Source organism: Geodermatophilus marinus, from assembly GCF_003428645.1.
In the GTDB taxonomy this organism is placed as follows: Bacteria; Actinomycetota; Actinomycetes; order Mycobacteriales; family Geodermatophilaceae; genus Geodermatophilus.
In genome coordinates this window covers 113,003-167,883 of the sequence record NZ_QVQH01000004.1, presented here as the reverse complement: position 1 = coordinate 167,883, position 54,881 = coordinate 113,003, and the positions used below count along the sequence as shown (strand labels likewise).

The window sequence follows — 54,881 nt, the reverse complement described above, 5'->3', positions numbered from 1 at the left end:
GGACGGTCCTGCTGGCCGGCTTCCTCCAGTTCCTGACCGCGCCGCTGTCGGCGCACATGGTGAGCCGGATCGCCTACCGCCGCCGGCACCTGCGTCGCGACCTGCTGGTCGTGCACGAGGCGGAGCCGCCGCCGCCCCCGCCGGGGCAGCCCCGGGGGGACGAGCCCGCGGACGCCCCCGCGCCGTCGGCCGACCACGGGTCGCGGTGAGCGCCGGGCCGGTGCGCCCGGGAGCCGGTGCTGGGGCCGGTGGTCCCGGGAGCCGGTCCGAGCGGACCGGCCCCCGGGTGCGACCTCAGGCCTGGCGGTGCGCCCGGTTCACCGCCGACACCACGGCGCGCAGCGACGCGGTGAGGATGTTCGGGTCGATGCCCACGCCCCACAGGACGCGGTCGCCGACGGCGCACTCGACGTAGGCGGCGGCCCGGGCGTCGCCCCCGGCGGACATCGCGTGCTCGGCGTAGTCGAGCACGCGCAGGTCGACGTCCACCGACCGCAGCGCGTCGACGAAGGCGGCGATCGGTCCGTTGCCCCGGCCCTCCACGGTCACCGGCACGCCGGCGTCGACCAGCTCGACGACCATCTCGTCGAGCTGCTCCCCGTGCGCGGTGTGCCGGTGGCCGGCCAGGGCAAAACGGCCCCACGGGGCGTCGGGGTCGGGCAGGTACTCGCTGGTGAAGGCCGCCCACATCTGGCCGGCGGTCACCTCGCCGCCCTCGTCGTCGGTGTGCCGCTGGATGACCGCGCTGAACTCGATCTGCAGCCGCCGCGGCAGGTCCAGGTGGTTCTCGGTCTTCATGATGTAGGCGACGCCGCCCTTGCCGGACTGGCTGTTCACCCGGATGACGGCCTCGTAGCTGCGGCCGACGTCCTTGGGGTCGATCGGCAGGTACGGCACCGCCCAGGGCATGTCGGCCACCGGCGTGCCGGCGGCCTGCGCGTCGGCGGCCAGCGCCGTGAAGCCCTTGTTGATCGCGTCCTGGTGCGAGCCGGAGAACGCGGTGTAGACCAGGTCGCCGCCGTAGGGGTGCCGCTCGTGCACGCCGAGCTGGTTGCAGTACTCGACGGTGCGGCGGATCTCGTCGATGTCGGAGAAGTCGATCTCCGGGTCGACGCCCTGGCTGAACAGGTTCAGGCCGAGGGTCACCAGGTCGACGTTCCCGGTCCGCTCGCCGTTGCCGAACAGGCAGCCCTCGATGCGGTCCGCGCCGGCCCGGTAGCCCAGCTCGGCGGCCGCCACGGCGGTGCCCCGGTCGTTGTGCGGGTGCAGGCTGAGCACGACGGCGTCGCGGCGGCCCAGGTGGCGGTGCATCCACTCGATCTGGTCGGCGTACACGGTCGGCTCGGCCATCTCGACCGTGGCCGGCAGGTTGACGATCGTCGGCCGGTCGGGGGTGGGCTCCCACACGTCGGTGACCGCGTTGCACACCTCGACGGCGAAGTCGAGCTCGGTGCCGGTGAACGACTCGGGGGAGTACTCGTAGAAGACCTCGGTGCCGGTCATCTGCTCGGCCAGCTTGTGCACCAGCTGCGCGCCGTGGACGGCGATGTCGACGATCCCGGCGCGGTCGGACCCGAAGACGACCCGCCGCTGCAGCGTGGAGGTCGAGTTGTAGAGGTGGACGATCGCCTGCCGGGCGCCCTTGAGGGACTCGAAGGTGCGCTCGATCAGCTCGTCGCGGGCCTGGGTGAGGACCTGGATCGTGACGTCGTCCGGTACCAGGTCCTCCTCGACCAGCTGCCGGACGAAGTCGAAGTCGGTCTGGCTGGCCGCCGGGAAACCGACCTCGATCTCCTTGTAGCCCATCCGCACCAGCAGCTCGAACATGCGGCGCTTGCGGTCGGGGGTCATCGGGTCGATCAGCGCCTGATTGCCGTCGCGCAGGTCCACCGCGCACCAGCGGGGTGCGGTGGTGGTGACCTTCTCGGGCCAGGTGCGGTCGGGCAGCACGACCGGGGTGAAGGGGGCGTACCGGTGCACCGGCATGCCCGACGGGCGCTGCGGGTTGCGGACGTGCGGGTGGTTCTCGCTCAGGTTCCTGCTCACGGGGGGTCGCTCCTCTGGCGCGGGCTGGACTCAGCTCCGGTGGGGGCGGTCAGCGCGGGGCGCCGGGGACGCACTCGGTCGCGGCGAGATCTCCGCGGCGAGGGGGCCGACCTAGGAGAGGGCCTCGCCGCGGCGGGTAAGCAGGAGGCTGCCGCGCACGCTCCCACCGTAGCAGTCGGCTCAGCCCAGGTCGCAGCAGCACGCGCAGCCCGGGGCGTGCACCGGCGGCCCCGAGCCGTCGTCGAGCTCGTCGCAGGCCGCCGGGCAGGTGCAGCTCCACGCGTCCTCCCAGCCCGGGCCGGCCGCCTCCCGCGCCGCCTCCCGCGCGGTCCGCCGCCGCTCCTCGGCGGCGTCCCGTGCGGCGCGCCGCCGCCGGGCCCGCCGCTCGGCCGGGGAGTCGCCCGGCCGCGGCAGGTGGTGGTCCTCCGGCGTGCCGTTCCTCGCGCGCAGGCCGTCCCGGGCCCCGCGGTGCCGGTCGACCGTGAACCACGGCAGGGGGCGGTCGAAGCGGTGCTCGTACCGGCCGGGGCGCTCGTCGGAGTGGTGGGTGTCGAGGTGGGCCGGGAACCGCCGTCCGCCGAGGTCGCGGACCGCATCCGGCGCCATCCCCGCCACCTCCCGGCCGCTCCCGTCGAGCAGGGCGAGCCGGAGGCCGGCGAGCCCCGCGGCCCGCGCGAGGAGGGTAGCGCCGAGGTCCCGCCGGCCGGTCTCGGCCTGGGCGACGGCCGACTGGGGGACCCCGCAGGCCTCCGCGAGCTCGCGCTGGGAGAGGTCGGCCCGGCGACGGATCCGGCGCACGACCCCGGACAGGTCGAAGGTCTCCACGGCCCCACCCTCGGGCGACCGCGGGCGCCGGAGGGCCACCGCGCCCGCCCCGTGGACGGCCGCGCCGGCTGTGGACGGCACCCGCACCGCCGCGGACCTGCGCTGCTCCCACCGCCGGGACGGGGCCGGTGTGCGGGGTCCGGCTTCCTACGTCTGTGAGTGCCACGGCACTCACAGACGTAGGAAGCGGGAGGGGCAGGTGGCCGCCCGGCGGCGCCACGGCCGACGACCGGGACGCGGCCGCCGGGGCACGGAGCCGCCTCGGTAGCCTGTGGACCCGTGGCCCTCGTCGTCCAGAAGTACGGTGGCTCGTCCGTCGCGTCCGCCGAGCACATGAAGCGCGTCGCCGAGCGGGTCGTCGCGGCCAAGAAGGACGGCAACGACGTCGTCGTGGTCGTCTCGGCGATGGGCGACACCACCGACGAGCTGCTCGACCAGGCCCAGGCGATCACCGAGGCCCCGCCCGGCCGCGAGCTCGACATGCTGCTCACCGCCGGCGAGCGCATCTCGATGGCGCTGCTGGCCATCGCGATCTCCACGCACGGCTACGAGGCCCGCTCGTTCACCGGGTCCCAGGCGGGGGTCATCACCACCGGCAGCCACGGCAAGGCGCGGATCATCGACGTCACCCCCGGCCGGCTCCGGCAGGCGCTCGACGAGGGCTCGATCGTCATCGTGGCCGGCTTCCAGGGCGTCAGCCAGGACACCAAGGACATCACGACGCTGGGCCGCGGCGGCTCCGACACCACCGCCGTCGCCGTCGCCGCGGCCCTGCGCGCCGACGTCTGCGAGATCTACACCGACGTCGACGGCGTCTTCACCGCCGACCCGCGCATCGTCCCGAACGCCCGCCGCCTCGAGACCGTCACCTACGAGGAGATGCTCGAGCTGGCGGCGTCCGGCGCGAAGGTGCTCATGCTCCGCTGCGTCGAGTACGCCCGCCGCTACGGCATCCCGGTGCACGTCCGCAGCTCCTACTCCCAGCTCCCCGGCACGACCGTGACCGGCTCGATGGAGGACCTCCCGGTGGAACAGGCGATCATCTCCGGCGTCGCGCACGACCGGTCCGAGGGCAAGATCACCGTGTTCGGCGTGCCGGACCGGCCGGGCGAGGCCGCGCAGATCTTCCGCGTGCTCGCCGACGCCGAGATCAACATCGACATGATCGTGCAGAACGTGTCACCGGAGACCAGCAAGCTGGCCGACATCTCCTTCACCCTCCCCAAGAGCGACGGGCCGGCCGCGCTCGCCGCGCTGGAGAAGGTCCGGCACACCGTCGGCTACGCCGACGTGAGCTTCGACCAGCACATCGGCAAGGTGTCGCTGGTGGGCGCGGGGATGCGCTCGCACCCCGGCGTCTCGGCCCGCTTCTTCGGCGCGCTCGCCGACGCCGGTGTCAACCTCGAGCTGATCAGCACCTCCGAGATCCGCATCTCCGTGGTGTGCCGGGACGCCGACGTCGACGTGGCCGTCCGGGCGGTGCACGACGCGTTCGACCTGGGGACCGACGAGGGGCAGGCGGTCGTCTACGGGGGGACGGGACGATGAGCGCGTCCAGCAGCCACGGCCTGCGCGTCGGCGTGGTCGGCGCCACCGGCCAGGTCGGTGGCGTCATGCGGCAGATCCTGGCCGAGCGCCGGTTCCCGGTCGCCGAGCTCCGGTTCTTCGCCTCCGCGCGGTCCGCCGGCAGCACCCTGCCGTGGGGCGACGGCGCGATCACCGTCGAGGACGCCGCCACCGCCGACCCCCGCGGTCTGGACGTCGCGCTGTTCTCCGCCGGGGCCACCTCCTCCCGGGCCCTCGCCCCGGTGTTCGCCGAGGCCGGCGTGACGGTGATCGACAACAGCTCGGCGTGGCGGCGCGACCCCGACGTCCCGCTGGTCGTCGCCGAGGTCAACCCGCACGCCCTCGCCGGGATGCGCAAGGGCATCGTCGCCAACCCCAACTGCACGACGATGGCGGCGATGCCGGTGCTCAAGCCGCTGCACGACGAGGCGCGGCTCGTGCGCCTGGTGGCCAGCACCTACCAGGCGGTCTCCGGCAGCGGGCTGGCCGGCGTCGAGGAGCTCGACACCCAGGTCCGGGCGATCGCCGACAAGGCCGCGGAGCTCACCCACGACGGCTCGGCGGTGACCTTCCCCGAGCCGGTCACGTACGTGCGGCCGATCGCCTACAACGTGCTGCCCATGGCCGGCTCCGTGGTGGACGACGGGTCGCACGAGACCGACGAGGAGCAGAAGCTCCGCAACGAGAGCCGCAAGATCCTGGAGATCCCCGAGCTGCGGGTCTCGGGCACCTGCGTGCGGGTGCCGGTCTTCACCGGGCACTCGCTGTCGCTCAACGTGGAGTTCGCCCGGCCGCTGCCGGTCGAGCGCGCCGTCGAGCTGCTGCGGGACGCGCCGGGGGTGGAGCTCTCCGACGTCCCGAACCCGCAGCAGGCCGCCGGCCGGGACCCGAGCTACGTCGGCCGCATCCGGCAGGACCCCGGGGTGGACGACGCCCGCGGGCTGGCGTTGTTCGTCAGCAGCGACAACCTGCGCAAGGGCGCCGCGCTCAACACCGTCCAGATCGCCGAGCTCTTCCTCTCGTCACGCTCCGCGTGACACCGCGGCCAGGTGCCGTCCCCGGCGGGCGCTGAGCCCGACCGCCGCCTCGTCGCGGACCCCTCCGGGGCCCCCTCCTCGACGACACCGCGGCCAGGTGCCGTCCCCGGCGGGCGCTGAGCCGGAAGCCGTCCGACCTCGGGGGACCCTCCGGGCCCCCGACCGGACCCGGCTCACGCCGGTCCGTACCCGCGGGCGGTCAGTCAGGGCTTCACGTGCCGCAGCGCGAAGCCCAGGGCCGTCTCGACCTGGCGGATCGTCTCCTCGATGACCAGCGAGCCGTGCCCGGCGTCGAAGCGGTACACCTCGTGCCGCTTGCCCAGGCGGGCCAGCTCGCCGAGGTAGTTGTCGATCTGCCGGATCGGGCAGCGGGGGTCGTTGGCCCCCGCCACGACGAGCACCGGCGCGCGCACCGCCTCGACGTAGGTGATCGGCGAGGAGCGAACGTAGCGGTCCCGGACCTCCTCGGGCGAGCCGCCGAACAGGGCCCGGTCGTAGGCCCGCAGGCCCTCCATCTCGTCCTCGTAGGCCGCGAGGTAGTCGGCGACCGGCACCTCGGCGATCCCGGCCGCCCAGCGCTCCGGCTGCGTGCCCAGGCCCAGGAGGGTGAGGAACCCGCCCCAGGAGCCGCCGGACAGCACCGCGCGGTCCGGGTCGACGACCCCCTCGGCGACCAGCGCGTCGAGCACGGCGGCGACGTCCTCGAGCTCGGTCAGCCCCGGCCGGCCGGTGAGGGCGTCCCGCCAGGCGCTGCCGTACCCGGTGGACCCGCGGTAGTTGACGTGCACGACCGCGTAGCCGGCGTCGACGTAGGCGGCCCGCCGGGCCCGGTAGGAGTCGTCGTCGGCCGCCTCCGGACCGCCGTGCACCAGGAAGGCGGCCGCGTACGGGGCGGGCCCGGCGGGGCGGGCCAGCAGCGCGTGGATCCGCCCACCCGGGCCGTCCACCCAGCGGTCCTCGACCGGGTACCCGGCCGGCGGCTCCTCCCCGGGCGCGGCCAGCACCACCGGCCCGTCGGCGCGGCGGACCACCGGCGGCCGCTCGGAGGACGACCAGGCCAGCTCCACCGTGCCGTCGGGGCGGGCCGTCGCCCCCCGGACGACGCCGCGCGGGGTGTCCAGCCGCTCCAGGTGCCCGGAGGCCAGGTCGTAGCGGTAGAGCTCGCTGCGGCCGGCGGAGTCGTGGCCGACCAGCAGCGCCGACCCGTCGGCGTACCAGCCCGCGGTCACGTCGCCGGGCAGGTCCAGCGCCACCTCGGTCTCGGTGTCGGTGGCGACGTCCCAGACCAGCAGCTCCTCGCGGCCGCGGCGCTCGTGCCCGACCAGCAGCCGGCGGTCGCCCGGCAGGGGGCCGAACTCCAGCGCGTGCAGCCCGCGGCCCTCGCCGTCCCACTTCTCCGCGACGACGGCCGGCGCCTCGAGCGTGGTGTCCGCGGTGCGCAGCACGCGCAGCGCCGGGTACCGCGGGTCGCCGTGCTCGGAGTGCGAGATCACCAGCAGCTCGTCGTCCGTCGTCAGCGCGTCGACCGACGCCGGGTCGGGGTGCCGGTAGACGACCCGGGCCGCCCCGCCGGCCGGTGCCAGCCACAGCTCGGAGCCCTCGTCGGTGGACCGGCCGACCGCCACCCGGGAGCGGCCGATCTCCAGGCCGGCCGGGTAGGCGGGCCCGACCTCGGGCAGCGCGACCCGGTCCTCGCCACCGGCGAAGGGCTGCACCATCCAGACGCCGAACTCGTCGCCGTCGGTGTCGGCGAACCACCAGATGGTCTCGCCGTCGGGGGAGACGGTGGCGATCAGCGTGCCGTTGGGCCGGTCGGTGACCTGGCGGTGGGCGTCGGTGGTGCGGTCCCAGGCGTACTGCTCGACCACGCCGGTCGCGTCCGAGGAGTAGACGCTGCGGTGCGCGGCGTGCAGGGCCCAGTCCGGGAGGCTGACCCGCGGCGCCCGGAACCGGGCCTGCCAGCGGGCGACGACCTCCGGGGGCAGCGGCGCGGCGTAGGGGGTGGGCTCCCCGGGAAGGATGACGCCGGACGGTGCGGGGTTCGCGGGCTCGGCACTCACCGGGTCATCTTCCCCCGCCCCCGGTGCCCTGCCCGACGCCGGCCCCCGGCCGGCCGCCGGCACCCGGGTGCTCCACCGCGGCGTCGCGGACGTCACCGATCAGCCGCTCCAGCACGTCCTCGAGGAAGACCACCCCGGTGACGCGGCCGGCGACGGCGACCTGGCCGAGGTGCGCCCCCGCCGTCCGCATGGCCGAGAGCACCTCCGGCAGCGCGGTGCCCGGGGCGAGGTCGACCAGCGACGTGACGTGCTCGGGGCCGATCGGCCGGTCCCGGTCCCCGCCCGTCACGCCGAGGACGTCCTTGACGTGCACGAAGCCGCGCAGCCGCCCGTCCTCGTCGCGCAGCGGGTACCGGCTGAAGCCGTGCTCGGCGACGACGGCCTCCAGCTCGCGGGGTGTGGTCGAGGGCGGCAGCGGGACGACGTCCGCCAGCGGCACCAGCACCGTCGAGACGTCGTGCTGCTCGAAGGTCAGCGCGCCGGCCGCCAGGTCGCTCACCTCGCTGCCCAGGAGCCCCTCGCGCCTCGACCGGGTGATCATCGACCGGATCTCCGCCTCGTCGAAGCTCGCCGCGACCTCGTCGGTCGGCTGCAGCCCGAAGAGCCGCACGAAGCCGTTGGCGACCGCGTTGAAGCCCGTGATCACCGGCCGCAGCAGCCGCACGAACGTGGCCAGCGGGGGGCCGAGCACCAGCGCGGCGCGGTCGGGGCCGGCGAGGGTGATGTTCTTGGGCACCATCTCGCCGAGGACCATGTGCAGCACGGTCACCAGTGACAGCGCGACGACGAGGGCGATGGGGTGCAGCAGCGCCTCGGGCACCCCGGCGGCCCCGAGCGGGACCTCGAGCAGGTGCGCGACGGCCGGCTCACCCACGGCGCCGAGGCCCAGCGAGCACAGCGTGATGCCCAGCTGCGCGCCGGCCATCATCAACGACACCTCGCGCATCGCCTCCAGCGTCCGGCGGGCGCGCGGGGACCCGGCCTCGGCCCGCGGCTCCAGCTGGTCGACGCGGGCGGAGACCAGCGCGAACTCGGCGGCCACGAAGAAGGCGTTGCCCAGCAGCAGGGCCACCAGCAGGAGCAGGCTCAGCGCGTCGCTCACGCCACGACCGCCGCCGGCTCGGCGGGCCCGGGGGACGTCCCGGCCGGCGCGTCCACCACCTCGGCCCGCACCCGCGCCACCCGCCGCCCGTCCAGGCTCTCCACGGTCAGCCGCGCCCCTTCCAGGTCCACGGTGTCGCCCACCAGCGGCAGCCGCTGCAGCCGCTCGGCGAGGAACCCGGCGAGGGTCTCGTACCGGCCCTCGGGGACGGGCACGCCGGTGCGCTCGCGGACCTCGTCGGGGCGCAGCAGGCCCGACATCAGCCAGACGTCCTCGCCGGCGCGGCGCAGGGTGCGCAGCGGGCGGTCGGTCTCGTCGGAGATCTCGCCGACCAGCTCCTCCACGATGTCCTCCAGGGTCACCACGCCGTGGGTGGCGCCCCACTCGTCGACGACCAGGGCCATCTGCAGCCCCTGCTCGCGCAGCAGGTCCAGCATCCGCTCCAGCTGCAGCGACGAGGGGACGGCGAGCACCGGGCGGGCCAGCTCCCCGGCCGTGCGTGTGCCGCGCTCCTCCTCGGGGACGGCGACGGCGTCCTTCACGTGCACCACCCCCGTGACCTCGTCGAGGCCGGAGCCGTGGACGGGGAAGCGCGAGTGGCCCGACTCCACGGCCGCGGCGACGACGTCGGCGGCCGAGGCGCCCGACCGCAGGGTCCACAGCCGGGTCCGCGGCGTCATGACGTCGGTCGCGAGCTTGACCCGCAGCCCGAGGGTGCGCTGGAGCAGCCGGGCGGCGACGGGGGAGAGGTCGCCCTCCTCCGCGGAGCGGCGGGCCACCGCGGCCAGCTCCTCGGCGTCGCGGGCGGGGTCCAGCTCCTCGCGGGGCTCGATGCCCAGGCGCCGCACGATCGCGTTGGCCAGCCGCTGCAGGGTCGTCACCACCGGGCCGGCTGCCCGGGTGAACAGCCGCATCCCCGGGGCGACCAGGGACCCGACCCGCAGGGGGCTGGCGATGGCCAGGTTCTTCGGGCCCAGCTCGCCGAGCAGCATCTGCAGCACGGTGGCCAGCGCCAGGCCGAGCCCGTAGGAGAGGCCGGTGACCACCCCGCCGGGCAGGCCGGCCGCCTCGAGCGGGCCGCGCAGCAGTGCGCCCAGCGCCGGCTCGGCGAGGTAGCCGACGACCAGGGTCGTCACCGTGATGCCCAGCTGGGCCGCCGACAGTTGGGTGGACAGCCCGCGCAGCGCACGGACCAGCGCGCCGGCCGGCCGGTCCCCCCGCTGCGCCGCCTCCTCGGCCCGGCCGCGGTCGACGGTCGTGAAGGAGAACTCCGCGGCCACGAAGAAGCCGGTGAGGGCCGTGAGCAGCACGGCGGCGAGGAGGAGCAACCACTCGGTCATCGCGCTCCCCGGTGCCCCGGCGGAGCGGGCGCCAACCCCGGGAACGCCGCAGGGGCCGCCGTGCGGCGGCCCCTGCGGATGGTCGGGGTGACAGGATTTGAACCTGCGACCTCGTCGTCCCGAACGACGCGCGCTACCAAGCTGCGCCACACCCCGAGGTGCGCCGACAACTGTAGCCGACGCACCGGGTGGCCTCGCGGCCCCCTGCCGGGCATGCCGCAGCCCCCGCCCGGGGCCCGGCCCCCTGCAGGGCCCCGCCGCGAGCCTGCGAGTGGCGGGGGGCAGGGGGTCCTTGCTCAGCCCGGCCGGGCGGTGAGGGTGAGCAGCGTCGCCTCCGGGGGGCAGGCGAAGCGGACCGGCGCGTAGGGGCTGGTGCCCAGGCCCGCGGAGACGTGCAGCCAGGTGCCGCGCGGGTTGGCCGGGCTCGCCTCCGCCCAGCGGTGCAGCCAGCGCACCCGGTCCCGGTCGATCCCGCAGTTGGTGACCAGCGCGCCGTAGAACGGCACCCGGAGCTGCCCGCCGTGCGTGTGCCCGCAGAGCAGGAGGTCGTGCCCGTCGGCGGCGAACCGGTCGAGCACCCGGGGCTCGGGGGAGTGCGCCAGACCGACGCGCAGGTCCGCGGTGGGGTCGGCGGCGCCGGCGACCCGGTCGTAGCGGTCGAGCCGGAGGTGGGAGTCGTCCACGCCGGCGAAGACCACGCGCCGGCCGTCGACGGTGAGCTCGCCGGTGGCGTTGGTGAGGTCCAGCCAGCCGCGCCGGGTCAGCCCGTCGCGCAGGTCCCGCCAGGGCAGCTCGTCGCCGTGCACCCGCGTGTGCTCGCGGCGGAAGTACTTGAGCGGGTTCTTCGGGCGGGGGGCGTAGTAGTCGTTGCTGGCGGTCACGAAGACGCCGGGGAGGTCCAGCAGCGGGTCCAGCGCCCGCAGCGTGGCCGGGACGGCGTCCATCCCGGCCAGGTTGTCGCCGGTGTCGACCACCAGGTGCGGGCGCAGGTCGGCCAGCCCGGCCACCCACTCCTGCTTCGAGCGCTGCCCGGCGGTCATGTGCAGGTCGGAGAGGTGCAGCACCCGCAGCGGCGGCTCACCCGGGGCGAGCACGGGCACCTCGAACCGGCGCAGCGTCCAGCGGGTGCGCTCGTAGAGGGAGGCGTAGGCCAGGCCGGCGGTCGCCGACGCGACGGCGGCGACGGGCAGGGCGGTGATCGGGCGCACGGTGGTCCAGCCTACGAGGGCGCACGCCGCGGCGCGTCCGTGCGAGGCTGGGGCGGTGCCCGACCTGAAGGACCGCCTGCGCGCCGACCTGACCACCGCGATGAAGTCCCGCGACGAGCTGCGCACCGCCACGCTGCGCATGGTGCTGGCCGCGGTGAGCGCCGAGGAGGTGGCCGGCACGGAGGCCCGCGAGCTGTCGGACGACGAGGTTCAGGCGGTGCTCCGCCGGGAGGCGAAGAAGCGCCGGGAGGCGGCCGAGGCCTACGCCGGCGCCGGGCGCGGCGAGCAGGCGGAGCGGGAGCGCGCCGAGGGCGACGTGGTGGCCGCCTACCTGCCCGCCCAGCTGGACGACGCCGACCTCGCGGCCCTGGTCGCCGACGTCGTCACGCGCACCGGCGCCTCGGGCATGAAGGACATGGGCCGGGTCATGGGCGCCGTGCAGGCGGAGGTGGCCGGCCGGGCCGAGGGCGGCCGGGTGGCCGCGGAGGTCCGTCGCCAGCTGGGCTGAGCGGGCTCAGTCGTCCCCGCGTCCGCCGCGGCCGTTCCCGCCCGGCCGGTCCTCCGCGGCGCCGTCCTCCTGGTCGTCGCCCCGGCCCCCGGTGCCGGCGTCGGCCGGGGGAGCCTGCGGCGCCGGAGCGGCCGGGACGTAGGACGACCCGTTGCTCACCCGGATCGACACGGTCTGGTCGATGACGGCACGGGCGCCGGCGGCGGGATCGGTGCCCAGCAGGGTGCCGGCCGGCTGGTCGCTGTCGACGCGGTCGACCCGGGGTTCGAACCCGGCCCGGCGCAGCGCCTGCTGGCAGTCCTCCACCGAGCCGCAGGAGGGCACGACGCGGGTGTTGCCGTTCTGGACGGTGGGATCGGCCGGCGGGAAGGGCACCGCCTCCTGCGCGCCGAGGATCGGGGCCATCGCGTCGTGCCAGATGGTGGCGCCCTTGCCGCCGCCGAAGCCGCCGACGTTCTGGTTCTCCTTGGGGTTGAGCACCATGACGCTGGCGGCGTACTGGGGGGTGTAGCCGACGAAGGCGACCGAGAAGTTGCTCTGCGACGTCCCGGTCTTCCCGGCGATCTGGTGGCCGGGGACGTAGGCGCGGGCGCCGGTCTGGCCGGAGTGGCCCGGCTCGACGTCCTTGCGCAGCATCTGGTTCATCGTGCTGGCCACGCCGGCGGGGATGGCCTCCTCGGTGCAGGAGTCCCCGGTGACCACCGGCGCGCCGTCGCGCTGCAGCGGCTCACCGGCGCGGTCGAGGACCCCGGTGACCGGGGTGGGGTCGCACCGGGTGCCGTTCGCGGCCAGGGTCGAGTAGGCGCTGGCGAGGTCCAGCGGGCTGGTCGCCTCGGCGCCGAGGGTGAACGACCCGCGGTTCTCGGCGATGATCTGGTCGGCCGGGGTGGCGGTGAAGTTCATCCCCATGCGCTCGGCCATCCGCACCGGCGCCTCGACGCTGCCGAGGGCGTCCTCGAGGGCGAGGAAGTAGGTGTTGGAGGACATGTAGAGGGCCTTCTCCATGTCCAGGGTGGCGGGGTAGTTCCCCGCGTTGCCCACCGAGTAGGGCCGCCCGCCGTTGCGGTAGACGCGCGAGACGTAGGGGTCGCCGGTGGTGATCGTGTAGTACTGCGAGTACCCCTCCTCCAGCGCGGCGGCGGCGGTGAAGACCTTGTAGGTCGACCCGGAGCCCTGGCTGTAGGCGGTGTTGAGGACGACGGACTCGCACCCGGCGCCGTCGCAGCCGTAGCGGCGGTTGACGCTCATCGCCAGCACGTGCCCGGTGCCGGGCTCCACGGCGGTGTACATGCCGGCCAGGGGGTCGCCCATCGCCAGCGTGTTGAGCACGGCCTGGTCACCGGCCGCCTGCATGTCGGGGCGCAGCGTCGTCTGGATGGTCAGCCCGCCGTTGTCCAGCGTGGTCTGGTCGATGCCGAGGGTCTGCACCAGGTGCTGGTGGACGTAAGCACAGAAGAACCCGCCGATCGCGGCGTCGATGCACCCGTTGGGCGGGGACACGCCCGGCTGCACGGCGACCGGGGTGCCGGAGATCGCGTCGTGCTCCTCCTGGCTGATGTGCCCCAGGGCGAGCATCCGGCCCAGCACCTGGTCCCGGCGGACCTGCGCGTTCTCCGGGTTGGTGATGGGGTCGTCGTTGGCCGGGCTCTGCACCAGCCCGGCCAGCATGGCCGCCTGCGGCAGGCTGAGGTCGGCGGCGTCGACGCTGAAGTAGGTCTGCGCGGCGGCCTGGACGCCGTAGGCGCCGTGGCCGAAGTAGACGAGGTTGAGGTACCGGGTGAGGATCTCGTCCTTCGAGTAGGTCTCCTCCAGGGCCAGCGCGAGCCGGGCCTCGCGGAGCTTGCGCGCGACGCCGGCCTGCCCGTCCTGCTCGGTGGCCGCCTGCCGCTCCGCGGCGCTGTCCGCGGTCTCGACCAGGGTCTGCTTGACCAGCTGCTGGGTCAGCGTCGAGCCGCCCTCCCGCACCGACCCCGCGGCGACGTTGGTCACCAGGGCCCGCAGCGTGCCCTGCACGTCCAGCCCGTTGTGCTGGTGGAAACGGGCGTCCTCGATGTCGACCAGCGCCTGCTCCATCACGTCCGCGATCCGGTCGGAGGTGACCGGCGTCCGGTTCTTCTCGTAGAAGTACGTGATGAGGCTGCCGTCGGCGGCCAGGACCCGGCTCATGCCGGCCGGCGTCTCGTCGGTGAGCTCCACCGGGAGCGCGTCGAGCAGCGAGGCGGAGTTGCGCGCCGCCACGCCGGTACCGCCGACGAAGGGCAGCAGCATGCCGGCGAGGAGGGCACCGGCGAGGACGATCGTCGCGGCCAGCTTGCCGACGACCCGGGTGCGCAGGGCGGGAGACATCGCGGGCCAATGTACGTCGCGCTGCGCTCCCGGGGTCGCGGTCAGCGACGGCGCGCGGGCAGGACGCGGGTCCGCGGCACTCCCGTCGGCGTGTCGCCGTCCGGGCCGGTCAGCTCGTCGGCCATCGCCCGCAGCCCGTCGACGTCGTGCACGTCGCCGGCGGCCGCCGGGACGGTGCGCACGGGGACCTGCGGGTGGGCGCTGGTGAACCGGTCGGCCAGCCGCTGCTCGCGGGTGGCCAGGGCCATCCGCTCGGCGTGCACGCGCAGCGCCCCGGCGGCGACCTCGGCGCCCTCGCCGTCGGCCTCGAGCACCTCCTCGGCGGCGCCCGCGGCCCGGGTGGCCGACAGCGCGGTGGTCGCCGGCGGGTGCGTGCGGTTGAGCACGAGCCCGGCCAGCGGCATCTGCTCGGCCGAGAGCCGGTCGACGAAGTAGGAGGCCTCGCGCAGCGCGTCGGGCTCCGGGGTGGCGACCACGACGAACCAGGTCCCGGGCCGGCGCAGCAGCTCGTAGGTGGCCGTGGCGCGCTCCCGGAAGCCGCCGAACATGGTGTCCAGCGCGCTGACGAAGGCGGAGATGTCGCGCAGCAGCTGCCCGCCGAGGACCTTCGAGATGATCCGGCTGAAGAACAGGAACCCGGCGCTGGCGAACCGGAACCCGGCACGGCTGGGCGCCATGAGCAGCCGGATCATCGTGCCGTCGAGGAAGCGGCTGAGCCGGTTCGGGGCGTCGAGGAAGTCCAGCGCCGACCGGGACGGCGGGGTGTCGACCACGATGAGGTCCCACCGCTCGCTGGAGCGCAGCTGGCCGAGCTTCTCCATCGCCATGTACTCCTGCGTCCCGGCGAAGGAGGACGACAGGGCCTGGTAGAAGGGGTTCTCCAGGATCTGCTCGGCCCGCTCGGGGGTCGAGTGCGCCACGACGACGTCGTCGAACGTGCGCTTCATGTCCAGCATCATCGCGTGCAGCTCGCCCGAGGCCTCCGGGACGTCGACCTTCCGCGGCTCGTTGTCGAGCTCCTCGAGGCCCAGCGACTGGGCCAGCCGGCGGGCCGGGTCGATGGTGAGGACGACGACGGTGCGGCCCGCCTCGGCCGCCGCCAGGGCCAGCGCCGCGGACGTCGTCGTCTTCCCCACGCCGCCGGCGCCGCAGCACACGATGATCCGGGTGCCCCGGTCCTCCAGCAGCTCGGCCAGCTCCAGCGGCAGGGCGCGGGGCGGCTCCGGGGCCGGCTGCGCGGCCCGGCGGCGGGTGTGCCCCGCCGGGGCCGTCCCGGTCGCCCCGGCCGGCTCGGCGGCGCTCACGCGGCCACCTCGGTGCGCAGGTGGGCCTCCAGCCGGCCGGCCAGCTCGAACAGCGCCCCCAGGTCCACGGGGCCGGTGAGCAGGGGCAGCTCCACGGTCGGCCGGGCCAGGGCCTCGACCTCGGCGCGCAGCTCGTCCTGGGCGGCCCACCGGCGGGCGTGCTCGGTGGCCTCCGCGACCAGCGCGGCGGCCAGCGCAGGACCGTCGTGCAGGTGGGCGGCGGCCAGCGCCGGCTCCAGGTCGGCCGGGGTGAGCCGGCCCTCGGCCGCCGGCGCCAGGTAGTCCTCCGGCAGGATGGGCTCGGCGGCCATGTTGACCACCACGGACCCCACCGGCAGCCCGGCCGCGGTGAGCTCGGCGATCGCGTCCGCGGTCTCCTGCACGGGCATGTCCTCGAGCAGGGTCACCAGGTGCACCGCCGTCTGCGGCGACTTCAGCACGGCCATGACGCCGTCGCTCTGCGACTTGATGGGGCCCGAGCGGGCCAGGCCGGCCATCTCGCCGGTCACGTTGAGGAAGCGGGTGATGCGCCCGGTGGGCGGGGCGTCGACGACCACCGCGTCGTAGACCGGGCGCCCGTCGGCCCTCCGGCGGGTGACCGCCTCCTTGATCTTCCCGGTGATCAGCACGTCCCGCAGGCCCGGCGCGATGGTGGTCGCGAAGTCCACCGCGCCCATCCGGCGCAGCGCCCGCCCCGCCCGCTTGAGGTTGTAGAACATCTCCAGGTACTCGAGGAGGGCCTCCTCGACGTCGATCGCCAGCGCCTTGACCTCGCCACCCCCGCGGGCGACGGCCACCCGGCGCTCCTCGTAGGGCAGCGGCGGGGTGTCGAAGAGCTGGGCGATGCCCTGGCGGCCCTCGGTCTCGACGAGCAGCACGTGCCCGCCGTCGGCGGCCAGGGACAGCGCGAGGGCGGCGGCGACCGTCGTCTTGCCGGTCCCGCCCTTCCCGGTCACCACGTGGCAGCGCGCGGTCGGCGGTCCGTCGGTCACGGAGATCAGCCTAGAAGGACCCCGTCCTCCCCACCCTTCGCAGGCTCGGGGCGGGGCCCGGGACGGGGCCGCCGCCCTGCGCTAGCGTCGCGCCCATGAGCGAACCGGCCCGCGTGCGGTGGGAGTACGCCACGATCCCGCTGCTGATCCACAACACCAAGGCGATCCTCGACTCGTGGGGCGTCGACGGGTGGGAGCTCGTCACCGTCCTCCCCGGGCCGGGCGGCTCCGAGCAGCCGGTGGCCTACCTCAAGCGCCCGGCCGGCTGACGTGTCGGAGCACCAGACGCAGAGCTGGCACGCGCGGTTGGCCGAGCTCGGCATCCGGCTGCCGCCGGTCGCCGCTCCGGTCGCCTCGTACGTCCCCGCCGTCCGCTCCGGCCACCTGGTGTTCACCTCCGGCCAGCTGCCCTTCGTCGACGGCGGGCTGCGCCGCACCGGCAAGGTGGGTGGCTCCGTGGACGCCGAGGACGCCGCCCACGACGCCAAGCTCTGCGCGCTGAACGCCCTCGCCGCGATCGACGAGCTCGTCGGGCTGGACTCGGTGGCGCGCGTCGTGCGGGTCGTCGGCTACGTGGCCAGCGCGGAGGGCTTCACCGGCCAGCCGCGGGTGGTGAACGGCGCCAGCGAGCTGCTCGGGCGGGTGTTCGGCGCGGCCGGCCAGCACGCCCGCAGCGCCGTCGGCGTCGCCGAGCTCCCGCTGGGCGCCCCGGTCGAGGTCGAGCTCACCGTCGAGCTGCGGTGACCGCTCCGAGCACCCCGAAGCAGGCCGCCACGGTGCTGCTGCTGCGGGACGGTTCCCCCGGTCTCGAGGTCTACCTCCTCCGCCGCACGCGGGGCATGCCCTTCGCCGGCGGCATGACCGCCTACCCCGGTGGCGGCGTCGACCCCCGGGACGGCGACGTCACCACCGCCTGGGTGGGGCCCCCGCCGGCGGAGTGGGCGGCCGCGTTCGGCTGCGACGAGCGGATCGCCCGCGAGCTCGTGTGCGCCGCGGTCCGGGAGACCTTCGAAGAAGCCGGGGTCCTGCTGGCCGGGCCGGCCGAGGGGGGCGGCGTCGTCCCCGACGTGACCGGCGACGACTGGGAGGAGCAGCGCCAGGCGCTGCTCACCCGCGAGCTGTCGCTGGGCGAGCTGCTCGCCGACCGCGGCCTGGCGCTGCGCGCGGACCTGCTGCGCCCGTTCGCGCACTGGGTGACACCGGAGATCGAGCCCCGGCGGTACGACACCAAGTTCTTCGCCGCGGCGCTGCCGGTCGGGCAGGAGGCCCGGCACGTGACCGGCGAGGCCGACGAGGCCAGCTGGCTCGCCCCGGCGGCCGCCCTGGCCGAGGCCTACGGCGGGACCCGCCCGATGCTGCCGCCGACCGTGCACACCCTCGGCCAGCTCGAGCCCTTCGCCGACGTGGCGGCGGTCCTGGCCGGCTCGCCCCCCGCGCCGCTGTCGCCGATCAGCCCGACCTTCGTCGACGAACCCGACGGCCGGTGGGCGGTGCTCCCCGACGGCAGCCGGGTCCGCCTGGTGGCGCCACTTCCTTCGTGACCCTCCGGGTCACACGGCGGCCACGTGCCGTCCCCGGCCTGCGCTGAGCCCTGCGCTCGCTCCGCTCGTCGGGGACCCTCCGGGCCCCGCTCCTCGCGGGCACCCCGCGGCCACGTGCCGTCCCCGGCCTGCGCTGAGCCCTGCGCTCGCTGGGGTGTCAGCGGGCGCGGCGGCGCAGGCGCTCCTCGTCGAGGACGACGACCGACTTGCCCTGCAGCTGGATCCAGCCGCGGTGCACGAAGTCGGCCAGCGCCTTGTTCACCGTCTCGCGGGAGGCGCCGACCAGCTGGGCCAGCTCCTCCTGGGTGAGGTCGTGCTTGACGCGCAGGCCCTCGCCCTCGCGGCTGCCGAACCGGTCGGCCATCTGCAGCAGCGCCTTGGCGACCCGGCCCGGGACGTCGGTGAAGATCAGGTCGGCGACCGAGTCGTTGGTGCGCCGCAGCCGCCGGGCCAGCACCCGCAGCAGCTGCTCGCCGATCTCCGGGTGCGCCTCGATCCACGGCCGGATGACCGACTGCGGCATCCGGGCCAGCTTCACGTCGGTGACCGCGGTGGCGGTCGCCGTCCGGGGGCCGGGGTCGAAGACCGAGAGCTCGCCGAACTGGTCGGACGGACCCATGACGGCGAGCACGTTCTCCCGGCCGTCGGGGGAGCGGCGGGACAGCTTGATCTTGCCCGAGAGGACGATGTACAGGCTGTCGCCGGGCTCGCCCTCGTTGAAGATCACTCGGCCGCGGGGCAGGGTCAGCGTCTCCAGACGGCTGATGACCGGTTGCACCGCCTCTTCCGACTGCCCCTGGAAGAGCCCGGACTGGGCCAGCACCTCGTCCACTACGCGTCCTCTCGCACGACCACCTGGCTCGCCGACGACCGGCGGGTCCTCGTCGGCGCACGCCCGGGGCGGCGCCGTCCGGAGGTGAGTCTAGGGGTCTGTGCGGACCGTCACCCGATCGGTGGGAGGTCCGCACCCCCCGAGGGGTGAGCCCCCGCCCGCTCCGGGCGCGGGCCTCCCTCAGACGACCGGCGGGCGGGCGCGCTGGAGCCGCGACCGCCGCCGCGCCCGCCAGCGGGACATCGCGCGGCGGATGCCCGACCGGGCCAGCGTGTCGACCTCGCCGGGCGTGGCGGTCGACAGGAACTCGGCCACCTCCCGCTGGCCGGTCGGCCGGCGCAGCGGCTCCTCGACGCGCTCCATGACCAGCAGGAAGGCGATGAGCAGGGGTGGGAAGAGGATGACGACGAGGGAGACCACGGCAGCTCCTCTCGCTCCTCGTCGGCGGCAGGCGGTACGAGTTCCTGTGTACCCGGTTGCCGGGGGCCGACGCCCGCATCGGCGCCGCAGCGCTCGACGGTCGCCGATGATGGCACGGCCGGGGGGACGTCGGTGGACCCGCCTACCCTCGACCGCGTGTCCTCGCCGGCCTACGCCCGACCCGTCCCGCCGCGCACCGCCGCCGCCCGCCGTGCCGCCGCGCGCGGGGGAGCGCCGTTCGACCCGGCGGAGACGCCGCTGGCGCGCACCCGCCGCGCCCGCCGCATGGCGCGCGAGCTGGCCGAGCTCCACCCGGACGCGCACTGCGAGCTGGACTTCACCGACGCCTTCCAGCTGCTGGTGGCCACCGTCCTGTCCGCGCAGACCACCGACAGGACGGTCAACAGGGTGACGCCGGCGCTGTTCGCGCGCTACCCCGACGCCGTCGCCCTGGCCGGCGCCGACCGCACCGAGCTGGAGGCGGTCCTCAAGCCGACCGGCTTCTTCCGGGCCAAGGCGAACTCGGTGCTCGGCCTGGCGCAGGCGCTGGTCGAGCGCTTCGACGGGGAGGTGCCGGGCCGCATGGCCGACCTGGTCACCCTGCCCGGGGTGGGGCGCAAGACCGCCAACGTCGTCCTCGGCAACGCCTTCGGCGTCCCCGGGCTGACCGTCGACACGCACTTCGGCCGGCTGGTCCGCCGCTTCGGGTGGACCGAGGAGGAGGACCCGGTCAAGGTCGAGGCCGAGGTGGCCCTGCTGGTCCCCAAGCGCGACTGGACCATGTTCAGCCACCGCGTGATCTTCCACGGCCGGCGGGTGTGCCACGCCAAGAAGGCGGCCTGCGGCGCCTGCGGCCTCGCGCAGTGGTGCCCGTCGTTCGGCATCGGGCCGACCGACCCGGAGCTGGCGGCGAAGCTGGTCAAGACCCCGGCCGCCTCGGACACCGAGTGAGGGCGTCGCGGGCCGGGGCGGCCCTGCTGCTCGCGGCCGCGCTGGCCGGCTGCGGCACGTCCGGCGGCGGCACGGGTGGCAGCGGTGCGGATAGCGGGGGAGCGGCCGCCGCTCCGCCGTCCGCAGCGGTCCCCGACACCACGACCCCGTGCCCGGAGCAGCCGGCCGAGCCGGCCTCCGGCAGTGAGGTGCTCGCCGACCTCTCCTTCGACTGCCTGGCCGGCGGGGAGCTCGACCTGGGCCGTGCGCAGGGCCTGCCCACGGTGGTGAACCTCTGGGCCAGCTGGTGCGGTCCGTGCCGCGAGGAGCTCCCGATCGTCCAGCAGCTCGCCGACGCCGGCGGCGACCGGCTGCGCGTGCTGGGCCTGGTCAGCCAGGACCCGGCGGAGAACGGCCGGTCCTTCGCCGCCGACGCCGGCATCACCATGCCCACCGCCGTCGACGAGCGGGGTGACCTGGCCATCGAGCAGGGGCTGCGCGGGCTGCCCTACACCTACTTCCTGCGGGCCGACGGCTCGGTCGCCCACTTGCAGCTGCGGCCGGTCCGCTCCTACGAGGAGCTGCGCGACCTGGTCGCCGAGCACCTGGGAGTGCAGCTGTGACCGCGCCGGACGACGGGCTGCCCGAGTACCTGCACCGGCTCGTGGCCCGGGCCGCGGACCTCCCGCTGCGGCACCGGATGCCGCGGCCCACCGCCACCGCCCGCCGGTCGGCGGTGCTCGTCCTGTTCGGTGAGGGCCCGCGGGGTGCCGACGTCCTGCTCATCGAGAAGGCCGCCCACCTGCGCACCCACGCCGGCCAGCCGGCCTTCCCCGGCGGCGGCGCCGACCCCGGCGACGACTACCCGGTCGGCACGGCGCTCCGGGAGGCCGAGGAGGAGGCCGGCATCGACCCGGACGGCGTCCGGGTGCTGACGACGCTGCCCGAGCTGTTCCTCGGGCCGTCGGACAACCTCGTCGTGCCCGTGGTGGGGTGGTGGGACGACCCCCGAGACGTCACCGTCGGCGACCCGCGCGAGGTCGCCCGCGTCGCCCGGGTGCCCCTCGCCGACCTCGCCGACCCGGCCAACCGGTTCCGGGCCCGGCACCCCTCCGGCTACGTCGGCCCGGCCTTCGGGGTGGCCGGGATGGTCGTCTGGGGGTTCACCGCCGGGCTGCTGGACGCCGTGCTGGAGGCCGCTGGGCTCGCCCGGCCGTGGGACGTCCGGGACGTCCGGCCGCTGCCCGCGCTGGGGGTCCGGCTGCCGCAGCTGCCCGGCACCCGGGACACCGCCGAGGACGAGGAGGCCGCCGCGCCGACGGTCGCCGACCCGCCCCCCGACGGGCCGCCGTCACGTACCGTTCCCGGGCGATGACCGGACGGCTGACGGGGCGACGTGGCGGTGCCGCGATCGCCGGGGTGCTCCTGGGTGCCGGCCTCGTGCTCGCGGGGTGCGGCGCCGACGAGCCCGCGGACCCCGGGGCGGCGAGCCCCACCACCACGTCCGGGCTGGGCGCGGTGACCACCGCCCCGGACGGGGTGCAGGAGGTCACGCTGCAGACCCAGGACGACTACGTCTTCACCCCCGACACGTTCACGGTGGCCCCCGGCCGGGTCCGGCTGACGGTGACCAACGTGGCCGAGCAGATGGTCCACAACTTCCGGTTCACCCCGGACACCGGCCCCGCGCCGATCGACGAGGAGATCTCCCTGCTGGCGGCGGGGGAGAGCCGCACCATCGAGTTCGAGGTCACCGAGCCCGGCGACTACCCGTTCGAGTGCAGCTTCCACGTCCAGCTCGACCAGGTCGGCACCATGACGGTCACGGGCTGAGGTCCGGCCCGTGTCCGCCGTCGACCTCGTCCTGATCGTGCTCGCCCTCGTGTTCGCCCTGTCCGGGTTCCGGCAGGGGCTGATCGTCTCCGCGACGTCCTTCTTCGGCTTCTTCGGCGGCGCGGTGCTCGGTGCCCAGCTCTCCGGGCCGATCGCCGACCAGGTCGACGGGTCGGCGGTCACCCGGGTGTTCGTCGCGCTCGTCGTGGTGCTGGCCGGGGCCCTGCTGGGCCAGCTCCTGGCCGGGGCGGTGGGCCGCGCGGTGCGGCGGCGGGTCACCTGGGAACCGGCGGCGCTCGTGGACTCGGTCGCCGGTGCGGTGCTCTCCGCGGCCGCCGTCCTGCTCGTCGCCTGGATGGTGGCCACCCCGCTGGCCAGCGCGCCGTTCCCGCAGGTTGCCGGCCAGGTGCGCCAGTCCTCGCTGGTGCAGGCGGTGGACCGCACGGTGCCCGACGGCGTCCGGTCGGTCTACGACTCGCTGCGGGAGGCGATCGACCGCCGGGGCCTGCCCGACGTCCTCGACCCGCTGACCCCCACGCAGGTCACCGACGTCCCCGCCCCCGACCCGACGCTCATCGACAGCCCCGTCGTCGGCGCCGTGGAGGGCTCGGTGGTGAAGATCACCGGCGTGGCGCCGTCCTGCTCCCGCCAGATCGACGGCTCCGGGTTCGTGTTCGCCCCCCAGCGGGTGATGACCAACGCCCACGTGCTCGCCGGGGTGACCGACCCGGTCGTGCAGGCGGAGGGCAGCGAGTACGACGCGGTGCCGGTCTACGTCGACGAGGCCACCGACATCGCCGTCCTCGCCGTCCCGGGGCTGCCCCAGGTGCCGCTGACCTGGGCCGACGCGCCGGTCGACGAGAACGCCGACGCGATCATCATGGGCTACCCCGGCGGCGGTGGCCTGTTCGTCGGGCCCGCCCGGGTGCGCGACCGCGGGGAGATCAGCGGCCCCGACTTCCGCAACAGCACGACCGTGCAGCGCGACGTCTACGCCCTCTACGGCGAGGTCCGGGCGGGCAACTCCGGTGGGCCGCTGCTCGACGCCCAGGGGCACCTGCTCGGCGTCGTGTTCGCCTCGGCCATCGACGACCCGCTGACCGGCTACGCGCTCACCGCCGCCGAGGTGGCGGAGGCGCGGCTGGCCGGGACGACGGCGACCACCGAGGTCGGCACCGGCTCCTGCGAGTAAGGCCCCGTCCGGAGGCTCACCGCGAGCTTGCGAGCGGTGAGAGGGACGGGGTCCTCGCTCCCGTCACCTGGCTCAGCCGGCGGCCCAGTCGGCGATGGCGGTGCTGACCGCCCCGGGGGCCTCCTCCGGCGGGAAGTGGCCCACCCCGTCGAGCTCGCGCCACTCGTAGGCGCCGGCCACGTAGCGCCCCGAGCCGCGGGCCGAGCCCGGCAGCACGCACGGGTCCAGCGCGCCGTGCAGCTGCAGGGTCGGGGCGGTGACCGGCGCGGCCATCCGGCGGGCGTAGCGCCACCCGTCCGGGCGGATCTGCGACCGGCCCGCCCAGCGGAAGTACTCCATCGAGCCGTAGGCGGCCTGCGGGATGCGGGCGGCCGAGCGGTAGCGGGCCACGGCCTCGGCGAAGTCCGCCGTGCCGGTCCACGCCGGGCCGGCCCACCGGCGCACCAGGTCGGCGACCGGGTCGTCGTCGGTGCGGGTGAGCCGCCGCTCGGGCAGCCGGGGCAGCTGCGAGCCCAGCACGTAGCGCAGCGCCCGGCGCTGGGCGCGGTCGGCCAGGGCGGCCCGCAGCCGCCGGGGGTGGGCCATGGAGACGACGACGAGGCGACGGACGCTGCGCGGGTGCAGCGCGGCGGCGGACCAGGCCACCAGCCCGCCCCAGTCGTGCCCGACGAGGACGGCGTCCTCCTCACCCAGCGCGCGCACCAGCGCGGCCACGTCGGCCGCCGCCGTCGGCAGGTCGTAGCCCCGCGGCGGCTTGTCGCTCGCCCCGTAGCCCCGCAGGTCGGGGGCGACGGCGCGGAACCCGGCGGCGGCCAGGGCCGGCAGCTGGGCCCGCCAGGCCCACCAGAACTGCGGGAACCCGTGCAGCAGCAGGACCAGCGGCCCCTCGCCGGCCTCGGCCACGTGCAGGCGCACGCCGTTGGCCGACAGGTCGCGGTGGGTCCACGGTCCGGGCAGCAGGACGCTCGTCGCGTCCGGCGGCCCCTCCTCGGCGGCGGTCACCGGGCGCGGCTCCCGGGCCCGGTCAGACGGTGTAGTTGTCGCTGCCGCGCAGCTGCACCCGGCCGTTGGTCACCGTCGGCACCTCGCGGCGCCGGGCGCCGGGGGCCTCGCGGTGCATCACCGAGGGCAGCTCCCGCAGCGTCTCCAGCGTGCGCTCCGGCTTGTCGATCTTCTTGATCTGCCGGCGTCCGATCAGCGCGGCGATCGCCGCGACGACGACGAACAGCGCCCAGACGATCAGGTAGGAGATCCACCGGATCAGGCCCAGCCAGGTCAGGAACTCGGCCAGCGCGATGCCGATGAAGAACACCGAGAACGCCAGCACCACCCCGGCCGCGCCGAAGGCCCCGGCGCCGATCCCGGCCTTCTTCGCCGAGGAGGTCATCTCGGCCTTCGCCAGCTCGACCTCGCTGCGGATCAGGGTCGAGACGTCGGCCATGGCGCTCTGCACCAGCGTCCCGATCGACGGCTCCTCCGTGCCGGCGTGCCGGCTCTGGGGCGGGTTCGTCGATGCGCTGTGGGCCACGGGGGCACCTCCTGGGGTCTCGGTCACCGGCTGCGCCGGGAGCTCGGTTGGATCGTCCCCCATGATCAGCGAGCGCGCGTCCCGGCGTCCCCCGTGGAGGGGGCGCCGGGACGCGGGTGGGCGGGATCGCGTCCCGGCCCCTCTGCAGGGGCCGGCGCCGAGCTTCGGCGGCCCCGTCCGGAGGCTCGCCCCGAGCGTGCGAGGGGTGAGGCCGACGGGGTCCTTCACGGGGGGCAGGGTGGCCCCGTCCAGAGGCTCGGCCCGAGCGTGCGAGGGCTGAGGAGGACGGGGTCCTCTTTCAGTCCTCCGAGGACGACGCCGGCAGCTTGTCCTTGATCAGGTTCATGACCGACGAGTCGGTGAGCGTGGTGACGTCACCCAGCTCGCGGTTCTCCGCGACGTCCCGCAGCAGCCGGCGCATGATCTTGCCCGACCGGGTCTTCGGCAGCTCCTGCACGACCATGATCTGCCGGGGGCTGGCGATCGGGCCGATGTCCTTGCGGACGTGCTGCCGCAGCTCCGTGACCAGGTCCTCGCCGGAGTCCACCGCGTCACCGCGGAGGATCACGAAGGCCACGATGCCCTGCCCGGTGGTCGGGTCGCTGGCGCCGACCACCGCCGCCTCGGCCACCGCCGGGTGCGCGACCAGCGAGGACTCGACCTCGGTCGTGGAGATGCGGTGCCCGGAGACGTTCATGACGTCGTCCACCCGGCCGAGCAGCCAGATGTCGCCGTCGGCGTCCTTCTTGGCGCCGTCCCCGGCGAAGTAGACGTTCTTGCCGAACCGTGACCAGTAGGTGTCGACGTAGCGGTCGTCGTCGCCCCAGATGGTGCGCAGCATCGCGGGCCACGGCTCGGTCAGCACCAGCAGGCCGGTGGTGTCGTCGCCGAGCTCGTTGCCCTCGTCGTCGACGACCTTGGCCGAGATCCCCGGGAACGGGGTCTGCGCGGAGCCCGGCTTGAGGTCCGTCGCGCCGGGCAGCGGGGTGATCATGTGCGCGCCGGTCTCGGTCTGCCACCAGGTGTCCACGATCGGGCAGCGACCGCCGCCGATGTGCTCGTGGTACCAGAGCCAGGCCTCGGGGTTGATCGGCTCCCCGACCGAGCCGAGCAGCCGCAGGCTGGTCAGGTCGAAGCCGGCCGGGATGTCCTCGCCCCACTTCATGAAGGTCCGGATCACCGTCGGCGCCGTGTAGAGGACGGTGACGCCGTACCGCTGGACGATCTCGAACCAGCGCCCGCGGTGCGGTGTCTCCGGCGTCCCCTCGTACATCACCGACGTGGCCCGGTTGGCCAGCGGCCCGTACACGATGTAGCTGTGGCCGGTGACCCAGCCGACGTCGGCGGCGGTCCAGTAGACGTCGGTGTCCGGCTTGAGGTCGAAGGTCGCCCAGTGGGTGTAGGCGACCTGGGTGAGGTAGCCGCCGGAGGTGTGCAGGATGCCCTTCGGCTTCGCCGTCGTCCCCGAGGTGTACATGATGTAGAGCGGGTGCTCGGCGTCGAAGGCCTCGGCCGTGTGCTCGGTCGACTGGCGGCCGACGACGTCGTGCCACCAGAGGTCGCGGCCCTCGGTCCACTCGACGTCCTGCTCGGTGCGGCGCACCACGACGACGTTGCGGACGGCGCCGCCGCGGCCGACGGCGTCGTCGACGGCCGGCTTGAGCGCCGACGGCGCGCCGCGCCGGTAACCGCCGTCGGCGGTGATCACCAGGACGGCGCCGGCGTCGTCGAGCCGGCTGGCCAGCGCGTCGGCCGAGAAGCCGCCGAAGACCACCATGTGCACCGCGCCGATCCGCGCGCAGGCCAGCATCGCGATCACCGTCTCCGGGATCATCGGCATGTAGATGGCCACCCGGTCGCCGGCCTGCACGCCGAGCTCGACCAGCGCGTTGGCGGCCTTGCAGACCTCGTCCTTGAGCTGGGCGTAGGTGATGCTGCGCTGGTCGCCGGGCTCGCCCTCCCAGTGGTAGGCGACCTGCTCGCCGTGGCCGGCCTCGACGTGCCGGTCCACGCAGTTGTAGGCGACGTTGAGCTTCCCGCCGACGAACCACTGGGCGAACGGCGGGTTGCTCCAGTCGAGGACCTCGTCCCACTTCTGCTCCCAGGTGAGCCGCTCGGCCTGCCTGGCCCAGAAGGCGAGCCGGTCGCGGGCGGCCTCCGCGTAGGTGTCGGGACCGACGTTGGCCTGCGCGGCCAGCTCCTCCGGTGGTGCGAAGCGGCGGCCCGCGACCTCGGTCGACTCGCTCACTGGGGTACCTCCCGTCTCGGCGTCGCCGGTGGACGACGCAGCGTGCTCCCGGCCACACCGTAGGGTCCCGGGCGCTCCTGCGTCTGCCCCCGGCAACGTCCGTGCAGCGCCCCGGCCAGACTGGGGGCGTGGGGGTCGACGAGCAGGCGGCGGTGGCCGCGCGGGTGCCGGGGGCGGCCGCGCTGGGGCTGCTCGCGCCCCCCTCCGCGGAGGCGGTCCCGGCGACGGTGCTGGCCGACCCGGGGTGGACCACCCGGCGGGTGGCGGAGCTCGGCGTGCGGTACCGCAGCGCCGACCGGCCGGCGCTGGCCACGGTGTGGTGGTACTCGGCCTCCTCCGTGCTGCTCACCCCGGCGCTGGCGGGGCTGGTCACCGGGCGGCCGCTGTCGGCGCGGCTGGCCGACACCACCCTGGCCCTGCTGGCCGGCGGCCTGCCGGTGGCGGCGACCGCCACCGCGCCGGGGGAGGACCTCGCCGCCGAGCTGCGGGAGAGCCTGGCGGCCGTCGTCGGCACCGTCGCCGCGGTGGGCGGGCTGCGGCCGCGGCCGCTGTGGGCGGTCGCGACCGACTCGGTGGCCAACCGGCTGCTGGCCCTGGGGCGGGCGCTGGGTGACGTCGGCGGGGCGAGCGCGCTGGCCGCGCCGCTGGTGGCCGCCGTCGGGCCGCCCATGCCCGCCCCGCGCTTCGTCGACGTCGCCGGTGCCCGCTTCACCGACCGGGTCTCCTGCTGCCGGCTCTACCGGTTGCCGCCCGAGCCGCTGTGCACGTCCTGCCCGCGCCGGCCGGCCGCGCACCGGCGGGTGCTGCTGGAGGACGCCGCCGAGCGGATGCGCTGACCCGCGGACGGCGGGGCGGTCTCAGGGCAGGAAGAGCATGGTGTCGCCGTACTCGTGCCACAGCCAGCCGCCCCCGGAGACCGCGGCGTAGGCCCGCTCGACCAGGTCCCGGCCCGCGACCGCCTGCAGGAGCAGCAGGTGGCTGGCGTCGGGGGCGTGCAGGCCGGTGACCAGGCCGGTGACCACCCGTGCGGGGCGCTCGGGGCCGAGCACGAGGTCGGTCCAGCCGGTCGCGGCGCGGAGGACGCCGTCCTCGCCGGTGGCGGACTCCAGCGCCCGGGTGACCGTGGTGCCGACGGCCACGACCCGCCCGCCGGCCTCCCGCGTGGCCCGCACCAGCCGGGCGGTGACCTCCGGCACGCGGAACCGCTCCGGCGCCGGGGGCTCGTGCAGCTCGGGACTGGAGACCCCGGCGTGCAGGGTGACGGGCACGACCGGCACGCCGCGGGCCATCAGCCGGACCAGCACGCGGTCGGTGAACGGTCGCCCCGCGCTGGCGTTCTCCGCGCTGCCCGGCTCGGTGGCGTAGACGTTCTGCGCCGCGGCCAGCGGGACCGGCCGGCTCAGGTACCCGTAGCGCACCGGGGAGCCGTGCCGGTGCAGGTAGCCGGGTAGCGCGACGGCCGGCTCGGGGCGCGCCCGCCACAGCCGGGTCGGCCGGGCCGGATCGGGGAAGCCGGCCAGCAGCCGCAGCCGGACGCCGCCCGGGAGGTCCAGCACGGTGCCGGGCTCGACGCCGCGGTCGGGGCCGTCGTTGCCGGGACGCCGCAGCTCGACCACCCAGTCGCCGTCGTCCAGCCGGGTCGAGACGTGCAGCGGTGCCCGGGTGCCGTCGGCCCTCCGCACGTCCAGCCGCGCGGGCAGCGTGGCGGAGGTGTTGACGACCACCAGGTCACCGGGCGCGAGGTGGGCGGGCAGGTCGCGGAAGGTGACGGGGGTCAGCCGGTCCGGGCGGGCGACCAGCAGCCGCACCCCGTCGCGGGCCAGCCCGCGGTCCTCGGGCGGGGTGGTGGCCGCGGGGCCCGGCGGTGGGGTGGTGGCCGCGGGGCCCGGCGGTGGGGTGGTGGCCGCAGGGCCCGGCGGTGGGGTGGTGGCCGCAGGGCCCGGCGGCGGGGCGGCGGTCACCGCCCGGCCCCCGCGGCGGCGCCGTCGACCAGGTCGGCCGCGAGGTCGGCCGCCCGGTAGCGGCCGCCGGGCAGGTCGCCGTCCACCAGGCGCAGCAGCGCCGGGACGACGGCCTCCGGTGCCGGGAGCCCGGAGGTGTCCGGGTCGGCCGCCCGGTGCATGTCGGTGTCCATGTCGCCGGGGTCGACGGCGTACCAGCGCAGGGCGGGGTGCTCCACCGCGAGGACCGCGGTCAGCCGGTCCAGCGCGGCCTTGGACGCCCCGTACCCGCCCCAGCCCGGGTAGGCCTCGACGGCGGCGTCGCTGCTCACGTCGAGCACCCGGCCGCCGGCCCGCTCGAGCGCCGGGAGGACCGCCTGCACGAGGGCCAGCGGCGCGACGGTGTTGACGGCGAGCAGCCGGGTCAGCCGCTCGGGCGGGAGGTCGGCCAGCCCGGGCAGTGGGACCGGGCCGAGGTCGGAGGCGTTGTTGACCAGCAGGTCGAGGCGGTCCCCGGCCGCGGCCGCGAGCGCGGCCCGGTGCGCGGGGTCGGCCACGTCGCCGGGGAGGGCGGTCACGAGGTCCGGCCGGGGGAGCGCGGCTGCGGTGGCGGCGAGGCGGTCGGCGTCCCGGCCGTCGACGACCAGGCGCCAGCCGCGCTCCGACAGGGCGGTGGCGAGGGCGGCGCCGAGCCCGCGGGAGGCGCCCGTGACGAGTGCGGTGGGGGTCTGCATGGGACTACCGTCGAACTTCAAGTCGACTTGAGGTCAAGGGGGTCGCGGTGGCCGAGTTGCTCAGCATCGGGCAGGTGGCCGAGCGGGCGGGGCTGGCGCCCTCCGCGCTGCGCCACTACGAGGCGGTCGGGCTGGTCACCGCCACCCGGACCGCCGGGGGTGCCCGGCGCTACCCGCGCAGCGTGCTGCGCCGGCTGGCCTTCGTCCGGGCGGCGCAGAACGTCGGGCTGACCCTGCCGGAGATCCGGGCCGCGCTCGACACCCTCCCCGAGGGGCGCACCCCCTCGGCCCGGGACTGGGCGCGGCTGTCGGAGGGCTGGCGGGCGCGGCTCGACGAGCAGATCGCGGCCCTGCAGCAGCTGCGCGACGGGTTGACCTCCTGCATCGGCTGCGGTTGCCTGTCGCTGACCCGCTGCGCGCTCTCCAACCCGGAGGACGCCGCGGCGGCGCAGGGGCCGGGTGCGCGGTGGCTGTCGCCGGCGCTGCGGCGCGTGCCGCCCACGTCCAACGCCGGGTGACGCCACCGGGGGATCCGGACGGACGGGTCTCGCACCGCTGGGACGGCTCGGCCATGATCGGTCCGGCGTCGAGGAGGGGAGCTGGCCCGTGAGCGTCATGCCGGCCGCGTTCATCGGCCACGGCAACCCGATGAACGCCCTGGAGCGCAACCGGTACACCGAGGCGTGGCGGGCCTTCGGCCGGTCGGTGCCGCGCCCCCGGGCGATCCTGGTGGTCTCCGCGCACTGGTACGTGCACGCGACCGCCGTCACCACGATGCCCCGGCCGCGCACCATCCACGACTTCTTCGGCTTCCCGCGGGAGCTCTTCGACGTCCGCTACGAGGCCCCCGGTCTGCCCGGGCTGCACGAGGAGGTCGCCGACCTGGTGAGCCCCACCTGGGTGGGGGCCGACCTCGACAGCTGGGGCATCGACCACGGCACCTGGTCGGTGCTGCTGCACGCCTTCCCGGAGGCCGACGTCCCGGTGGTGCAGCTGTCGATCAACGCGCTCAAGCCGGTCGACTACCACCTGCAGCTCGGCGCGGCGCTGGCCCCGCTGCGCGAGGACGGCGTGCTGGTGATCGGCAGCGGCAACGTCGTCCACAACCTCGCCGGGGTGAGCCGGGCGATGCCGGACGCCGGCTTCGACTGGGCCCGCCGCTTCGACGAGGCCGCCACCGAGCTCATGCGCGCGGACCCCGCGGCCGTCGGCCGCCTCGACGGGCACCGGGACTTCGACCTGGCCGTGCCGACGCCGGACCACTTCCTGCCGCTGCTCTACGTCGCCGGGATGGCCGGGGCCACCGGGACGACCGCCGACGTCCTGGTCAACGGCTACACCTACGGTTCGCTGTCCATGACCGCGTTCACCGTCGGGATGGACCCGCCGCGCTCGGACGGCCCCGGCTTCGCCGCCCCGCTGCCCGACGAGCCGCCACCGGACGGCGCCAACATCTGAGGAAGGACCCCTCTGCCCCACCGCTCGCAGGCTCGCGGCGGGACCCTGCAGAGGGGTCGTTCCAGCACGTCACCCAGCCCCCGCGACCATGGCGCCGTGACCACGCGCGGAGCGGGTCCGGCGGTCACGGCGCCATGATCACCGGGTCAGGTCAGGCGTCGTGGTGGTGCGCGGCGCCTCCCCCGCCCTCCGGGAAGGTGCCCTCCGGGCCGGCCGGCTCCGGGAGCGTCATCGGGCGGCCGGGCACCGGCTTGCCCGGGACCCCGTTCACCGACTCCGTGGAGTAGGCGAAGGTCAGCATCGCGAAGGCGATGAGGTCGCCGTTCACCTCGAGCGCGTGCGCGTCGTAGTTCTCGATCGTGTCGCAGGCCTCGTGGTAGCACGGGTCGAACTGCTCGCCGGCCGTGCCGCCCCAGATCGCCGCCTGCTCCTCGGTCTTGATCACCTCGGCGCCGGTGAACAGGCCGCCCGACGGGATCCCGTTGAGGATGAACGCCTCGTAGTCGCTCCGGCCGGAGTACTCGGCGTCGTCGTAGGGCTCCCCGATCAGCGTGTAGTAGCCCTCGTAGAGGTCCTCGAGCGCCTCGGACCCCTCGGGGACCGGGACCGGCGCGGGGTAGGTCGACTCGTCGGCGTCGTACACCATGAACACGTAGTTCGGCGAGCCGACCATGTCGTAGTTCATGTACAGCGCGATCCGGTCGCGCTCGTCCTGCGAGAGGCCCTCGACGTAGGCCGCCGACCCCAGCAGCCCCTGCTCCTCCCCGGCCCACCACGCGAACCGCAGGGTGTTCTCGGGCTTCGTGTTGCCCATGAGCAGCGCGGTCTCGAGCAGCGCCGCCGAGCCGGAGCCGTTGTCGTTGATGCCCGGGCCCTCGATGACGCTGTCGAGGTGGGCGCCGGCCATGACGACGTTGCCCGGGTTCTTCCCGGGCAGCTCGGCGATGACGTTGTAGTCGGTGCGGGTCTCGGCCGGCAGGACGTCCACGTACGCCGTCGAGCCCTCCTGGGCCAGGGCCACGCCGTCGGCGAAGCTGGCACCGACGACCGGGATGCCGTGGGTGACCGGGCCCGGGGCCCCGGGGATCGGCTCGTCCACGCTCGTGGCGTCCGCGACGACCAGGCCCTCCCGGTCGGGGGAGTTGCCCTGGTTGAAGATGACCACGGCCTCGGCCCCGGCCTCCTCGGCGTAGTAGGCCTTCGTCCCGAAGAAGCAGGTGCCGCGCTGGACGAGGGCGATGTCGCTGTCCCCGCTGAAGTCGAGCGCGGCGAAGTCGGCCGCCTCGCAACCGCTCGTGGAGGCCCGGTCGCCCTCGAGGTTGATGTCGACCGGGATGACGTTCCCCTCGACGGTGCCCGAGCCGCTGCCGGTGAACACGCCGGTCTCGTAGTCGGCCGCGACCGGGGTCAGCTGCCGCAGCTCCGCGGGGAAGTTGAAGGTGATCTCGACCGGTGTCCGCGTGACCTGGTACCCGGCGTCCTCCAGGAGGTCGGCGACGTACTCGACGCTGTCGGCGTACCCGTCGGTCCCGGCCGCGCGGGTGCCCGGGTACACAGGGTCGGTGCTGTTGTCGGCGATCTTCTGGAACGCCTCCATGTGCTCGACGACCCCCTCGAGCGTCATGCACTCGAGCAGCTTGTCGTAGGTGTTGTTGTTGCGGTTGTCGCACCCGGCGCCGCCCGGTGCGGCGACCGCGGCCGTCGCGGGGAGCCCCACGGCCAGCAGCAACCCGCCGGCTCCGACGGCCACGGCCCGGGACGCCGTCCTGCGCGCGCCCCTCGTCCGCCCTCGTGTCATGGACCGATCTCCTCTCGTCCCCCGGTGGACATCGGTGGCCACCGGGTCCCCGTCCTGGGGTCCCGGAGCATGCCGTCACCGGGGGACGACGTACAGCGATCGTCCAGCTCTCATCCAGACGCCGGGCCGCCGTCACCCGCCGGGTCGACGTGTCGACATGCAGGTCACGCAGCGTGTCGCTGTCGCTGCGGAACGGCGCGCCGAGGCTCGGAGGGAACGGAGGGCAGCCGGGCGGTCACGGTCAGCCCCCGGTTGGGTCAGCCGGCCGCGGCGGGAGGGTCCGCCCGCGGCCGCCCGGCGTCGCTGATGCGGGGGAAGGGGCGCGTCGAGAAGACCACCTCGACCGGGACCGCGAAGAACTCCGCGATGCGCAGCGCCAGGTGCAGGCTCGGGTTGTACTCGCCGCGCTCCAGGTAGCCGATGGTCTGGTAGTGCACCCCGAGGGCGTCGGCCAGTTCCCGGCGGGTGACGCCCTGCTCGGCGCGGAGCAGCGCGATCCGGTTGTGGACGGCGTCCCCGGCGCGCTCGCCGCTCACCGGACCCACTGCGCCGCCGCGTCCCGCGCCGCCGCCACCTGCGAGCCGGACTGCCGCCGGGCCATGCGCCGCAGCACCGCGGGGGTCACCAGCAGCCCCGCGACGGCCCACGCGAGCAGCACGAGCACGGTCGGCAGGGTGCGCCACGACCCGCCGAGCTCGACCGCCGCGGCGGCGTCGGGGAGGAACGCCGAGCGCATCCCGAGGCCGATCCAGTAGGTCGGGAAGACCTGCGCGACCGCCTGCACCCACCCCCACAGGGCCTGGACGGGGAAGAAGACCCCGGAGATGACGGTCAGCACGATGACCGGCAGCATCCCCCAGCTGCCGACCTTCTGGACGCTGGGCACCACCGAGCCCAGCACCATGCCCAGCGGCAGCGTGGCCAGCAGGCCCAGCACGACCACCCAGGTGACGGTGAGCCAGCCCTCGGCGCCGCGCGCCATGACGCCGTCGAAGAGCAGGAAGCTCGGCACGAGGATGACCAGCAGCATGGGCAGCAGGCCGAGGGAGTGGTAGAGCAGCTGGCCGGTCACGTAGCCCTGCATGCCGTGCGGCAGGGCCTTGTGCCGCAGCAGCGTGCCGTCCTCGCGCTCCATCGCCAGGGCGTAGGCGGGCCCGATGATGACGCCGAAGGCCAGCAGGGCGGCGAGGATGCTCGGCAGCGAGTAGGCGACCAGCGGGATCGTCTCGCCGGCGCCGGTGATCTCGCCGTCGCGGTTGAACCACAGGTAGAGCAGCGTGGCGCCGCCCATGAACAGGTAGAAGCCCTGGTCCTGGGGGCTGCGCAGGCTGAGGAGGAACTCCGTCCACCCGCGGTGCAGGCCCAGGCCGACGGCGTGCCGGGTGGCGTTCACCGGCCCACCTCCAGCAGGGCCGGGGCGGCGGTGCGGTCGCCGGCCTCGAAGCGCTGCACCATCGCCAGGTAGGTGTCCTCCAGGCCGGCCTTGCGCACCTCGAGGTCGGTGAGCTCGTCGCCGTGCTGCGCGACGAGCCTGCGGACGAAGGCGACGGGGTCGTCGGTGGCGTGCACGAACCGCTCCCGGCCGCAGGCCCAGCGCACCTCGGCGGTCCCGGCGACCTGGCGGGCGAGCTCGTCGGCGCTGCCGTCGGCCACGATCCGGCCCCCGGTCAGGATGAGGATGCGGTCGGCGAGCTTCTCCGCCTCCCCCAGGTCGTGGGTGGTGAGCAGGATCGTCGTGCCCTCCAGGTCCGAGAGCCGGTGCACCAGGTCGTGGAAGTCCCGCCGCGCCTGCGGGTCGAAGCCGGCGGTGGGCTCGTCGAGGAAGAGCAGCTCCGGCCGGCCGATGATGCCCACGGCCACGTCCAGCCGCCGGCGCTGGCCGCCGGAGAGCGTGCCGATCTTGCGGTCGGCGTGCTCGGCGAGGCCGACGACGTCGAGCAGCCGGTCGACGTCGTGGGGCCGCGGGTGCTCCGGCGTCGAGTAGGGCCGGAAGTAGCCGCCCAGGCTCACCAGCAGCCGGCGCGGCGTCCACCGGGCGTGGTCCCGCCACGACTGCAGCACCACCCCCACGCGGGCCCGCCAGGCGTCCCCCGCGGTCGCCGGGGCCTCGCCGAGGACGCGCACGTCCCCGGCCGACGGCAACCGGAAGCCCTCGAGGACCTCGATCGTCGTCGTCTTGCCCGCGCCGTTGGGCCCGAGCAGGCAGACGACCTCGCCCGCCTCGACGTCCAGGTCGACGCCGGTCAGCACCTCCTGCGTCCCGTAGGTCATCCGCAACCCGCGGACCGACACGACCGGCTCGCCCATGGCCCCTCCACCGAGTTCGAGGTGCCGCGATAGTAGGAGTGCTACATCGAGCGCACAACTGCTTTCCCGTGCCCCGCCGGCCCGCCGGGGGGGCCGCGCTCAGCCGGGCGGGCGGGGGAGACCGGCGGTGAGGCCGACGACCTCCCCGACCACCCACACCGCGGGGGGCCGGATGCCCTCGTCGGCCAGCGTGCGCGCCAGCCCGGACAGCGTCGTCCGCACCACCCGCTGGCCGGGGGTCGAGCCGTCGGCCACCACCGCGACCGGGGTGCCCGGCGCCCGGCCGTGCTCGACGAGGGCCGCCGCGATCGCCGGCGCGGTGTCCACGCCCATGAGGACGACCAGCGTGCCGCGCAGCCGGCCGAGGGCCGGCCAGTCGACCAGGGAGGCGGGGTGCCCCGGGGGGACGTGGCCGGAGACCACCACGAACTCGTGGGTCAGACCGCGGTGGGTGACCGGGATGCCGGCCAGCGCCGGGACGCCGATCGCGCTGGTCACCCCCGGGACCACCTCGACCGGCACACCGGCGGCGACGCAGGCCTCCAGCTCCTCCATGCCGCGGCCGAACACGAACGGGTCGCCGCCCTTGAGCCGGACCACCCGGCGGCCGGCGCGGGCGTGCTCCACCAGCAGCGCGTTGATCTGCTCCTGCGCCATGAACCGGCCCCGGGGGAGCTTGGAGGCGTCGATGACCTCCACCTCGGGCGGCAGCGCGGCGAGCAGCCCCTGCGGCGCCAGGTGGTCGGCCACGACGACGTCGGCCTGCGCCACGGCCTGCTGGCCGCGGACGGTGATCAGCCCGGGGTCGCCCGGCCCGCCGCCGACGAGGACGACGCCGCCGGGCCGGCCCCCCTCGGGCTCGCGGGCGGCGCGGTCGCGGATGCTGCCGTCGGTGAGCCCGGCGAGCACCGCGTCGCGGACGCCGACGGCCCGCTGCGGGTCACCGCCGCCGTGCACGCCCACCACCAGGTCGCCCTGCCGGCCGACCGCGGGCGTCCACACGCTGGAGGCCGCCCGGTCGTCGGCTCGGGCGCAGAAGACACGGGACCGCTCGGCCTCCTCGGCGACCGCGGCGTTCACGGCCGGGTCGTCGGTGGCGGCGACGGCGTACCACGCGCCGGCCAGGTCACCGGCCTCGTACCGCCGGCGCACCCAGGTCACCGCGCCCGGCCCGACGAGGGCCTCGAGGGCCGGGGTGACCTCGGGGCTGACCACGGTCACCCGCGCCCGGGCCTCCAGCAGCCCGGCCACCCGGCGGTGGGCCACCTGCCCGCCGCCGACGACGACCACCCGCCGGTCGAGCAGCCGCAGCCCCACCGGGTAGACCACGCCGCTGCCGGGATCCACCGAGGTCGCGTTCACTTCTCGGTCACGCCGGCGGAGTCGAACGTCGCGACGTCGCGCAGCGCCCGGGCCGCACCGGCGACCAGCGGCACCGCCAGCAGCGCGCCGGTGCCCTCGCCCAGGCGCAGGTCCAGGCCCAGCAGCGGGCGCAGGCCGAGGGCGCGCAGCGCCAGGCCGGCCCCCGGCTCGGCGGAGAGGTGGCCGGCCAGCGCGTGGTCGAGCGCCACCGGGCACAGCGCGGCCGCGACCAGGGCGGCCGACCCGGCGATGACGCCGTCCAGCAGCACCGGGACGCGGGCGGCGGCGGCCCCCAGCACGAAGCCGGCCAGCGCCGCGTGCTCCAGCCCGCCGACCTCGGCGAGGGCGGCCAGGGCCGCCTCCGGGGTCGCGGGCCGCTCCGGCACGCGGGCGGCGGCCCGCGCCACGACGGCGACCTTGCGGGCCAGGGTCGGGTCGTCCACCCCGGTGCCCCGGCCGGTGGCGGCGGCGGGGTCCGCGCCGGTGAAGGCGCAGACCAGGGCCGCCGAGGCGGTCGTGTTCGTGATGCCCATGTCGCCGGTGACCAGGCAGCGGTGCCCGGCGGCCAGCCCGGTCGCCACCTCGATGCCCACCTCGACGGCCCGGCGGGCCTCGTCGAGGGTCATGGCCGGGCCGGCGGCGAGGTCGGCGGTGCCCGACCGGACCTTGCGGGACAGCAGCGCCGGGCCGGGCTCGACGGCGTAGGCCGTGGCCACGCCGACGTCGACGACGACCACCTCGGCGCCCAGCTGGGCGGCGAGCGCGTTGACCACCGCGCCGCCGCGGGCGAAGTTGGCCACCATCTGGGCGGTGACCTCCTGCGGCCAGGGGGTCACCCCCTGGGCGTGCACGCCGTGGTCGGCGGCGAAGACCGCGACCGCGGCGGGCGTGGGCAGCGGCGGCGGGCACGTGCCGGCGGTGCCGGCCAGCTGCGCGGCGACGTCCTCCAGCGCGCCGAGCGACCCCGGCGGCTTGGTCATGCGGTCCAGCCGCTCGCGGGCGGCCTGCTCGGCGGCGGCGTCGCGGGGGCGGACGGCGGCGATCGTCTCGCCCAGGAGCGTGCCGGGGAACGGGGTGGAGGGGCTGCTCAGCGGATCTCCTCGGGAACGGCGGGATGGGCCCGCGGCGCCGGTGCCGGGACAGCTGCGCCACCCAGGATCCCAGTGAGGGTCGCGGCGAACGCACGGGAGGTGCCCGGGTCCCGGACCGCCACCCTCAGGTGGTCGGCCGACAGGCCGGGGAAGGTGTCCCCGCGCCGGACCGCCCACCCGCACTCCCGCAGGGCGGCGCGGACCCGGTCGCCGCCGGGCACCCGGAGCAGGACGAAGGACGACCGCGGCGTCCCGACGACCTCGACGCCGGCCGGCAGCGCCGCCAGCAGCGCGGCCCGGTGCCCGGTCAGGTCGCGGGCGGCGGCCTCGGCCTCGGCGCGGGCGGCGGGCGCGGTGCAGGCGGTGAGCGCGGCGAGCGCCGGGCCGGCCAGCGGCCAGTGCGGCTGGGCGGCGGCGAGGGCGGCCACCAGGTCCGGCGGGCCGAGGGCGTACCCGACCCGCAGCCCGGCCAGGCCCCACGTCTTGGTCAGGCTGCGCGCGACCAGCAGGCCGGGCAGGTCGCGCCGCCCGGCCAGGGAGGCGGGCTCGCCGGGGACGGTGTCGGCGAACGCCTCGTCGACCAGCAGAACCCGGCCGGGCCGGGCCAGCGCCGCGACGTCCTCGCGCGGGTGCAGCACCGAGGTGGGGTTGGTCGGGTTGCCCAGCACGACCAGGTCGGCGTCCGCGGGCACCGCCGCGGGGTCGAGCCGGTAGCCGTCGTCGGCGCGCAGCAGCAGCCGCTCCACCGGGTGCCCGGCGGCGCGCAGCGCCGCCTCCGGCTCGGTGAACGACGGGTGGACGACGACCGCCCGGCGGGGGCGCAGGGCCCGGGCGACCAGGGTGAACGCCTCGGCGGCCCCGGCGGTGGGCAGCACCTCCTCCGGCGGGCGGCCGTGCGCGGCGGCGACCGCGGCCCGGGCCGGGCGGGCGTCGGGGTAGGCGGCGACGTCGTCCAGCGCGGCCGAGAGCACGGCGCGCAGCCACGGCGGCGGGGTGCCCGCGCGGACGTTCACCGCCAGGTCGACCAGGCCGGGCGCCAGCTCGGCGTCCCCGTGGTGATGGAGCGATGACACTGTCGCCCTCCGGGCTCCCACCGCGTCCAGGTGCCCCGGCTCTGCGCTGAGCGCGTCCGTCCCCGCCGTCCGGAGGGCCTCCGGCCCCCCACCCGGCGAGGACACACCCCTGGCGCTCATGCGCTCACCGCCACGGTGACCCGGCCGACGACCGTCCGGGGGACCAGCAGCGGCCCGCCGCCGAGCAGCGCGGCCGCCTCGGCGACCGACGGGGTGCCGACGGCGGCGGCCACCCGGGCCGACGGGGCGGGCACCGGCACGGCGGCCAGCACCGCGGCGGGGTGGCCGGTGAGCGGCCAGCCGCGGGCGGCGGCCGCGGTGGCGAGCCCGGGCTCGGCGGCGCGGGTGTCGAGCGTGGCCAGCCGGACGTCCGTCGTCCCCGCGGGGAGGACGGCGTCCACCGCGGCGAGCACCTCGGCGGCGCTCACCCCGGGCCGCGCACCGACGCCGACCACCGTCACGCCGTGACCCCCGGCCGGTCGGGCAGCGCGGCCAGCAGCTCGTCGGCGTCCCGGGGCAGCGGCCCCTCGCGCAGCAGGCCGAGGTCGCGCAGCCGGGCGCCGACGGTGAGCGCCCACGGCCGGTCCAGCCGGGCGCGGGCCAGGAGCGCGTCGTCGGCGAGCACGTCGGCCGGCGGGCCCTGGACGACGGCCCGGTCGACGACGACGGCGACCTCGTCGGCCCAGCGCAGCGCGAGGTCGACGTCGTGGGTGCTCATGACCACCGTCGAGTCGTGCTCCTGCAGGCGGGCCAGCGCGGCCAGGGCCTCGGTGACCGCGGAGGGGTCCAGCCCGGCGGTGGGCTCGTCGAGCAGCAGCACGCAGGGGCGCACGGCGACCGCGCCGGCGATGGCGACCCGCTTGCGCTCGCCGTAGGAGAGCTGGTGGGTCGGGCGGGCGGCCAGGTGGTCGACGGCGAGCAGGTCGAGGGCCTCGGCGACGCGGGCCCGGACGGCGCCCTCGTCCAGGCCGAGGTTGAGCGGGCCGAAGGAGACGTCCTGGGCGACGGAGGCGCTGAACAGCTGGTCGTCGGGGTCCTGCAGCACCAGCTGCACGGTCTGCCGGTGTGCCCGCAGGCCGCGGCGGGTGTGCGCCAGCGGCACGCCGTCGACGGTGACCACGCCGGCCGCGGGCACCAGCGCGCCGGACAGGCAGCGCAGCAGGGTGGTCTTGCCCGAGCCGTTGGCGCCGAGCACGGCCAGCCGCCGGCCGGCGGGGACGGTGAGGTCGGCGCCGTGCAGCACGGGCCGGCCGCGGTCGTAGCCGACGGTCAGCCCGGCGGCGGCGAGGGTCCGGTGGCTCACGCGAGCGCCCCTCCCGACACCAGCAGGCTGAGCGCGACGATGCCGGCCAGGCCGGTGGCCGCCGTGGCCAGGAAGGCCCGGGACGACGGCAGCACCTCGGGCAGCACCCGCAGGTCGGTCTCCATGCCGCGGCCGGCCAGCCCCTCCTGCAGCCTGCGGGCCCGGTCCCACGAGCGGGTCAGCACCCCGGCGGCCAGCAGCCCGGCGGAGCGGTAGGAGCGGCGCACCGAGGACCAGCCCATCCGCGCGGTCTGCGCCTCGCGGATGGTGTGCAGGCTCTCCAGGAGCACGAACAGCAGCCGGTAGGTCACGCCCGCCACCTCGACGACCGCCGCGGGCACCCGCAGCCGGCGCAGCGCGGGCAGCAGGTCCGACATCGGCGTGGTGGTGGCCAGCAGGAGCACCGCGGCGCTGCCGGCCAGCGCGTGGCCGGCCAGCTCGCCGGCCCGGGCGGCGGCGTCGGGCGCCCAGCCGATCCCGCCGTCGCCGACCGACACCACGGCGGTCACCGCCCCGACGAGGATGAACGCCAGCGGCCAGCGGATCGCCCGGCCGAACGTGCGGGCCGGCACCCGGGCCGGGCCGAGCGCCAGCCCGACGGCGGTGAGCCCGACGAGCGCGCTGCCGGGCCAGGCGGGCAGCACGAGCGCGCAGCCGACGAGGCCGGCGCAGAGCAGCAGCTTGTCGCCGGGCGAGCGCCCGCGCCACGCGCTGCTCCACGCCGCCTCGTCGACCGCGAGGCCCCTCACCGCTGGTCGGTCTCCGCCGGCGTGGTCGTCGCGGGCGTGGCCGTCGCGGGCTCGGCCGTCGCGGGCTCGGCCGTCGCGGTGGCGGTCGCGGCCTCGGCCGCCGCCCGCCGGCCGCGCAGCCGGCCCAGCACGTAGCCGAGCACCCCGCCGCCGAGGGCGGCCTGCAGGGCGAACAGCCCCGACTCGGTCTCGCCGGCCGGGCTGAAGAAGGAGTCGAACCACGGTTCGTAGCCGTCGGCCTCCAGCTCCTCGGTCACCCGGCCGTCGGCGCCGCCGTACCCCGCGCCCGGGTTCACGATCAGCGGGACCGCGAACAGCGCCACGACGGTGACGACGATCAGGGCGGTGACGAGGGCGGATCGCTTCACAAGGGGCTCCCGGCGGTGGTGGGGGTGGCCGGCTCCAGCACGCCGAGCCGTTCGAGCTCGGGCCGGGCGTTGCGGGTCAGGACGCGGAACAGCAGGACGCCGAGCAGCCCCTCGCCGATGGCCAGCGGGACCTGGGTGAGCGCGAAGACGGCGAGGAACTTGGCCAGCGCGCCGACGAACCCGCTGGTGGCGTCGGGGAAGGCCAGCGCCAGCTGCAGCGAGGTCATCAGGTAGGTGGCCAGGTCGGCCAGCGCGACGCCGACGAAGACCGCGGGCAGCAGCCCGGCGCCGGCGGCGCGGGTCAGCCGGTAGGCCCCGTACCCGGCCCACGGCCCGACGACGGCGAAGGCGAACGCGTTGGCGCCCAGCGTGGTCAGCCCGCCGTGGGCGAGCAGCAGCGCCTGGAACAGCAGCACCACGGTGCCGAGCAGCGCCATCACCGGTGGTCGGAACAGGATCGCGCCGGGGCCGGTGCCGGTCGGGTGGCTGGAGCTGCCGGTGACCGACGGCAGCTTGATCGCGCTCAGCACGAAGGTGAACGCGCCGGCGGCACCCAGCAGGAGCGTGGACTCCGGGTTCTCGCGGACCTCCGTGACCACGGCCCGGGCGCCGTGCGCGACGAAGGGGGCGGCGGCGACCGTCCAGCCGATCGCGTGCGCCGGCGGGAGGAAGCCCTCAGCGATGTGCATGCTGCTCCGATCGTAGGACGGGCGTGCGGGCGCACGCGGAGACGAAGCGCCCGGCCAGGGCAGGCTGCCCCGCCCAGTGCAGGTGCAGGTAGGAGGCGTGCACGCTGCCGGTGACGAAGCCCTCGGGCTCGGCTCCCGCCCAGCGCCAGGCGGGTGTGGCGCCGGCGGCGGGGGTGGCGACGGTGCGGTGGAACTCGTGGCCGTGGACGCGGGTGCCGACGGGGGCCAGCGCGGAGTCGGTGAGCGCGACGGCCTCGCGGTAGCCCAGGGTCAGCCGCGGGGACATGACCGCCTCGGCGTCCAGGACGCCGCACATCGGCAGCCCCTCGAGGCTGCGCGCCAGGTAGAGCAACCCGGCGCACTCGGCGGCGACGGGGCCGCCGCGGGCCGCGAGCGCGGCCACCTCGGCGCGCAGCGCGGTGTTGGCCGACAACTCCGTGGCGTGCACCTCGGGGAAGCCCCCGCCGATGACCAGGCCCGCGGTGCCGTCCGGGAGGGCCTCGTCGCGCAGCGGGTCGATGGTCACGACCTCGGCGCCGGCGGCCTCGAGCAGCTCGGCGTTCTCGGCGTAGCCGAAGGTGAAGGCGGCGCCGCCGGCCACGGCGACCCGCGGCCGGCCCGGCACCCGGGCGACCTCGGCGGCGGGGTCCCACGGCGCGCCGTCCAGGGCCGGGGCGGACCGGGCGACCCGGAGGACGGCGTCGAGGTCGACCGAGCCGGCCACCACCTCGCCGAGGGCCCGGACGCCGGCCAGCGCGTCGGCCGACCGCTCGGCGGCGGGGACGAGCCCCAGGTGGCGCGACGGGGTGGCCAGCCGGTCCAGCCGGCGCACCGCGCCGAGCACGGGGACGCCGGTGGACTCCAGCGCGTCCCGCGCGATCTGCTCGTGCCGGTCGCTGCCGACCCGGTTGAGGACGACGCCGCCCAGGCGCACCCGCGGGTCGTACGTGGCGAACCCGTGCACCAGCGCGGCCACGCTCTGCGCCTGTGCCGAGACGTCCACGACGAGCACGACCGGCGCGCGCAGCAGCCGGGCCACGTGCGCGGTGGAGGCGAACCCCGGCTCCAGGCCCGGCCGGGTGGCGCCGTCGAAGAGTCCCATCACGCCCTCGACGACGGCGACGTCGGCACCCCGGGCGCCGTGCAGGAACAGCGGGACGACCCGCTCCTCGCCGACCAGCACCGGGTCGAGGTTGCGGCCCGGCCGTCCGGCGGCGAGCCCGGCGTAGCCGGGGTCGATGTAGTCGGGGCCGACCTTGTGCGGGGAGACGGCGTGCCCCCGCGCGGTGAGCGCGGCGACCAGCCCGGTGGCGACGGAGGTCTTGCCCGCGTTGCTGGTGGGGGCGGCGAGCACCACCCGCGGCACGGTGGTCACCACTCGATGCCCCGCTGGCCCTTGCGGCCGGCGTCCATCGGGTGCTTGACCTTGGTCATCTCGACGACCAGGTCGGCGGCCTGCACCAGCTCCGGCGGTGCGTCCCGGCCGGTGATCACCACGTGCTGGGTGCCCGGGCGGTGCGCCAGGGTCTCGACGACGTCGGTGACGTCCACCCAGCCCCACGTCAGGGGGTAGGTGAACTCGTCGAGCACGTAGAAGCGGTGCGCCTCGGCGGCGAGGTCGCGCTTGATCTGGGCCCAGCCCTCGGCGGCGTCGGCGGCGTGGTCGACCTCGGTGCCCTGGCGGCGCGACCAGCTCCAGCCGCTGCCCATCTTGTGCCAGACGACGGGGCCGCCCTCCCCGGTCTGCTCGTGCAGCCGGCCGAGCGCGGTCAGCGCGGTCTCCTCACCGACCTTCCACTTCGCGCTCTTGACGAACTGGTAGACCGCGATCGGCCAGCCCTGGGTCCACGCGCGCATCGCCATGCCGAAGGCGGCGGTGGACTTGCCCTTCATCTCGCCGGTGTGGACCGCCAGCAGGGGCTGGGTGCGCCGCGCCCGCGTGGTCAGCCCGTCGTCCGGGACCGTGGTGACCTGGCCCTTCGGCACGGCTAGGCCGCCTCGCGGGCGCCGCGGACGGTGGCCGCGAGCGCCTCGGCGGCCAGCTCCTCGAGGCGCAGGGTCCGCGCGCCGAGGGCCGTCCCGAGCCGGGCGGCCAGCCCGAGCCGCACCGGGCCGGACTCGCAGTCCACCACCACCCCCGCCGTGCCGGCCGCGGCCAGCAGCCCGGCGGCGCGGCGGGCCTCCCCGACGTGGTCGCCGCCGCGCGCGCCGGTGGCCCGGCCGTCGGTGACGACCACCAGCAGCGGCCGGCGCCGGGGGTCGCGCAGCCGCTCGACGCGCAGCGTGTCGTGGGCCCGGAGCAGGCCGGCGGCCAGCGGGGTGCGGCCGCCGGTGGGCAGCTCGCGCAGCCGGGCCGCGGCGGCCTCCACCGACCAGGTGGGCGGCAGCGCCAGGTCGGCACCCGTGCCGCGGAAGGTGATCAGGCCGACCTTGTCCCGCCGCTGGTAGGCGTCGAGCAGGAGCGACAGGACGGCGCCCTTCACGGCGGCCATCCGCGCCCGCGAGCCCATCGACCCGCTGGCGTCGACGACGAAGAGCACGAGGTTGCCCTCGCGGCCCTCCAGCGAGGCCTGGCGCAGGTCGCCGCGCTCGAGCCGCAGCCCCGGGCCGGTGCGGCCGCGCGCGACCTGGTGCGGTGCCGCGGCGAGCACGGTGCCGGGGAGGTGCAGCCGGGTCACCGTGCCCGTGGGGCGGGTCGCGCCGACCACGCGGCCGCGCTCGGAGCGGGCCCGCGAGCGGCGGCCGGCCGCGCCGGCGCCGATGCCGGGCACCTCGAGCCGCCGGGTGCGGAACGGGTCGGACGGCGCGGCCGCGGCGCGCTCGGGTGCCGGCGCGCTCCCGGCGCGGCCGCCGCCCTCGCCGCGGGGTGCGGTCGTGGCGGCGCCACCCCCCGGCACAGGAGGCTTTTCCCCCGTATCGGCGCCGGATCCGTGGACATTGCTCCCTGTGCCCGGGTCGCCCGGGATGCCTGGGGCGTCCGGGTCGCCCGGGACGCCGTCGTCCGGGCTGTCGTCGTCCGGGCCGTCGTCCGGGTCCCCGGGGCCGCCCTCGGGGGGCGGCGGGTCGTCGTCGGGGCGGGCGTCGGTGAGCGCCTGCTCGAGGGTCTCGTCGTCCAGGCCGGGCGCGTCGAAGGGGTTGCGGCGGCGGCGGTGGGGGAGGGCCAGCCGGGCGGCGACCCGCACGTCGTCCTCGGTGACCTCCTCGCGGCCGGACCACGCGGCGTGCGCGACGGCCGCCCGCGCGGTGACCAGGTCCGCGCGCAGCCCGTCCACGTCGAAGGCGGCGCAGACGGCGGTGACCTGGCGCAGCGCGCCGTCGCCGAGCACCACGTGCGGCAGCCGGGCGCGGGCGTCGGCGATGCGGCGCGCCAGCCCGGCCTCCTCGTCGGCCCACGCCGCGGTGAAGCCGGCCGGGTCGGCGTCGAAGGCGAACCGCCGGCGGACCACCTCGGCGCGCACCCCCGGGTCGCGCGGGGCGGCGACCTCGACGGTGAGGCCGAACCGGTCCAGCAGCTGGGGGCGGAGCTCGCCCTCCTCGGGGTTCATCGTCCCGACCAGGAGGAACCGGGCCGCGTGCCGGACCGACACCCCCTCGCGCTCGACGTAGGCGGTGCCCAGGGCGGCAGCGTCGAGCAGCAGGTCGACGAGGTGGTCGTGCAGCAGGTTGACCTCGTCGACGTACAGGACGCCGCGGTGCGCGGCCGCCAGGAGCCCGGGCTCGAAGGCCTTGACCCCCTCGGTGAGCGCCCGCTCGAGGTCCAGCGACCCGACGACGCGGTCCTCGCTGGCACCGACCGGCAGCTCGACCAGCCGCGCCGGGCGGCGGGTGCCCCGGGCGCCGGCGTCGTGCGGGCCGTCTGGGCAGGCGGGGTCCGGGGCAGCCGGGTCGCAGGCGAACCGGCAGCCGGGGACGACGTCGACGGGGGGCAGGACGGCGGCCAGCGCACGCACCGTCGTCGACTTCGCCGTCCCCTTCTCGCCGCGCACCAGGACGCCGCCGACGGCGGGGGAGACCGCGTTGAGCAGCAGCGCCAGCCGCAGGTCGTCCATGCCGACGACGGCGCCGAAGGGGTAGGTCATGCGGGTCGACCGCGCATGGAACGCGTCCTCTCCCCGGGTGTCCGTACATCCGCGGTGGCCCGGAGTGGCAGTGGACGACGGCGGGAGTCTCCTGGCTCCCGGATCAACGCCCGCTCCCCGCCTTCCCGCTCCCGGGGGAGCAGTGGCGGAGCCTGGGATCGGGCTCCCCGGTCACAGTGGCGGGACCGCGCCGGAATCGCACCGGGCTTCCTCCACTGCCGTCGCTGTGGCCGGGTCATCACACCACGCGTCCCCGGCCCGCCGACAGGGACCCTTGACTTGACGGATCGGAAAGTCGCAGTGCAGGCTTTCCGCCATGGAAAGTGACGCGCTCGACCGGGACGCTGCCGCCGCGCAGCTCGCCGCGCTGCGGGCCGACCGGTCGGCGCTGGCCGAGCGGGCGCTGCAGCCGTGGTGGTACGACGTGCTGCTGGGGCTGCTGCTGTTCGGCTTCCTGTCCTCCTACGCCCTCGACTCGCTGTGGGTGACCTTCCCGGCGCTCGTGGTCTTCTGCGCCGGGCTCGGTGCCCTGGTGGCCGCCTACCGCCGGATCACCGGCTTCTGGGTGACCATCGACGGCCGCGGGATGGCGCTCTGGTGTGCCGTCGTGCTGCCCGTGCTGATCACGGCCTTCGTGCTGGCCGAGGGCTTCGACCAGCGCTGGGCCATGGTGGTGGCCGGGGCCGTGCTGGGCCTGGCCGCCGCCGCCCTCAGCCGGTACTGGGGCAGGGCCCTGGCCGCCGAGCTGCGCCGGTCGCTGTGACCGCCGTGGCCCCGCGCTTCGACGCGGTGATCCACCCGCCGCCGCGGCTGCAGATCTGCGGGCTGCTCGCCGCCGTCGACAGCATGGAGTTCGCCGCGATCCGCGACCGGCTCGGGGTGAGCGACTCGGTCCTCTCCAAGCACGTCAGGCAGCTCGAGGAGGCCGGCTACCTGCGGATCGGCAAGGCGACGATCGCCTCGCGGGTGCGCACCAGCCTCGCGCTGACGCGGGCCGGGCGGGCGGCGTTCGACGCGCACGTGGCCGAGCTGCGCCGGATCACCGGCGGGTGAGCGGCCGGGGAGAGCGGCTCGCCCGGCTGGGTGACGGCGCCCTGGTGGTCACCGGCGCGCTGGCGGCCACGCTCGCCTTCGACGTCGCGGACCTGCCCTCGCCGGCGCTGTTCGGCGGCCTGCTGGCCGGTCTGGTCCGCGGGCTGGCCGGCCGGCGGCGGCTGGCGGTGCCCCGCGCGGGCATGACCGCGGCGCAGGCGCTGATCGGGGTCTCCGTCGGGTCGCTGGTCGACCTGGACACCCTGGCGGCGCTCGGCGCCGACTGGCTGCCGGTGCTGCTGGTCACCGTGGGGACGCTCGCGCTCAGCGTGCTGGCCGGCCTGCTGCTGCGGCTGCAGCCGGGGATCACCCCGGTGACCGGCGCGTTCGCCATGATCGCCGGCGGGGCGTCCGGCATCACCGCGATGTCGCGGGAGCTCGGCGCCGACGACCGGATGGTCGCCGTCCTGCAGTACCTGCGGGTGCTGCTGATCGTGCTCCTCATGCCGGTGGCGGCGACGGTCCTCTACGGGGCCCGGCCCGGCGCGGGTGGCCCCGTGGTGGCCGACACCGGCCCCGGGTGGCCGGCCGGGCTGCTGTTCGCGGCGGTCTGCGCGGTCGCCGGCGTGGCGCTCGCCCGGCTGCTGCGGGTGCCCGTGCCGGCGCTGCTCGGCCCGCTCGTGGTCGCCGCCGTCCTCGACGTCACCGGCCTCGCGCAGGGCGCGCGGCTGCCGGTCCCGCTCGAGCAGGCGGCGTTCCTGGTCGTCGGCCTGGTGGTCGGGCTCAACGTCACGCGGGAGAGCCTGCGCACCATCGGGCGGGCGCTGCCGCTGGCGCTCGTCGTCGTCCTCGGGCTGGTCGTCGGCTGCGCCGGGCTCGGCGCGCTGCTCACGGTCACCACCTCGGCCGGCGCGCTGGACGCCTACCTCGCCACCACGCCCGGTGGCCTCTACGCCGTCCTGGCGACCGCTCGGGACAGCGGCGCCGACGCCACGTTCGTGCTCGCCGTGCAGGTGCTGCGGCTGTTCGTGATGCTGCTGAGCGCCCCGCTGCTGGCCCGCTGGCTGCGACGGGGCGGTCGGGATGTGTCCGCCGCGGCGTAGCGAGGAACCCATGGTGGATGCCGTTGGTTCCCGACCCCGCCCCGAACGGGGCCCCGGCCTGGCTGGTGCGCTCCGCCGCCGTCGGCGGCCGGCTCCTGGTGCTCGCCGTCCTGGTCTGGCTGCTCGCCGGGCTGGCCGTGAAGCTGACCGCGCTGGTGGTCGCCGTCCTCGTCGGCCTGCTGCTGGCCGGGGTCGCGACCCCCGCGGTGCAGTGGGCCGACCGGCGCGGGGTGCCGCGCACGGTGTCGGCCGCCGTCGCGGTGGGCCTGCTGGTGCTGGCCCTGGCCGGTGCGGCCCTGGGCCTGGGCACCCGCATCGCCGAGCAGCTCCCGCAGTTGCGCGAGCAGCTGACGACCATCTCCGCCGACCTGTCGCAGCGCTTCGGCGTCCAGCTGCCGTCGCTCGGCGGCTCGGGCGGTGAGCAGGGGTCCGGCGGCTCGACGGCGGTCGGGGACCTGCTGGGCCCGCTGCGCACGGCCGGCGAGGTGCTCATCGCGGCCTTCCTCGCGCTGGCGCTGGCGTTCCTCTTCCTCGTCAGCGGGCGGGGGATGTGGCAGTGGCTGCTCGGCAAGTTCGGCGGGCGGGTGCGCGAGGACGTCGACGGCGCCGGGCGGGCCGCCTGGCGGACCACGGGCAACTACGTCCGCGGGCTCACGGTCGTGGCGCTCTTCGACGCGGTCGGCATCGGGGTGGGGCTGCTGCTGATCGGCGTGCCGCTGGCCCTGACGCTCGCGGCCCTGCAGTTCCTCGCCTCCTACATCCCCACCATCGGTGCCTTCGTCGCCGGCGCGGTGGCCGTCGTGGTGGCCTACGGCTCGGGTGGGCTGGTGGACGCCGCCCTGGTGGCGGCGCTGGTCCTGGTCGTGCAGCAGGTGGGCAACGACGTCGTCGAGCCGTGGGTGATGCGCCGCCGGCTGCCCGTGAACGCGGCGACGGTCCTCGTCGCCGTCACCGCCGGCGGGCTGCTGTGGGGGCTGGCCGGTGCGCTGCTGTTCGTGCCGCTGACCGCCGCGGCGTCGGCGGCGGCGCACGAGCTGTGGGTCCGGCGGGGCTCCCCGCCGATCGCCGGTGGGGAGGCCTCCGCGGCCTGAGCAGGGCCAGTTCCCCGTCACCCGGCGCGGGACGCGCCTACCCTGGCCGGGGTGCGCAGGGAGGGGAGCGAGCTGACCGAGGAGCCGATCGGCACGGAGGACGCCGTGCTGCTGTTCGTGGGCGGTCCGCTGGACGGGCGGGTCGAGATCCGGCACGCCCGGCACGGGCAGCCGCTGCCGACGATCACCCACGTGCACCTGCACGGCGGCCCGAAGGTCGTGCACCGCTACGACCTCACCTCGTGGAGCGAGACCGCCGGGGTCTACCACGTCCGGCCGCGGCCGTCGGTGCGGGACGGTGTCGTCAGCGAGTGACCTGCTGCCCGCCCCGCCGGAGGACGACGGCGGCGTAGCCGTACTCGTCGGCGTGCGCGCGCCGCAGGTCGATCTCGGCCCGGGCTCCGGCCAGCGCGACCGCCGTCTCCTCGTCCGGGTCGGGCCAGGCGGCGATGGCCGCGGCGAGCGGGTCGTAGTACCCGGCCCAGTCGGAGTCGGGCAGCAGCCGCTCGGCCAGGACGTCGTAGCCGGTCGCGCGGGCCGCGGCGACGAGCGCGGGGACGTCGCGCATCCCGGCGTAGGCGGCCCAGAACGCGCGTGCCGCCGCTGACGGTGCGGCGGTGGTCCAGACCGCGTCGGTGAGGACGAGGACGCCACCCGGCCGCAGCAGTCGCCGCCAGGACCGCAGGGCGGCGTCGACCCCCATGAGATAGGCGGCGCCCTCGGACCACACCAGGTCGGCACTGCCCTCCCGGAGGGGGAGCGCGGCCATGTCGGCGCGGACCACGGCCACCGGGAAGGTGCCCGTACCGGCCCGGCGAGCCCGCCGGAGGAACGGCTCGTGCAGGTCGACGGCGGTCACCCGCAGCCCGGCCTCGGCCAGGACCTCCGCGGAGCGGCCGGGACCGCACCCGATGTCGACGGCCCGGGCGCCGGGTGGCAGCGGACCGGCCAGGTCGAGCAGCGCGCGCGTCGTGGCGGCCGACCCGGGGGCCTCGCGCGGGAGGTCGCTGTGCAAGGCCCAGAAGACCGCGGCGGCGTCCATCGCGGGGAGCGTGCCGGGTGCCGCACCGCGCCGTCGAGCGCTTTCCGGCGGCCGTCGAGCGGCCCCCGGAGCTGGATCCAGGCGGCCGCCTCCTGGTAGGGGTTCGTCGAGCGGCCCGCTGTCTGCGCGTCCGGCCGCCGGGCACGCCGAGTGCCCGGCGCACGGTGGGTGCGCCGGGTCGGCCGGTGTGCGGTTGCGACTCCAGCCCCGGGTGTGGCCCTCGGGTCTGCTGGGTTCAGGCTGCGGCCAGGGGTGGGGCGAGGATGTGGATCTCGGTGCCGTCGGGGCGCCAGGTGCGCCATCGGCCGTCGGGTCGGCGTTCGACGCGGAAGCCGTGGTGGACCTTCGTGTGGTGCCGCTCGCACAGCAGCGCCGAGTTGGCCAGGGAGGTTTCCCCGCCCAGGGCCCACTCGAGCAGGTGGTGCACGTCGCACCAGTGGGTCGGGGCGCCGCAGCCGGTGAACACGCAGCCCCGGTCGCGCCGCTCCACCGCCCGGCGCAGGTGCGGGGGCACCACCCGGTGGGTGCGCCCCACATCCAGCGGTGCCCCGTCGGGGCCCAGCACGATGCGGGTGACCGCGCCGTCGCAGGCCAGCCAGCGGGCCCGGGCGGCGGAGATGGTGGCGCCGAAGCCCAGCTCCGCCGCACCCGGGCCGGTGCCGGGGTCGACCAGGTCGGCGGCGTCGATGACCACGGCCACGTGCGGCTTGACCGTGCGCAGGGTGGGCAACCGCCCGGCGGCGAGCTGGAGATCACACAGCTGGACGAGGGCGTCGGCCTGCGCCTGGGGGCGGGTGCGCTCGTCGCCGGCGCACCGCCCGGCCTGCAGGAGGCTCTCCAGGGCGGCCTGCAGCCTCTCCCCGCCGGCGGCGTCCAGCTCCAGCCGGCCGGTGAGCGAGCCGTCGGCGTGCCGGACCCAGGCCAGGCGGCGGCCCTCGGTGGGGTCGGGCTCGGGGCCGTCGGGGTCCAGGCCGGCCAGGTAGTGCCGCACCACCTGCACCAGGTCGGCGTGCGGCCGCGCGGCGGCCAGGTCGGTGAGCAGCCGGTCGACCTCCGCGAGGTCCACCCCGCAGGCTTCGGCGGCGGCCAGGTGCTCCTCCCGGGTGATCGGGGCGATCGTGGCCACGGCCTCGGCGCTGACCGCGCCGGCGGCGTGCGCCTCCGCCAGCGCGGGCAGGTGCTCCAGCGCCCGCCCGGCGCGGACCAGCCCGGCCGCGGCGGAGTGGCTCATCCGCCCGTGCCCGCGCAGCCACGCGGCCATGGTCTTCAGCCCGTCGACCTCCGCCGCCCCGGCCAGCTCGCAGGCGCGCACGGTGCGGGCCACCTCGGCGGCGATCCGGTGCTGGGCGACCAGCAAGCGGCCGAGCCGTTCCAGCAGCTCCGGGCCGAACGCCGAGGCCAGCCCGGCCCCGGCCAGCTCGTCGAGTGCCGCCGACAGGTCCTCCACCGGCCGCCCACCTCCCCACCCACCTTCTCGAACACGTGTACGAATAGTACTGCCGGTCGGTGGTCACCGCACCGTGAATCCGCAGCTCAGCGAGCCGTCCACAGATCTCGGCGAGGCCTTGACGGGCACTCGTGAGCGCCGGTCGAGAGACCGGCGACGGCCCCGCGGTCCGGCCGGTGGCAGCGGCCAGGTCCAGGTCGGTCGAGGTCGCGACACGTGGGTGCACGTCGGCGGGGCGCTGCGACAGGAGGTTGATCCCGCGGGCGTGGCCCGCCGGCGAACAGCAGCATCGCGGCGACCGGCGACCGGCGACCGGCGACCGGCGACCCGCAGCGGGGGCGGGAGGCGGGCCGGCGAAGGTGAGGGGCGCAAGGCGAGAAGTCGGGTCGTGGCGTGGCCGCGCTCCGGTCAGCGGCGGCGGTCGAGGGCCAGGGCGGCCTCCAGCACGGCGGTGAAGCGCTCCCGGTCCAGCGCGGCACCCTCACGGCGGGTTGCCCCGGCGGGCAGCAGGAGCGGGCGGTCGAGGCGGGCCTCGCTCGGCCGGCCCCGGGGGTCCCAGCCCCCGCGGCCGACGTCCATCCAGTAGCGCCCGTGACGGGCCTCGTCGGCGGCGTCGCGGTCGTGGTCCTGGCTGGAGAGCATGAGCCCCACCAGGTCGGCGCCGCGGCGGCCGAGCACGAGGACGGGGCGGTCCTTGCCCCGCCCGTCGGCCTCGTCGTAGGGGACCCACGCCCACACGACCTCACCGGGGTCGGGGCGGCCGTCGTCCCGCGGGCGGTAGGAGAGGTCCGCCGCGCCGAGCGGCCCGTCGAGGTCGCGGACGCCGCCCGGCCTCGAGCCGCCCGCGGGGACCGGCGGCACCGGTCCCGGTGCGCGGCGGGCGCTGCGGCGCCGTACGCCCCCCGCGGGCCGGGGTGCGGCGTCCCGGGCGGCGCGCACCGCCGGCCCCAGCGCCGCGCGCAGCAGTCCGACCAGTCGCCGCCCGGTGCTCGCCACGGAAGCAGACCGTACGGGTCCGTCCCGGTTCCCGGACGCGGCGGGCCGCACCGCCTGTCACCCGTGTCACACGGGCACCAATCGGGCGCCGCTGGGGTTCGACCTGCCGATATGGGGGCACCATGTCGACACGGGGTGAAACTGTCGCGCCCCGGGGAGAGGGGGGTCGCGATGACCTCGGCCGAGCCGGTTCCCCCGGCGGCACCACGGGGACGCGAGGTGAAGGCGAGCGTCCTGGCCGCCTTCCAGCTCGTGGAGGACGCGCGCTACCTGGGCACCGACCGGCGCAGCCGGCAGGAGCGCCGCCGGGCGCTCGCCGAGCGCGCGGTGGCCTACCGCCGCCTGGCCCGGGACGTCCTGGCCAGCTGAGCCGTAGGGGCGCGGCGGCCCGCACACCCCCGGCACCCCCCGCGACCCGCCCACCCGCGGCCCGCACCCGGGCCTCACGCCACGCAGAACTCGTTGCCCTCCGGGTCGGCGAGCGTCACCCACGAGAACGGCCCCTGCGACGCGCGGTGCAGCTCCGTCGCCCCCGCGGCCACCAGGCGGGCCACCTCCGGCTCCCGGCGGTCCTCGCCCACGTGCAGGTCCAGGTGCACCCGGTTCTTGACCGTCTTGGCCTCCGGGACGAGCTGGAACAGCACCCGGGGCCGCCCCGGGTCGGGGGAGCGCAGGGCCGCGCCCGACCGCCAGACCAGCGCGCCGCGGTGCGTGCTCGTCTCCTCCTCGGTCGCCGCCCCGGCCGCCACGGCGCCGCGGATCACCGACTCGTCCTGCGGCTCCACCTGCCAGCCGAGCGCCTCGGCCCACCAGTCCGCCAGCCCGTGCGGGTCGGCGCAGTCCACCACGATCTGCACGTCGGTCGCCACGGTGCGGACCGTAGGCCCACCCACCGACGGTCCTACAGCTCCTCGGCCAGCCCGGCCCGCATCACGGCGTCGTCCGGCAGCGGCGTGGTGAGCCGGCAGTGGTCGGCGAACACCTCGCGCATCGGCGCGAAGGCCGTCCGCTCCACCCGCCGCTCGGGGTCCCAGAGGCCCGAGCGCATGACCGACTTGGCGCACTGGAAGTAGGCCCGGTCCACCTCCACGACCAGGACCGAGCGCGGCTCCCGGCCGAACTCGGTGAGGTCCACGCCGAGCGACCCGGCCGGCACCACGGTCGCCGTCCCGAACACCCGCAGCGTCTCCTCGATGCCGGGCACGAGGAAGAGCAGGGCGACCCGGGGGTTGGCCGCGACGTTGCGGAGGCTGTCGACCCGGTTGTTGCCCGGCCGGTCGGGCAGGGCCAGCCGGTGCTCGTCGAGCACCCGCACGAAGCCCGGGTCACCGCCGCGCGGGGAGACGTCGGGCCACCCCTCCGCGTCGGCCGTGGCCAGCGTGGCGAACGGCGACAGGGCGATGAAGGCCGCGCAGTGCCGGTCGACGTGGTCGATCACCTTGTCCTGCACGAGCCGGGACGGCGGTCGGTAGCCGGCGAGCACATCGGGCGCGGTCTCCATGCCCGCACGGTAGCCCGGCTACGGTTGCCCGCCGTGACTGCACGGTGGAGCTCCCCGGTCCGGTACGTCGAGTGCGACCAGCAGGGCATCGTCTTCAACGCCCACTACCTCACGTGGGCCGACGAGGCCTCCAACGGGTGGTGGGCGTCGATGGGGCTGTCCTGGGCGGAGCTGGTCGAGCGCCGCATCGACCCCGTGGTGAAGGCCAGCACCCTCGAGTGGTCGTCGTCCGCGCGCTGGGGCGACACCGTCACCGTGGACGCGGGGACGGAGGCGGTCGGGCGCACCAGCGCGACCGTCCGGTTCACCGTCCGGGTGGGCGAGCGGGTCTGCTGCGTCGTCCGCACCACGTACGTCTGCGTCCGCGACGGCGCACCCGAGCCGTGGCCGGACGACGTCCGGGAGCGGCTCGCCTCGGGCTGACCCCGCCCCGGGCCGGCCGGCCCGCGCGGGCGCCGGGTCAGCCGGGACCGCGGTGGGCGGCCCACAGCTCCGCGGCGCGGCCGGCGGCCGCGGCCACCAGGGCCCTCAGCTCGGCCCGGTCGGGCACGGGGAACGAGACGTACGTGCCGCGCCCGCCCGCGGTCGGCCGGCCGTAGGCCTTCGCCGCGAGGTGCCCGTCCGGGAGGAGCCGGACGTTGAGCGTGGTCAGCCGGAACTCCGCACCGCGCCGGGTGTCGGTCCAGCGGAGGGCCTCCGGGATGGTCACGTTGATCGCCAGGGCGCTCACCTCGGGGACGTCGTCCCGGCCCCCGGCCGCGCCGCTCGTGCCCGCACCGTCCACGGCTGCATCCTGGCACCGCGCCGGGAGGGTCAGCGCGAGCCGCCGGGCGGCAGCAGCGGCAGGTCCGGCGGCGCCC

The 54,881-nt window shown here is 76.3% G+C and carries 60 protein-coding genes, 1 tRNA gene and 1 riboswitch (2 of these 62 running past the window's edge); of the genes, 22 read left to right on the top strand and 39 right to left on the bottom strand.

Going from position 1 to position 54,881, the window contains the following annotated elements; translation table 11 throughout:
• A protein-coding gene (gene mnhG / locus D0Z06_RS06545; RefSeq protein ID WP_117376557.1) for a monovalent cation/H(+) antiporter subunit G crosses the window boundary here: on the top strand, positions 1–209 show its 3' portion. 196 nt of this gene lie to the left of the window's left edge; only the last 209 of its 405 coding nucleotides appear in the window; its start codon lies beyond the left edge, outside the window; it ends in the stop codon at positions 207–209.
• A gap of 85 nt (positions 210–294) precedes the next feature.
• Here mnhG and leuA read toward each other — a convergent pair whose 3' ends face one another.
• Together leuA and D0Z06_RS06535 are read right to left on the bottom strand one after the other, a co-directional pair.
• On the bottom strand, positions 295–2,046 hold the full coding sequence (gene leuA, locus D0Z06_RS06540) for a 2-isopropylmalate synthase (RefSeq protein WP_233517498.1): 1,752 nt from the start codon (positions 2,044–2,046) through the stop codon (positions 295–297).
• Positions 2,047–2,226: 180 nt separating this feature from the next.
• Complete coding sequence (locus D0Z06_RS06535) at positions 2,227–2,871, bottom strand: helix-turn-helix domain-containing protein (protein WP_158579894.1); 645 nt, start codon at positions 2,869–2,871, stop codon at positions 2,227–2,229.
• Positions 2,872–3,150: 279 nt separating this feature from the next.
• Here D0Z06_RS06535 and D0Z06_RS06530 point away from each other — a divergent pair, with 279 nt between their 5' ends.
• Positions 3,151–4,419 carry an aspartate kinase gene (locus tag D0Z06_RS06530; protein WP_117376555.1) on the top strand — a complete coding sequence of 423 codons (1,269 nt, stop codon included), beginning with the start codon at positions 3,151–3,153 and terminating at the stop codon, positions 4,417–4,419.
• Positions 4,416–5,474, top strand: coding sequence for an aspartate-semialdehyde dehydrogenase (locus tag D0Z06_RS06525; protein WP_117376554.1), 1,059 nt, complete (start codon positions 4,416–4,418; stop codon positions 5,472–5,474). The genes D0Z06_RS06530 and D0Z06_RS06525 overlap by 4 nt, the downstream gene beginning before the upstream one ends.
• A 203-nt stretch (positions 5,475–5,677) precedes the next feature.
• On the opposite strand, the gene D0Z06_RS06520 is transcribed toward D0Z06_RS06525, so the two are convergent.
• The 5 genes from D0Z06_RS06520 to D0Z06_RS06500 all read right to left on the bottom strand — a co-directional run bounded on the left by D0Z06_RS06520 (position 5,678) and on the right by D0Z06_RS06500 (position 11,184).
• Complete coding sequence (locus D0Z06_RS06520) at positions 5,678–7,534, bottom strand: S9 family peptidase (protein WP_233517497.1); 1,857 nt, start codon at positions 7,532–7,534, stop codon at positions 5,678–5,680.
• Between the two features lie 4 nt (positions 7,535–7,538).
• Positions 7,539–8,636: a hemolysin family protein gene (locus tag D0Z06_RS06515; RefSeq protein ID WP_117376553.1), complete on the bottom strand. Its 1,098-nt coding sequence runs from the start codon at positions 8,634–8,636 to the stop codon at positions 7,539–7,541.
• Complete coding sequence (locus D0Z06_RS06510; protein WP_117376552.1) at positions 8,633–9,976, bottom strand: hemolysin family protein; 1,344 nt, start codon at positions 9,974–9,976, stop codon at positions 8,633–8,635. The genes D0Z06_RS06515 and D0Z06_RS06510 overlap by 4 nt, the downstream gene beginning before the upstream one ends.
• A 79-nt stretch (positions 9,977–10,055) precedes the next feature.
• A tRNA-Pro gene (locus D0Z06_RS06505) sits at positions 10,056–10,132 on the bottom strand.
• Positions 10,133–10,272: 140 nt separating this feature from the next.
• Positions 10,273–11,184 carry a metallophosphoesterase gene (locus tag D0Z06_RS06500; RefSeq protein ID WP_199522167.1) on the bottom strand — a complete coding sequence of 304 codons (912 nt, stop codon included), beginning with the start codon at positions 11,182–11,184 and terminating at the stop codon, positions 10,273–10,275.
• Between the two features lie 55 nt (positions 11,185–11,239).
• Between D0Z06_RS06500 and D0Z06_RS06495 the strand changes: the two genes are divergently transcribed.
• On the top strand, positions 11,240–11,692 hold the full coding sequence (locus D0Z06_RS06495; protein ID WP_117376550.1) for a GatB/YqeY domain-containing protein: 453 nt from the start codon (positions 11,240–11,242) through the stop codon (positions 11,690–11,692).
• 6 nt (positions 11,693–11,698) lie between these two features.
• On the opposite strand, the gene D0Z06_RS06490 is transcribed toward D0Z06_RS06495, so the two are convergent.
• Genes D0Z06_RS06490 through D0Z06_RS06480 form a run of 3 tightly spaced genes read right to left on the bottom strand, consistent with a single transcriptional unit; the run spans position 11,699 to position 16,334 of the window.
• Positions 11,699–14,038, bottom strand: a complete 2,340-nt coding sequence (locus tag D0Z06_RS06490; protein WP_117376549.1) for a penicillin-binding protein — start codon at positions 14,036–14,038, stop codon at positions 11,699–11,701.
• A 41-nt stretch (positions 14,039–14,079) separates the two neighbouring features.
• Positions 14,080–15,342 carry an ArsA family ATPase gene (locus D0Z06_RS06485; protein ID WP_233517496.1) on the bottom strand — a complete coding sequence of 421 codons (1,263 nt, stop codon included), beginning with the start codon at positions 15,340–15,342 and terminating at the stop codon, positions 14,080–14,082.
• The gene (locus D0Z06_RS06480) at positions 15,339–16,334 is read right to left on the bottom strand and encodes an ArsA-related P-loop ATPase (protein ID WP_117376548.1); all 996 of its coding nucleotides are present in this window, start codon (positions 16,332–16,334) and stop codon (positions 15,339–15,341) included. Before D0Z06_RS06480 ends, D0Z06_RS06485 begins: the two co-directional genes overlap by 4 nt.
• Positions 16,335–16,429: 95 nt before the next feature.
• Here D0Z06_RS06480 and D0Z06_RS25670 point away from each other — a divergent pair, with 95 nt between their 5' ends.
• Genes D0Z06_RS25670 through D0Z06_RS06470 form a run of 3 tightly spaced genes read left to right on the top strand, consistent with a single transcriptional unit; the run spans position 16,430 to position 17,875 of the window.
• Entirely contained in the window at positions 16,430–16,603 is a 174-nt protein-coding gene (locus D0Z06_RS25670; RefSeq protein WP_199522166.1) for a DUF4177 domain-containing protein, read from the top strand.
• Position 16,604: 1 nt separating this feature from the next.
• Positions 16,605–17,078 (top strand): RidA family protein, encoded by a 474-nt coding sequence (locus D0Z06_RS06475; RefSeq protein ID WP_117376547.1) that lies wholly within the window; start codon positions 16,605–16,607, stop codon positions 17,076–17,078.
• A complete protein-coding gene (locus D0Z06_RS06470; RefSeq protein WP_117376546.1) occupies positions 17,075–17,875 on the top strand; it encodes an NUDIX hydrolase in 801 nt (266 codons plus the stop codon). The genes D0Z06_RS06475 and D0Z06_RS06470 overlap by 4 nt, the downstream gene beginning before the upstream one ends.
• Positions 17,876–18,032: 157 nt before the next feature.
• Here the strand turns inward: D0Z06_RS06470 and D0Z06_RS06465 are convergent, their stop codons facing one another.
• Together D0Z06_RS06465 and D0Z06_RS06460 are read right to left on the bottom strand one after the other, a co-directional pair.
• Positions 18,033–18,707 carry a Crp/Fnr family transcriptional regulator gene (locus D0Z06_RS06465; protein ID WP_117376545.1) on the bottom strand — a complete coding sequence of 225 codons (675 nt, stop codon included), beginning with the start codon at positions 18,705–18,707 and terminating at the stop codon, positions 18,033–18,035.
• A gap of 180 nt (positions 18,708–18,887) precedes the next feature.
• The gene (locus D0Z06_RS06460; protein ID WP_117376544.1) at positions 18,888–19,127 is read right to left on the bottom strand and encodes a hypothetical protein; all 240 of its coding nucleotides are present in this window, start codon (positions 19,125–19,127) and stop codon (positions 18,888–18,890) included.
• Between the two features lie 156 nt (positions 19,128–19,283).
• Here D0Z06_RS06460 and nth point away from each other — a divergent pair, with 156 nt between their 5' ends.
• From nth to D0Z06_RS06435, 5 genes are read left to right on the top strand one after another with little or no spacing between them, the layout of a single operon-like run.
• Complete coding sequence (gene nth / locus D0Z06_RS06455) at positions 19,284–20,078, top strand: endonuclease III (protein ID WP_199522165.1); 795 nt, start codon at positions 19,284–19,286, stop codon at positions 20,076–20,078.
• Complete coding sequence (locus D0Z06_RS06450) at positions 20,075–20,680, top strand: TlpA family protein disulfide reductase (RefSeq protein WP_233517495.1); 606 nt, start codon at positions 20,075–20,077, stop codon at positions 20,678–20,680. Before nth ends, D0Z06_RS06450 begins: the two co-directional genes overlap by 4 nt.
• Positions 20,677–21,432, top strand: coding sequence for an NUDIX hydrolase (locus D0Z06_RS06445; protein WP_199522164.1), 756 nt, complete (start codon positions 20,677–20,679; stop codon positions 21,430–21,432). The genes D0Z06_RS06450 and D0Z06_RS06445 overlap by 4 nt, the downstream gene beginning before the upstream one ends.
• On the top strand, positions 21,429–21,890 hold the full coding sequence (locus D0Z06_RS06440) for a plastocyanin/azurin family copper-binding protein (protein ID WP_117376542.1): 462 nt from the start codon (positions 21,429–21,431) through the stop codon (positions 21,888–21,890). The genes D0Z06_RS06445 and D0Z06_RS06440 overlap by 4 nt, the downstream gene beginning before the upstream one ends.
• Positions 21,891–21,900: 10 nt before the next feature.
• Positions 21,901–23,082 (top strand): MarP family serine protease, encoded by a 1,182-nt coding sequence (locus D0Z06_RS06435; RefSeq protein WP_117376541.1) that lies wholly within the window; start codon positions 21,901–21,903, stop codon positions 23,080–23,082.
• 72 nt (positions 23,083–23,154) lie between these two features.
• On the opposite strand, the gene D0Z06_RS06430 is transcribed toward D0Z06_RS06435, so the two are convergent.
• From D0Z06_RS06430 to acs, 3 genes are all read right to left on the bottom strand, one after another.
• Positions 23,155–24,084, bottom strand: a complete 930-nt coding sequence (locus tag D0Z06_RS06430; protein ID WP_117376540.1) for an alpha/beta fold hydrolase — start codon at positions 24,082–24,084, stop codon at positions 23,155–23,157.
• Positions 24,085–24,106: 22 nt separating this feature from the next.
• Positions 24,107–24,610, bottom strand: coding sequence for a phage holin family protein (locus tag D0Z06_RS06425; RefSeq protein ID WP_117376539.1), 504 nt, complete (start codon positions 24,608–24,610; stop codon positions 24,107–24,109).
• Between the two features lie 298 nt (positions 24,611–24,908).
• Positions 24,909–26,858 (bottom strand): acetate--CoA ligase, encoded by a 1,950-nt coding sequence (gene acs, locus D0Z06_RS06420; RefSeq protein WP_117376538.1) that lies wholly within the window; start codon positions 26,856–26,858, stop codon positions 24,909–24,911.
• Between the two features lie 128 nt (positions 26,859–26,986).
• Here acs and D0Z06_RS06415 point away from each other — a divergent pair, with 128 nt between their 5' ends.
• Positions 26,987–27,694 carry a (2Fe-2S)-binding protein gene (locus D0Z06_RS06415; RefSeq protein WP_233517494.1) on the top strand — a complete coding sequence of 236 codons (708 nt, stop codon included), beginning with the start codon at positions 26,987–26,989 and terminating at the stop codon, positions 27,692–27,694.
• A 21-nt stretch (positions 27,695–27,715) separates the two neighbouring features.
• Here the strand turns inward: D0Z06_RS06415 and D0Z06_RS06410 are convergent, their stop codons facing one another.
• Positions 27,716–28,819 (bottom strand): S-adenosylmethionine:tRNA ribosyltransferase-isomerase, encoded by a 1,104-nt coding sequence (locus D0Z06_RS06410; RefSeq protein ID WP_117376537.1) that lies wholly within the window; start codon positions 28,817–28,819, stop codon positions 27,716–27,718.
• Positions 28,816–29,532, bottom strand: a complete 717-nt coding sequence (locus tag D0Z06_RS06405; RefSeq protein WP_117376536.1) for an SDR family NAD(P)-dependent oxidoreductase — start codon at positions 29,530–29,532, stop codon at positions 28,816–28,818. The genes D0Z06_RS06410 and D0Z06_RS06405 overlap by 4 nt, the downstream gene beginning before the upstream one ends.
• 47 nt (positions 29,533–29,579) lie before the next feature.
• Between D0Z06_RS06405 and soxR the strand changes: the two genes are divergently transcribed.
• Positions 29,580–30,050, top strand: coding sequence for a redox-sensitive transcriptional activator SoxR (gene soxR, locus D0Z06_RS06400; RefSeq protein WP_117376535.1), 471 nt, complete (start codon positions 29,580–29,582; stop codon positions 30,048–30,050).
• 97 nt (positions 30,051–30,147) lie between these two features.
• A complete protein-coding gene (ygiD, locus tag D0Z06_RS06395) occupies positions 30,148–30,990 on the top strand; it encodes a 4,5-DOPA-extradiol-dioxygenase (protein ID WP_117376677.1) in 843 nt (280 codons plus the stop codon).
• 151 nt (positions 30,991–31,141) lie between these two features.
• Here ygiD and D0Z06_RS06390 read toward each other — a convergent pair whose 3' ends face one another.
• The 15 genes from D0Z06_RS06390 to D0Z06_RS06320 all read right to left on the bottom strand — a co-directional run bounded on the left by D0Z06_RS06390 (position 31,142) and on the right by D0Z06_RS06320 (position 45,809).
• Entirely contained in the window at positions 31,142–32,740 is a 1,599-nt protein-coding gene (locus D0Z06_RS06390) for a M28 family peptidase (RefSeq protein ID WP_199522162.1), read from the bottom strand.
• Between the two features lie 305 nt (positions 32,741–33,045).
• A complete protein-coding gene (locus D0Z06_RS06385) occupies positions 33,046–33,324 on the bottom strand; it encodes a helix-turn-helix transcriptional regulator (protein ID WP_117376676.1) in 279 nt (92 codons plus the stop codon).
• Complete coding sequence (locus D0Z06_RS06380) at positions 33,321–34,181, bottom strand: ABC transporter permease (protein ID WP_117376533.1); 861 nt, start codon at positions 34,179–34,181, stop codon at positions 33,321–33,323. Before D0Z06_RS06380 ends, D0Z06_RS06385 begins: the two co-directional genes overlap by 4 nt.
• Positions 34,178–35,095, bottom strand: coding sequence for an ABC transporter ATP-binding protein (locus D0Z06_RS06375; protein WP_233517493.1), 918 nt, complete (start codon positions 35,093–35,095; stop codon positions 34,178–34,180). The genes D0Z06_RS06380 and D0Z06_RS06375 overlap by 4 nt, the downstream gene beginning before the upstream one ends.
• A gap of 99 nt (positions 35,096–35,194) precedes the next feature.
• The gene (gene cobA / locus D0Z06_RS06370; RefSeq protein WP_233517492.1) at positions 35,195–36,442 is read right to left on the bottom strand and encodes a uroporphyrinogen-III C-methyltransferase; all 1,248 of its coding nucleotides are present in this window, start codon (positions 36,440–36,442) and stop codon (positions 35,195–35,197) included.
• Between the two features lie 11 nt (positions 36,443–36,453).
• Positions 36,454–37,500 (bottom strand): nicotinate-nucleotide--dimethylbenzimidazole phosphoribosyltransferase, encoded by a 1,047-nt coding sequence (cobT, locus tag D0Z06_RS06365; RefSeq protein WP_233517512.1) that lies wholly within the window; start codon positions 37,498–37,500, stop codon positions 36,454–36,456.
• 44 nt (positions 37,501–37,544) lie between these two features.
• Entirely contained in the window at positions 37,545–38,621 is a 1,077-nt protein-coding gene (gene cobC / locus D0Z06_RS06360) for an Rv2231c family pyridoxal phosphate-dependent protein CobC (protein ID WP_233517491.1), read from the bottom strand.
• Between the two features lie 116 nt (positions 38,622–38,737).
• Positions 38,738–39,082 (bottom strand): cobalamin biosynthesis protein, encoded by a 345-nt coding sequence (locus D0Z06_RS06355; protein WP_117376530.1) that lies wholly within the window; start codon positions 39,080–39,082, stop codon positions 38,738–38,740.
• Complete coding sequence (locus tag D0Z06_RS06350; RefSeq protein ID WP_117376529.1) at positions 39,079–39,924, bottom strand: energy-coupling factor ABC transporter ATP-binding protein; 846 nt, start codon at positions 39,922–39,924, stop codon at positions 39,079–39,081. Before D0Z06_RS06350 ends, D0Z06_RS06355 begins: the two co-directional genes overlap by 4 nt.
• Positions 39,921–40,673, bottom strand: a complete 753-nt coding sequence (gene cbiQ / locus D0Z06_RS06345) for a cobalt ECF transporter T component CbiQ (protein ID WP_117376528.1) — start codon at positions 40,671–40,673, stop codon at positions 39,921–39,923. The genes D0Z06_RS06350 and cbiQ overlap by 4 nt, the downstream gene beginning before the upstream one ends.
• Positions 40,670–41,041, bottom strand: a complete 372-nt coding sequence (locus D0Z06_RS06340) for an energy-coupling factor ABC transporter substrate-binding protein (protein WP_117376527.1) — start codon at positions 41,039–41,041, stop codon at positions 40,670–40,672. The genes cbiQ and D0Z06_RS06340 overlap by 4 nt, the downstream gene beginning before the upstream one ends.
• Positions 41,038–41,730: an energy-coupling factor ABC transporter permease gene (locus D0Z06_RS06335; protein WP_117376526.1), complete on the bottom strand. Its 693-nt coding sequence runs from the start codon at positions 41,728–41,730 to the stop codon at positions 41,038–41,040. The genes D0Z06_RS06340 and D0Z06_RS06335 overlap by 4 nt, the downstream gene beginning before the upstream one ends.
• Entirely contained in the window at positions 41,717–43,105 is a 1,389-nt protein-coding gene (locus D0Z06_RS06330; RefSeq protein WP_199522161.1) for a cobyrinate a,c-diamide synthase, read from the bottom strand. Before D0Z06_RS06330 ends, D0Z06_RS06335 begins: the two co-directional genes overlap by 14 nt.
• Positions 43,102–43,716 carry a cob(I)yrinic acid a,c-diamide adenosyltransferase gene (cobO, locus tag D0Z06_RS06325; protein WP_117376525.1) on the bottom strand — a complete coding sequence of 205 codons (615 nt, stop codon included), beginning with the start codon at positions 43,714–43,716 and terminating at the stop codon, positions 43,102–43,104. Before cobO ends, D0Z06_RS06330 begins: the two co-directional genes overlap by 4 nt.
• Before the next feature lie 2 nt (positions 43,717–43,718).
• Positions 43,719–45,809, bottom strand: a complete 2,091-nt coding sequence (locus D0Z06_RS06320; RefSeq protein ID WP_117376524.1) for a putative cobaltochelatase — start codon at positions 45,807–45,809, stop codon at positions 43,719–43,721.
• Positions 45,810–45,894: 85 nt separating this feature from the next.
• Positions 45,895–46,021, bottom strand: a riboswitch (cobalamin riboswitch).
• 104 nt (positions 46,022–46,125) lie between these two features.
• Between D0Z06_RS06320 and D0Z06_RS06315 the strand changes: the two genes are divergently transcribed.
• Genes D0Z06_RS06315 through D0Z06_RS06295 form a run of 5 tightly spaced genes read left to right on the top strand, consistent with a single transcriptional unit; the run spans position 46,126 to position 49,350 of the window.
• On the top strand, positions 46,126–46,572 hold the full coding sequence (locus tag D0Z06_RS06315) for a hypothetical protein (RefSeq protein ID WP_117376523.1): 447 nt from the start codon (positions 46,126–46,128) through the stop codon (positions 46,570–46,572).
• Positions 46,569–46,862, top strand: a complete 294-nt coding sequence (locus D0Z06_RS06310) for a transcriptional regulator (RefSeq protein ID WP_117376522.1) — start codon at positions 46,569–46,571, stop codon at positions 46,860–46,862. The genes D0Z06_RS06315 and D0Z06_RS06310 overlap by 4 nt, the downstream gene beginning before the upstream one ends.
• A complete protein-coding gene (locus D0Z06_RS06305; protein ID WP_117376521.1) occupies positions 46,859–47,944 on the top strand; it encodes an AbrB family transcriptional regulator in 1,086 nt (361 codons plus the stop codon). Before D0Z06_RS06310 ends, D0Z06_RS06305 begins: the two co-directional genes overlap by 4 nt.
• A gap of 17 nt (positions 47,945–47,961) precedes the next feature.
• On the top strand, positions 47,962–49,035 hold the full coding sequence (locus tag D0Z06_RS06300; protein WP_117376520.1) for an AI-2E family transporter: 1,074 nt from the start codon (positions 47,962–47,964) through the stop codon (positions 49,033–49,035).
• Positions 49,036–49,086: 51 nt separating this feature from the next.
• Positions 49,087–49,350: a hypothetical protein gene (locus D0Z06_RS06295; RefSeq protein ID WP_117376519.1), complete on the top strand. Its 264-nt coding sequence runs from the start codon at positions 49,087–49,089 to the stop codon at positions 49,348–49,350.
• Here D0Z06_RS06295 and D0Z06_RS06290 read toward each other — a convergent pair.
• The 3 genes from D0Z06_RS06290 to D0Z06_RS26180 form a co-directional block, all read right to left on the bottom strand.
• Positions 49,340–50,077 carry a class I SAM-dependent methyltransferase gene (locus D0Z06_RS06290; protein ID WP_117376518.1) on the bottom strand — a complete coding sequence of 246 codons (738 nt, stop codon included), beginning with the start codon at positions 50,075–50,077 and terminating at the stop codon, positions 49,340–49,342. The genes D0Z06_RS06295 and D0Z06_RS06290 overlap by 11 nt on opposite strands.
• A 235-nt stretch (positions 50,078–50,312) precedes the next feature.
• Positions 50,313–51,524: an HNH endonuclease gene (locus tag D0Z06_RS06285; RefSeq protein WP_117376517.1), complete on the bottom strand. Its 1,212-nt coding sequence runs from the start codon at positions 51,522–51,524 to the stop codon at positions 50,313–50,315.
• A gap of 408 nt (positions 51,525–51,932) precedes the next feature.
• Complete coding sequence (locus D0Z06_RS26180) at positions 51,933–52,520, bottom strand: type II toxin-antitoxin system PemK/MazF family toxin (RefSeq protein ID WP_233517490.1); 588 nt, start codon at positions 52,518–52,520, stop codon at positions 51,933–51,935.
• Between the two features lie 219 nt (positions 52,521–52,739).
• Here D0Z06_RS26180 and D0Z06_RS25260 point away from each other — a divergent pair, with 219 nt between their 5' ends.
• A complete protein-coding gene (locus tag D0Z06_RS25260; RefSeq protein WP_158579893.1) occupies positions 52,740–52,889 on the top strand; it encodes a hypothetical protein in 150 nt (49 codons plus the stop codon).
• Positions 52,890–52,963: 74 nt separating this feature from the next.
• On the opposite strand, the gene D0Z06_RS06275 is transcribed toward D0Z06_RS25260, so the two are convergent.
• Together D0Z06_RS06275 and D0Z06_RS06270 are read right to left on the bottom strand one after the other, a co-directional pair.
• Entirely contained in the window at positions 52,964–53,389 is a 426-nt protein-coding gene (locus tag D0Z06_RS06275; protein ID WP_117376516.1) for a VOC family protein, read from the bottom strand.
• Between the two features lie 32 nt (positions 53,390–53,421).
• Positions 53,422–54,021, bottom strand: a complete 600-nt coding sequence (locus D0Z06_RS06270) for an MSMEG_1061 family FMN-dependent PPOX-type flavoprotein (RefSeq protein ID WP_117376515.1) — start codon at positions 54,019–54,021, stop codon at positions 53,422–53,424.
• A 33-nt stretch (positions 54,022–54,054) separates the two neighbouring features.
• On the opposite strand from D0Z06_RS06270, the gene D0Z06_RS06265 reads away from it, so the two are divergent.
• Complete coding sequence (locus tag D0Z06_RS06265) at positions 54,055–54,444, top strand: acyl-CoA thioesterase (protein WP_117376514.1); 390 nt, start codon at positions 54,055–54,057, stop codon at positions 54,442–54,444.
• A gap of 37 nt (positions 54,445–54,481) precedes the next feature.
• Here D0Z06_RS06265 and D0Z06_RS06260 read toward each other — a convergent pair whose 3' ends face one another.
• A complete protein-coding gene (locus tag D0Z06_RS06260) occupies positions 54,482–54,805 on the bottom strand; it encodes a hypothetical protein (RefSeq protein WP_117376513.1) in 324 nt (107 codons plus the stop codon).
• Positions 54,806–54,834: 29 nt separating this feature from the next.
• A protein-coding gene (locus tag D0Z06_RS06255) for a cobyric acid synthase (protein ID WP_117376512.1) crosses the window boundary here: on the bottom strand, positions 54,835–54,881 show its 3' portion. Its footprint extends 1,453 nt past the window's final position; 47 of the gene's 1,500 nt are visible here — the last part of the coding sequence; its start codon lies off the right edge, out of view — the gene reads right to left on this strand; the stop codon is at positions 54,835–54,837.

What these genes read in the sequence shown, in the direction of transcription:
- D0Z06_RS06525 (WP_117376554.1), top strand. Translation starts at nt 4,416, where the DNA reads ATGAGCGCGTCCAGCAGCCACGGCCTGCGCGTCGGCGTGGTCGGCGCC.
- D0Z06_RS06510 (WP_117376552.1), bottom strand. Translation starts at nt 9,976, where the DNA reads ATGACCGAGTGGTTGCTCCTCCTCGCCGCCGTGCTGCTCACGGCCCTC.
- D0Z06_RS06490 (WP_117376549.1), bottom strand. Translation starts at nt 14,038, where the DNA reads ATGTCTCCCGCCCTGCGCACCCGGGTCGTCGGCAAGCTGGCCGCGACG.
- D0Z06_RS25670 (WP_199522166.1), top strand. Translation starts at nt 16,430, where the DNA reads ATGAGCGAACCGGCCCGCGTGCGGTGGGAGTACGCCACGATCCCGCTG.
- D0Z06_RS06440 (WP_117376542.1), top strand. Translation starts at nt 21,429, where the DNA reads ATGACCGGACGGCTGACGGGGCGACGTGGCGGTGCCGCGATCGCCGGG.
- D0Z06_RS06405 (WP_117376536.1), bottom strand. Translation starts at nt 29,532, where the DNA reads ATGCAGACCCCCACCGCACTCGTCACGGGCGCCTCCCGCGGGCTCGGC.
- ygiD (WP_117376677.1), top strand. Translation starts at nt 30,148, where the DNA reads ATGCCGGCCGCGTTCATCGGCCACGGCAACCCGATGAACGCCCTGGAG.
- D0Z06_RS06375 (WP_233517493.1), bottom strand. Translation starts at nt 35,095, where the DNA reads ATGGGCGAGCCGGTCGTGTCGGTCCGCGGGTTGCGGATGACCTACGGG.
- D0Z06_RS06335 (WP_117376526.1), bottom strand. Translation starts at nt 41,730, where the DNA reads ATGCACATCGCTGAGGGCTTCCTCCCGCCGGCGCACGCGATCGGCTGG.
- D0Z06_RS06320 (WP_117376524.1), bottom strand. Translation starts at nt 45,809, where the DNA reads ATGACCTACCCCTTCGGCGCCGTCGTCGGCATGGACGACCTGCGGCTG.
- D0Z06_RS06315 (WP_117376523.1), top strand. Translation starts at nt 46,126, where the DNA reads ATGGAAAGTGACGCGCTCGACCGGGACGCTGCCGCCGCGCAGCTCGCC.
- D0Z06_RS06300 (WP_117376520.1), top strand. Translation starts at nt 47,962, where the DNA reads ATGCCGTTGGTTCCCGACCCCGCCCCGAACGGGGCCCCGGCCTGGCTG.
- D0Z06_RS06290 (WP_117376518.1), bottom strand. Translation starts at nt 50,077, where the DNA reads ATGGACGCCGCCGCGGTCTTCTGGGCCTTGCACAGCGACCTCCCGCGC.
- D0Z06_RS06270 (WP_117376515.1), bottom strand. Translation starts at nt 54,021, where the DNA reads ATGGAGACCGCGCCCGATGTGCTCGCCGGCTACCGACCGCCGTCCCGG.